The organism is Staphylococcus hyicus (assembly GCF_000816085.1).
GTDB classification, from domain to species: domain Bacteria; phylum Bacillota; class Bacilli; order Staphylococcales; family Staphylococcaceae; genus Staphylococcus; species Staphylococcus hyicus.
Genome location: NZ_CP008747.1, coordinates 1211104 through 1268774, shown reverse-complemented (window position 1 = coordinate 1268774; position 57671 = coordinate 1211104). Strand labels below are relative to the sequence as shown.

The 57671-nt window shown below is 35.5% G+C and carries 48 protein-coding genes and 1 riboswitch (2 of these 49 only partly in view); of the genes, 11 read left to right on the top strand and 37 right to left on the bottom strand.

What is annotated here, in order from left to right:
• The 21 genes from SHYC_RS06015 to SHYC_RS05915 all read right to left on the bottom strand — a co-directional run.
• Window positions 1-1372: the 5' portion of an amino acid permease gene (locus SHYC_RS06015; RefSeq protein ID WP_039645341.1), read on the bottom strand. Its footprint begins 137 nt before the window's first position; the window shows 1372 of its 1509 coding nt (coding positions 1-1372); the start codon lies at window positions 1370-1372; its stop codon lies beyond the left edge, outside the window.
• Between the two features lie 122 nt (window positions 1373-1494).
• Window positions 1495-1669: riboswitch (Lysine riboswitch) on the bottom strand.
• Window positions 1670-1723: 54 nt separating this feature from the next.
• A complete protein-coding gene (gene thrS / locus SHYC_RS06010) occupies window positions 1724-3661 on the bottom strand; it encodes a threonine--tRNA ligase (RefSeq protein ID WP_039645338.1) in 1938 nt (645 codons plus the stop codon).
• A 293-nt stretch (window positions 3662-3954) separates the two neighbouring features.
• The gene (dnaI, locus tag SHYC_RS06005; RefSeq protein ID WP_039645337.1) at window positions 3955-4878 is read right to left on the bottom strand and encodes a primosomal protein DnaI; all 924 of its coding nucleotides are present in this window, start codon (window positions 4876-4878) and stop codon (window positions 3955-3957) included.
• Complete coding sequence (locus SHYC_RS06000) at window positions 4875-6242, bottom strand: replicative helicase loading/DNA remodeling protein DnaB (RefSeq protein WP_039645335.1); 1368 nt, start codon at window positions 6240-6242, stop codon at window positions 4875-4877. Before SHYC_RS06000 ends, dnaI begins: the two co-directional genes overlap by 4 nt.
• Before the next feature lies 1 nt (window position 6243).
• The gene (gene nrdR, locus SHYC_RS05995; RefSeq protein WP_037565510.1) at window positions 6244-6711 is read right to left on the bottom strand and encodes a transcriptional regulator NrdR; all 468 of its coding nucleotides are present in this window, start codon (window positions 6709-6711) and stop codon (window positions 6244-6246) included.
• 165 nt (window positions 6712-6876) lie between these two features.
• Window positions 6877-7887 (bottom strand): glyceraldehyde-3-phosphate dehydrogenase, encoded by a 1011-nt coding sequence (locus SHYC_RS05990; protein WP_039645332.1) that lies wholly within the window; start codon window positions 7885-7887, stop codon window positions 6877-6879.
• A 393-nt stretch (window positions 7888-8280) separates the two neighbouring features.
• On the bottom strand, window positions 8281-8889 hold the full coding sequence (gene coaE, locus SHYC_RS05985; RefSeq protein ID WP_039645330.1) for a dephospho-CoA kinase: 609 nt from the start codon (window positions 8887-8889) through the stop codon (window positions 8281-8283).
• A gap of 15 nt (window positions 8890-8904) precedes the next feature.
• Window positions 8905-9777, bottom strand: coding sequence for a bifunctional DNA-formamidopyrimidine glycosylase/DNA-(apurinic or apyrimidinic site) lyase (mutM, locus tag SHYC_RS05980; RefSeq protein WP_039645328.1), 873 nt, complete (start codon window positions 9775-9777; stop codon window positions 8905-8907).
• 15 nt (window positions 9778-9792) lie between these two features.
• On the bottom strand, window positions 9793-12420 hold the full coding sequence (gene polA, locus SHYC_RS05975; protein ID WP_039645326.1) for a DNA polymerase I: 2628 nt from the start codon (window positions 12418-12420) through the stop codon (window positions 9793-9795).
• A gap of 344 nt (window positions 12421-12764) precedes the next feature.
• Window positions 12765-14465 (bottom strand): two-component system histidine kinase PnpS, encoded by a 1701-nt coding sequence (gene pnpS, locus SHYC_RS05970; RefSeq protein ID WP_039645324.1) that lies wholly within the window; start codon window positions 14463-14465, stop codon window positions 12765-12767.
• Complete coding sequence (locus SHYC_RS05965; RefSeq protein WP_039645322.1) at window positions 14466-15170, bottom strand: response regulator transcription factor; 705 nt, start codon at window positions 15168-15170, stop codon at window positions 14466-14468.
• A gap of 347 nt (window positions 15171-15517) precedes the next feature.
• Window positions 15518-16783 (bottom strand): NADP-dependent isocitrate dehydrogenase, encoded by a 1266-nt coding sequence (icd, locus tag SHYC_RS05960; protein ID WP_039645321.1) that lies wholly within the window; start codon window positions 16781-16783, stop codon window positions 15518-15520.
• A 46-nt stretch (window positions 16784-16829) separates the two neighbouring features.
• A complete protein-coding gene (locus SHYC_RS05955) occupies window positions 16830-17948 on the bottom strand; it encodes a citrate synthase (protein WP_039645319.1) in 1119 nt (372 codons plus the stop codon).
• Between the two features lie 399 nt (window positions 17949-18347).
• Entirely contained in the window at window positions 18348-20108 is a 1761-nt protein-coding gene (gene pyk / locus SHYC_RS05950) for a pyruvate kinase (RefSeq protein WP_039645317.1), read from the bottom strand.
• Window positions 20109-20124: 16 nt separating this feature from the next.
• Entirely contained in the window at window positions 20125-21096 is a 972-nt protein-coding gene (gene pfkA, locus SHYC_RS05945) for a 6-phosphofructokinase (protein ID WP_039645315.1), read from the bottom strand.
• A 384-nt stretch (window positions 21097-21480) separates the two neighbouring features.
• Window positions 21481-22425: an acetyl-CoA carboxylase carboxyltransferase subunit alpha gene (locus SHYC_RS05940; protein ID WP_039645313.1), complete on the bottom strand. Its 945-nt coding sequence runs from the start codon at window positions 22423-22425 to the stop codon at window positions 21481-21483.
• The gene (gene accD / locus SHYC_RS05935; protein ID WP_039645311.1) at window positions 22425-23285 is read right to left on the bottom strand and encodes an acetyl-CoA carboxylase, carboxyltransferase subunit beta; all 861 of its coding nucleotides are present in this window, start codon (window positions 23283-23285) and stop codon (window positions 22425-22427) included. Before accD ends, SHYC_RS05940 begins: the two co-directional genes overlap by 1 nt.
• A gap of 32 nt (window positions 23286-23317) precedes the next feature.
• On the bottom strand, window positions 23318-24547 hold the full coding sequence (locus SHYC_RS05930) for an NADP-dependent malic enzyme (protein ID WP_039645309.1): 1230 nt from the start codon (window positions 24545-24547) through the stop codon (window positions 23318-23320).
• Between the two features lie 117 nt (window positions 24548-24664).
• Window positions 24665-27856: a DNA polymerase III subunit alpha gene (locus SHYC_RS05925; RefSeq protein ID WP_039645307.1), complete on the bottom strand. Its 3192-nt coding sequence runs from the start codon at window positions 27854-27856 to the stop codon at window positions 24665-24667.
• A gap of 14 nt (window positions 27857-27870) precedes the next feature.
• A complete protein-coding gene (locus SHYC_RS05920; protein ID WP_039645305.1) occupies window positions 27871-28806 on the bottom strand; it encodes a DHH family phosphoesterase in 936 nt (311 codons plus the stop codon).
• Window positions 28807-28818: 12 nt separating this feature from the next.
• The gene (locus tag SHYC_RS05915; RefSeq protein WP_039645303.1) at window positions 28819-30114 is read right to left on the bottom strand and encodes a DRTGG domain-containing protein; all 1296 of its coding nucleotides are present in this window, start codon (window positions 30112-30114) and stop codon (window positions 28819-28821) included.
• A gap of 181 nt (window positions 30115-30295) precedes the next feature.
• Between SHYC_RS05915 and SHYC_RS05910 the strand changes: the two genes are divergently transcribed.
• On the top strand, window positions 30296-30709 hold the full coding sequence (locus SHYC_RS05910) for a universal stress protein (protein ID WP_039645301.1): 414 nt from the start codon (window positions 30296-30298) through the stop codon (window positions 30707-30709).
• A 135-nt stretch (window positions 30710-30844) separates the two neighbouring features.
• On the opposite strand, the gene SHYC_RS05905 is transcribed toward SHYC_RS05910, so the two are convergent.
• Window positions 30845-31537, bottom strand: a complete 693-nt coding sequence (locus SHYC_RS05905) for a metal-dependent hydrolase (protein WP_039645299.1) — start codon at window positions 31535-31537, stop codon at window positions 30845-30847.
• A gap of 119 nt (window positions 31538-31656) precedes the next feature.
• Between SHYC_RS05905 and SHYC_RS05900 the strand changes: the two genes are divergently transcribed.
• On the top strand, window positions 31657-32712 hold the full coding sequence (locus SHYC_RS05900) for a M24 family metallopeptidase (RefSeq protein WP_039645297.1): 1056 nt from the start codon (window positions 31657-31659) through the stop codon (window positions 32710-32712).
• Between the two features lie 224 nt (window positions 32713-32936).
• Here the strand turns inward: SHYC_RS05900 and ald are convergent, their stop codons facing one another.
• Window positions 32937-34052 (bottom strand): alanine dehydrogenase, encoded by a 1116-nt coding sequence (gene ald, locus SHYC_RS05895; protein WP_039645295.1) that lies wholly within the window; start codon window positions 34050-34052, stop codon window positions 32937-32939.
• A gap of 147 nt (window positions 34053-34199) precedes the next feature.
• Here ald and SHYC_RS05890 point away from each other — a divergent pair, with 147 nt between their 5' ends.
• Complete coding sequence (locus tag SHYC_RS05890; protein ID WP_039645293.1) at window positions 34200-34700, top strand: universal stress protein; 501 nt, start codon at window positions 34200-34202, stop codon at window positions 34698-34700.
• A 93-nt stretch (window positions 34701-34793) separates the two neighbouring features.
• Here SHYC_RS05890 and SHYC_RS05885 read toward each other — a convergent pair whose 3' ends face one another.
• The 9 genes from SHYC_RS05885 to ezrA form a co-directional block, all read right to left on the bottom strand.
• Window positions 34794-35990: an acetate kinase gene (locus SHYC_RS05885; RefSeq protein WP_039645290.1), complete on the bottom strand. Its 1197-nt coding sequence runs from the start codon at window positions 35988-35990 to the stop codon at window positions 34794-34796.
• 83 nt (window positions 35991-36073) lie between these two features.
• The gene (locus SHYC_RS05880; RefSeq protein WP_039645288.1) at window positions 36074-37021 is read right to left on the bottom strand and encodes a class I SAM-dependent methyltransferase; all 948 of its coding nucleotides are present in this window, start codon (window positions 37019-37021) and stop codon (window positions 36074-36076) included.
• A gap of 140 nt (window positions 37022-37161) precedes the next feature.
• Window positions 37162-37656, bottom strand: coding sequence for a thiol peroxidase (tpx, locus tag SHYC_RS05875; protein ID WP_039645286.1), 495 nt, complete (start codon window positions 37654-37656; stop codon window positions 37162-37164).
• Between the two features lie 67 nt (window positions 37657-37723).
• Window positions 37724-38287 carry an RDD family protein gene (locus SHYC_RS05870; protein WP_231912808.1) on the bottom strand — a complete coding sequence of 188 codons (564 nt, stop codon included), beginning with the start codon at window positions 38285-38287 and terminating at the stop codon, window positions 37724-37726.
• Complete coding sequence (sppA, locus tag SHYC_RS05865) at window positions 38288-39274, bottom strand: signal peptide peptidase SppA (RefSeq protein WP_039645284.1); 987 nt, start codon at window positions 39272-39274, stop codon at window positions 38288-38290.
• Window positions 39275-39454: 180 nt separating this feature from the next.
• Entirely contained in the window at window positions 39455-40228 is a 774-nt protein-coding gene (locus tag SHYC_RS05860; protein WP_039645282.1) for a sulfite exporter TauE/SafE family protein, read from the bottom strand.
• A 21-nt stretch (window positions 40229-40249) separates the two neighbouring features.
• On the bottom strand, window positions 40250-41470 hold the full coding sequence (gene thiI / locus SHYC_RS05855) for a tRNA uracil 4-sulfurtransferase ThiI (RefSeq protein ID WP_039645280.1): 1221 nt from the start codon (window positions 41468-41470) through the stop codon (window positions 40250-40252).
• Window positions 41467-42603, bottom strand: coding sequence for a cysteine desulfurase family protein (locus SHYC_RS05850; protein WP_039647620.1), 1137 nt, complete (start codon window positions 42601-42603; stop codon window positions 41467-41469). The genes thiI and SHYC_RS05850 overlap by 4 nt, the downstream gene beginning before the upstream one ends.
• A 174-nt stretch (window positions 42604-42777) precedes the next feature.
• Window positions 42778-44481, bottom strand: a complete 1704-nt coding sequence (ezrA, locus tag SHYC_RS05845) for a septation ring formation regulator EzrA (protein ID WP_039645278.1) — start codon at window positions 44479-44481, stop codon at window positions 42778-42780.
• Window positions 44482-44657: 176 nt separating this feature from the next.
• On the opposite strand from ezrA, the gene SHYC_RS05840 reads away from it, so the two are divergent.
• From SHYC_RS05840 to SHYC_RS05830, 3 genes are all read left to right on the top strand, one after another.
• The gene (locus SHYC_RS05840) at window positions 44658-45116 is read left to right on the top strand and encodes a GAF domain-containing protein (protein ID WP_039645276.1); all 459 of its coding nucleotides are present in this window, start codon (window positions 44658-44660) and stop codon (window positions 45114-45116) included.
• Window positions 45117-45330: 214 nt separating this feature from the next.
• On the top strand, window positions 45331-45933 hold the full coding sequence (rpsD, locus tag SHYC_RS05835; RefSeq protein ID WP_039645273.1) for a 30S ribosomal protein S4: 603 nt from the start codon (window positions 45331-45333) through the stop codon (window positions 45931-45933).
• Between the two features lie 163 nt (window positions 45934-46096).
• A complete protein-coding gene (locus tag SHYC_RS05830) occupies window positions 46097-47050 on the top strand; it encodes an ornithine cyclodeaminase family protein (protein ID WP_039645271.1) in 954 nt (317 codons plus the stop codon).
• A gap of 125 nt (window positions 47051-47175) precedes the next feature.
• On the opposite strand, the gene SHYC_RS05825 is transcribed toward SHYC_RS05830, so the two are convergent.
• Window positions 47176-47919, bottom strand: coding sequence for a glycerophosphodiester phosphodiesterase (locus SHYC_RS05825; RefSeq protein ID WP_039645269.1), 744 nt, complete (start codon window positions 47917-47919; stop codon window positions 47176-47178).
• Between the two features lie 76 nt (window positions 47920-47995).
• Here SHYC_RS05825 and SHYC_RS05820 point away from each other — a divergent pair, with 76 nt between their 5' ends.
• The 3 genes from SHYC_RS05820 (at window position 47996) to serA (ending at window position 51274) form a co-directional block, all read left to right on the top strand.
• The gene (locus tag SHYC_RS05820) at window positions 47996-48442 is read left to right on the top strand and encodes an SACOL1771 family peroxiredoxin (RefSeq protein ID WP_039645267.1); all 447 of its coding nucleotides are present in this window, start codon (window positions 47996-47998) and stop codon (window positions 48440-48442) included.
• 89 nt (window positions 48443-48531) lie between these two features.
• The gene (locus SHYC_RS05815; protein WP_039645265.1) at window positions 48532-49692 is read left to right on the top strand and encodes a pyridoxal-phosphate-dependent aminotransferase family protein; all 1161 of its coding nucleotides are present in this window, start codon (window positions 48532-48534) and stop codon (window positions 49690-49692) included.
• Window positions 49682-51274 carry a phosphoglycerate dehydrogenase gene (gene serA, locus SHYC_RS05810; RefSeq protein WP_039645263.1) on the top strand — a complete coding sequence of 531 codons (1593 nt, stop codon included), beginning with the start codon at window positions 49682-49684 and terminating at the stop codon, window positions 51272-51274. Before SHYC_RS05815 ends, serA begins: the two co-directional genes overlap by 11 nt.
• 104 nt (window positions 51275-51378) lie before the next feature.
• On the opposite strand, the gene SHYC_RS05805 is transcribed toward serA, so the two are convergent.
• Together SHYC_RS05805 and SHYC_RS05800 are read right to left on the bottom strand one after the other, a co-directional pair.
• Window positions 51379-52512: an HAD family hydrolase gene (locus tag SHYC_RS05805; RefSeq protein WP_039645260.1), complete on the bottom strand. Its 1134-nt coding sequence runs from the start codon at window positions 52510-52512 to the stop codon at window positions 51379-51381.
• 123 nt (window positions 52513-52635) lie between these two features.
• A complete protein-coding gene (locus SHYC_RS05800; protein ID WP_039645258.1) occupies window positions 52636-53253 on the bottom strand; it encodes a lysophospholipid acyltransferase family protein in 618 nt (205 codons plus the stop codon).
• Between the two features lie 155 nt (window positions 53254-53408).
• Between SHYC_RS05800 and SHYC_RS05795 the strand changes: the two genes are divergently transcribed.
• Window positions 53409-54635 carry a S1C family serine protease gene (locus SHYC_RS05795; protein WP_039645256.1) on the top strand — a complete coding sequence of 409 codons (1227 nt, stop codon included), beginning with the start codon at window positions 53409-53411 and terminating at the stop codon, window positions 54633-54635.
• Between the two features lie 47 nt (window positions 54636-54682).
• On the opposite strand, the gene tyrS is transcribed toward SHYC_RS05795, so the two are convergent.
• Window positions 54683-55945 (bottom strand): tyrosine--tRNA ligase, encoded by a 1263-nt coding sequence (gene tyrS, locus SHYC_RS05790; protein ID WP_039645254.1) that lies wholly within the window; start codon window positions 55943-55945, stop codon window positions 54683-54685.
• Window positions 55946-56288: 343 nt separating this feature from the next.
• Between tyrS and SHYC_RS05785 the strand changes: the two genes are divergently transcribed.
• Entirely contained in the window at window positions 56289-57173 is an 885-nt protein-coding gene (locus tag SHYC_RS05785; RefSeq protein ID WP_039645252.1) for a biosynthetic peptidoglycan transglycosylase, read from the top strand.
• 164 nt (window positions 57174-57337) lie between these two features.
• Here the strand turns inward: SHYC_RS05785 and SHYC_RS05780 are convergent, their stop codons facing one another.
• On the bottom strand, window positions 57338-57671 hold the final stretch of the coding sequence (locus SHYC_RS05780; protein WP_039645251.1) for a formate--tetrahydrofolate ligase. Its footprint extends 1334 nt past the window's final position; the window shows 334 of its 1668 coding nt (coding positions 1335-1668); its start codon lies off the right edge, out of view; the stop codon is at window positions 57338-57340.

Below are 57671 nucleotides of genomic sequence, written 5' to 3'. Positions count from 1 at the left end.
TATACGTGATTAGGAAACGATTAAAATCAAAGTTACCACTTTGAATGAAGTCTACATCTTGACCGATAATCACAACTACACATAAAACACCAGCGAGTATTGGGCCAAATGGAAATAATTTTGCTTTATAAACCAGTTTGTCTTTATCATAATTTTGCGCTTCAAATGCTTTTCTAAAGCGATAATGACTTATTGCAATACCAACCCACGCAATAAATCCAGTCAAGCCACTTGCAGCTACAATATATTCATACGCGTTACCACTTACTTGTTGAACGATGAAGATTAGGACAACAATCGTAGCTGTTGCAAGCATTGAGATAATCGGCGTGCCGTTTTTATTTGTATTTCCGAAAATACGTGCAGCGAGTCCATCCTTACTCATTGAATACAGCATGCGTGTACTTGCATACATACCTGAATTTCCTGCAGACAATACAGATGTCAAAATAACTGCATTCATAAATGAAGCTGCAAAAGCCAATCCCGCATTTTTAAATACTAATGTAAATGGTGATGTTGCAATATCATTTCCGCCACCCATCAATGCTGGGTTATCATATGGAATTAACATCCCAATGATGAAAATAGCTAAAATGTAGAAAAGTAATATACGCCAAAAAACTTGTTTAATCGCTTTCGGCACTGCGCGTTGTGGGTTTTCAGATTCGCCTGCTGTAATACCAACAAGTTCTGTGCCTTGGAATGAGAAGCCGGCGATTAAAAACACACCAAAAACAGCAAGTAAACTACCACCAAAGCTACCACCTAAAATCGGTCCATCGCCTTTCGTGAACGTATCAAATCCTACAGCTTGGCCGCCCATAATCCCCACAATAGTGAGTAAACCTACGATTATGAAAATAATGACTGTTGCTACTTTGATAAATGCGAACCAATATTCGCTTTCGCCATAAACTTTGACAGATAAAGCATTTAAACTGAAGATGATACACATGAACAAGCAACTCCATGCCCATGCTGGTAAAAATTGTAATGGCGCCCAATATTGTATAACTTGAGCAGCTATTGTGACATCTGCAGCGACGGTAATGACCCAGTTAAACCAATAATTCCATCCAAGAGCAAATCCTAAAGAAGGATCCACAAACCGAGTAGCGTATGTGCTAAATGACCCTGATACAGGTAGATAGGTCGCCATCTCCCCTAAGGATGTCATTAAGAAAAAGACCATAATACCAATTATTGCATAGCCTAACAAAGCTCCCAATGGTCCAGCGTCTCCAATAGCACCACCAGACGTCATAAATAAACCTGTACCTATCGCACCCCCAATAGCAATCATCGAAATGTGTCGATCTTTTAGGTGCCTTTGAACCGTGTTTTCATTTTCTAAATTTCCCTGACTCATAAATACATCCTTTCCCTTTACTTAGAGGTAGGTGTAAACATTGCGTTACCTTGATTTATGTGTATTTTGTTTAAAAAGAAACAAAGGTTACATCGAGGATGCAACCTTTGTTTTTATATTTCAACATAGATAGCACACCACTATTGTGACAGTCTGGTCCCTATTCGAAAACCAGCCCAATAAAAGTTGTTGATGGATCAACTTTTATTTCGGCGTCTTTACCTTTAATTTGTGCAACATATGCCCCATTCGACTTCTGACAAACGACTTATTAAAGACGCAACCTCTAACTAAATTTTATTAAATTTTAGATTTGTATATACTATAGCTTAAAGTGCTCTGAATGACAAGTTATCTTTTCTTTTTCAAACGAATTTCATCGACTAAATTCCAAATAAACGTGTCTTTTTCAACTGTCTCTTGATCTTTCGAGCCATATTTACGAACATTCACTTCATGATTTTCAACTTCTTTATCCCCTACTACAAGCTGGTATGGAATCTTTTTCATTTGTGCTTCACGTATTTTATACCCCATTTTTTCATTTCTATCATCAATATGAACGCGCACACCATGAGATTTTAATTCATCTTGAAGTTGTCTCGCATAATCGTAATGCAACTCAACGTTTACTGGAATAATTTCTACTTGTTGCGGTGCTAACCATGTTGGGAATACACCTTTTGTCTCTTCAGTTAAAAACGCCACAAAACGCTCCATTGTAGATACGACACCACGGTGTATCACGACAGGACGATGTTGTTCACCATCTTTACCAATGTAGTTTAAGTCGAAACGGACAGGCAATAAGAAATCAAGTTGAACTGTAGATAATGTTTCCTCTTTACCCATCGCTGTTTTTACTTGAACATCCAATTTCGGACCGTAAAATGCCGCTTCGCCTAATGCTTCTTCATACTGAAGACCAAGTTCATCAACTGCTTCTTTTAACATCGATTCCGCTTTATTCCACATATCATCGTCATCGAAGTATTTTTCCTTATCTTCAGGATCACGATAACTTAATCTAAAACGATAATCTTCAAAACCAAAATCTTTGTACACGTCTATAATCATATTTACAGTTCGTTTAAATTCATCTTTTATTTGATCAGGTCGTACAAAGATATGTGCATCATTTAACGTCATACCACGCACACGTTGTAACCCCGATACTGCACCACTCGCTTCGTAACGGTGCATTGTACCTAATTCTGCAATACGTATCGGTAATTCACGATATGAATGTGGCTTATTCGCATAAATCATCATATGATGCGGGCAGTTCATTGGACGAAGTACCATCGCTTCATCCTCATCAAGTTGCATGACTGGGAACATATCATCTTGGTAGTGATCCCAATGGCCAGATGTTTTATATAGATTGACATTCGCCATGATTGGTGTGTAGACGTGATCGTATCCTAAACTTACTTCTTTATCTACAATATACCGTTCAATTTCACGTCGTATCGTAGCACCATTTGGCAACCATAATGGTAAGCCAGCACCTACGAGTTGATTGTTAGTGAAGAGTTCTAAATCTTTACCAATACGACGATGATCACGCTCTTTACGTTCTTCAAGCATTTTTAAATGTGCTTTTAATTCTTTTTTATCAAAAAATGCAGTACCATATATGCGTTGAAGCATTTTGTTATTACTATCTCCTCGCCAGTATGCTCCAGCAGTAGATAACAATTTGAATTCTTTAATTTTAGCTGTTGTTGGCACATGAACACCACGACATAAATCTGTAAATTCACCTTGTGTGTATAGCGTAACCTTCTCATCTTCAGGAATCGCTTCAATTAATTCTAGTTTATATGGATCATCATTAAAAAATGCTTTTGCTTCATCCCGACTCACAACACGATGCGTAATAGGATGGTTTTCGTTTACGATTTGTTTCATTGTTTTCTCAATTTTTTCAAAGTCATCACTTGATACTTTGTCATTCATATCAAAATCATAATAGAAACCACCTTCAATGACAGGCCCCACCCCAAACTTTACATCTCCATATAAGCGTTTTAGCGCCTGTGCCATTAAATGCGCTGTTGAATGACGTAGAACTTCTAAGGCCTCTTCACTACCTGGTGTAATAATTTCTATTTCACCATTTTCTTCTAATGGACGTGTTAAATCGACCATTTGGTGATTGAATTTCCCTGCGACTGCTTTTTTACGAAGACCTGGACTAATCGATTGCGCTATTTCTTCAGTTGTTATCCCTTTTTCAAAACTTTTTTCATTTCCATCTGGAAAACGAATCATGATTTGTGACATATACATCCTCCTCAAATTTTAACGACTAAAATAAAAAGACCCCATCCCAATATAGGGACGAGGTCATCGCGGTACCACCCTAGTAATGCATATAAAGCTATGCAAACTCTACTTAAGATAACGGTCTTGAGCCGGACATTCATTACAAATGTCATACTGAGGGAGTAATGCTATACGTTATTAACTACACTCTCATCAAACGGTAGCTCTCTGTATAATAGACTATATAACATCTTATCCTCTATTTTTGTCGTCATTTAGTTACTTTCATTATAGCGCTTTTTAATTTTTTTTCAACGTTTTCTATAATTTTCTCCCTCTAATCGATAAGGTTCGGCTAAAGTTTTAATTCGCTCCATAATTCGAGCGGCTTTAGTCACTTCAGTCCCACCTCTTGTCACAGATAAATGATGTTCAAGTTCATCTAAGTTTAAATTCGAACTAAAAAACGTAGGTAAATCTTGTATCATACGATAGTGTAGAATCGGTCCTAACACCTCGTCTCTTACCCACGGAGATATTTCTTCAGCACCAATATCATCTAAAAATAATACCTGCGCTTCTCTCACTTCTTTAACTCGACGATCCGTCGAACCATCTTTAAAGCCATTTTTTAAGGTACGGATAAATTCCGGTACATAAATAATTGTAGATGGTACGCGATTACTTTTAAGTTCATTAGCAATTGCGCCTAATATAAATGATTTTCCAGTACCAAATTCTCCATATAAATAAAGGCCTTGCGTCGGTTGTTTCGCAATAATTTGATCTATCATATCATCTAAACGCATCGCAAGTTCTAAACGATTTCTTCGATTCATATAAATATCTTTAATTTTTGCATTTAACGTTTCGGGATGCATATGAAAGGAAGTAATCATATTACTATAAAACTTTGCTTCATCATGTTTGATTTTACAAGGACATGGCGTATATTTGATTTTTATGCGATTGTTTTCAATGTACAATTCGGGAATGTGTCCTTTTACAAAGTTTGGACAGTTTTCAAATGAATGGTCATCATCACAATGCTTTTGTTGGTCTTTATATTCTTGAAGTATATTCAAATCTTCATCAATCATACGATTCGTTAATTCTTGTTGATGGTCGTCTAAAAATCGTTTAACATCTGGATCTTTTAAGACATCACGTTTAATTTTAGCAATACGCTGTTCAAAGGCATCATTCGAACCCATAATGTGACGAAATGATTTCATTCTTTTTCACCTGCCCGTTTTTTGTTCTTCAACTTATTTAAAAAAGCTGTTTTTTCCTTTTCAAGATGTGCTTGATCTTCTTTTTTTAGCTCAAATTCTTCTGGATGGGTTAACCACCGTGGCGTTTTCTCTAACGATTGCATCTGTTGTTTATAGCGGTACTGAGAGGGTTGAGATTTTGTATAACTTTGTGTTTGGTTTTGTTTTATTTTTTGAGCAAGCTCATGTGCAGATCTCGCATCTGTCACTTTATTTTTCTTCCAACTCGAAGCAACGGAAAGAACATAATTTTTAGGTAGATTTTGGTCTTTTGTTAACATGACATATTGAAGTAATACATTGATAGCGCCAAAACTTAATTTTTCTCGCGTAATCAAATCTTCTATCATCGCTTTTTGTTGCGGTGTGGGTTCCGCATCCCCCCAAGAAGTCAACATGACAATCGGACTAGTATTATCCAACATATCATACCATTCTTCCCAATTTGTCACCTCTGTATTCGTTGATTCTTGTGTTGTTTGTGACGACGTCGTGACTTTTGAAGCAACAAGTGACGGCAATTCTTGTTGATTTTCAATCATATAATATTCTTGCGCTGTTTTACGCAATGTAGGAATAGAAAGACTTTGATCACTATTTAGTGATTTTAAAATGACTGTTTTCATGACATCTGGAGATAAACGATACAATGTAGCGAGTTGAATAATTGTCGTTTTATTCGGCTCACTAATGACATCGCGACTCACATAATGCGTTTGTAACATGTCTTTTAATAAATCAAAATCAAAATAAACATCAGATAAATCAATACCTGCATAATCATGTTCAACAAGATCTCTTTCATTTGTACGTTGTGATTGTTGAGGTACTTTAAATACATCCGTGAATTTTTTAGTCACATCTGTAAATTCTTTTAAATCCATTGTTTTAGGAATAAAAAAACGTTTGATATCATGAAAGCGCGATTGACCAACAACTTGATAAAAATATACGGATAACATTGGGTCATTAAAAAATTGATACGGTGACGGTGGTGCAATAAGCTCATAAACAAATTGTGTAGTTTGATTTGAATGTCTCACATAAGTCTTAAGCAGTCCAATACCTTCTAATAAATCCAACTTTTCACGAAACTTTAATAAGTTAATTTTTAATTCTGACATGATTGTATAATGTGTGTAACCTGAATCAAAACGACTCGCTGAAAATTGTTCTAAATATTGATAATAACTCACTGCATCCGCGCCGATAAGTGGAATAAATAGGCGATTGAGCACTTCTTGATGCAGACGATGGTTATAATAAGGACGTATGACCACAAAACCATCATGTGCATGAAGTTGATTCGTATACATAGTCACCATATTACTCACTCCGCCTATTGTCTTTAATAATACCTTGCATAGATTTTAGCAGTTGATCCACATCTTTAAATTCACGATACACAGATGCAAATCTCACATAAGATACCTGATCAACGTCAATTAATAAATCCATTACATGCTCTCCAATATCTCTAGAAGATATTTCTGCCATACCAGAATCTCTTAACTTCCATTCTACTTGGTTCGTTATTTCCTCTAACTTTTGAAAACGTACCGGCCGCTTTTCACAAGAACGCACCAAACCATTTAATATTTTTTCACGGTTAAATTGCTCTCTCGTACCATCTTTTTTTACAACAATGAGCGGGCTCATTTCAATGTGCTCAAAAGTTGTGAAACGTGTTCCACAATGTTCACATTCACGTCTTCTTCTAATTGCATTTAGGTCATCTACATGTCTTGAATCCACAACACGGGCGTGCGTATGTTGACATTTAGGGCATTTCACGACTTTTTCACCTTCTTCAGTAATTTTGTTTCATTATACTACAAACTAATTTAATATCAAAAGGACAGTAACTAAAAAGGATCAAGGTATACATTTCACCTTGACCCTAATCGAGAAAAATCCTCTTTTTAGCGTTAAACCACATATATGTTATCCATTTACAACTTAAACTGTAACTTTAATTGCATTTGCTATTTGTTGTAATACATCCACAACGCGAGTAGAGTAGCCCCATTCGTTATCATACCAAGCGAGTACTTTTACTTTTCTATCTCCCATAACGATAGTAGATTGCGCATCTATAATAGCTGAATGACTATCTGTTTTAAAGTCATCTGATACGAGCGGTTCATCTACAATATCAATGACGCCGCCGAGTTGATGATCTCTAAACAATTGATTGACTTCTTCTTTAGTAACCGGTTGTTTTAAATCTACCACTAAATCCACGAGTGATACATTTTTAGTTGGTACACGTAATGCCATACCATGTAATTTACCTTCAAGTTCCGGTAACACTAATGCAAGCGCTTTAGCTGCACCAGTTGATGTAGGAATAATACTTTCAAATGCTGCGCGCGCACGACGTAAGTCCTTATGCGGATTATCCAAATTATTTTGATCATTCGTCACAGCATGAACTGTCGTCATCAACCCATTTTCAATACCATAATGATCATTTAATACTTTCGCTACAGGCGCCAAACAATTTGTTGTACATGATGCATTGCTAAAAATGTCATACGTGTCAACATCTAGATCTTTATCATTGACACCTTTTACGATAGTTTGGACATGTCCGCCTTTTGAAGGTCCTGTTAATAAAACTTTTTTTGCCCCCGCTTTAATGTGCGCATCTGCTTTATCACCGTGATTGAATTTACCAGTTGCTTCAATAACTACATCAATTTCTAGAGATTTCCAAGGTAAATTTTCAGGGTTGCGATCAGAGACTAATTTAATGTCTTTGCCATCTACTTTAATCCCATTTTCAATTGGTTGAACGTCTTTGTTGAAACGTCCGTGAGTTGTATCATATTTAAGAAGATGTGCAATCGTCTCTGGTGGATAACTTGCGTTAATCGCAACGACCTCAATATCCTCTCTATTTAATGCAATTCTTAAAACCATACGGCCGATACGGCCTAAACCGTTAATCGCAATCTTTGTCGTCATGAAAAAAGCACTCCTTGTTAATGTGTTATACTTATATTTAAGAGTATATCATAATTAAACGAAAATGAAACCGTTTGCGCTAATAAAATTTACTTATAAAATGTGATTTGTTCATTTTTGGCAGCGCAAGCAAACGCCACCAATATAATAACGTGTCACATTACGAACATATCAAATCACATGTAATTTGATAAAAGCAATCGTTTTTTAGTGATTTATAGACACTTATGAAACGCGATTACGCCTACGCCCCCTTTTTTAAAGTTTGTTAGAAGATTAATTGATCGTGTCTACTTAATAACGCATGTAGGACAGCCAAATTTATGGCATAAAAAAACCAATAAAATTCATCCGTTGATGAACTTTATTGGTTATTGCATTTATTTTAATTGTCTATTCTACTTCGTTAAGATAGCCTTTTTTAGCTAAAACTTCTTCAAGATTTTGTTTTAGTTCAAGTTTTGTACCGAAATTATCAATAACAACATCAGCCATGCGACTCTTTTTATCGATAGAGATTTGACTATATATGCGCGCTTTTGCATCCTCTATAGATAATTGATTTCGCTCCATAAGACGATCAATTTGAATACTTGGCGACGTATAAACTAACCATACTTCATCAACTGTATTTTCAAGACCATTTTCGTATAGTAACGGGATGTCCATTACAACGTCATAGCCTTCAGCTAAATATTGATCTCTTTCCGACTCCATAAGCGTCCTTACAATAGGATGTATAATCGCATTTAATTTTTCACGTTTAACATCATCATAGAACACTTGTTGTCCAATATAATGACGATTCATTTCACCATTTTCATCTAAAGCTTGGTCTCCAAATTCGGCACAAACTTGCGCTAACCCTTCTGAACCTTTTTCCACAGCTTTTCTAGATGCCTTATCCGCATCTACAATTTTAAAACCGTGTGCTCTTAAAAGTTCTGCGACAGTGGATTTACCCGTTGCAATCCCGCCTGTTAACCCAATGACCTTCGACATAACATACCTTCTTCCTTAAGTTTGACAATTTTTACAATAATGTGTATTTCGACCACCAATGATTGCAGTTTCAATTGTACATTGACATTCTGAACATGTTTTTTGCTTATATACTTTCAAATTATTTTGCATTGTTCCTCGTTGACCATCTGCATGAACGTAGTCTGAAATACTAGTACCTCCATGTAAAATACCCATTTCTAAGACTTTTACAACACAATGAAATACGTTAATGCGCTCTTCATGTGACAAATCTTGTGCTAAACGGTGTGGATTTACTTTCGCATTAAACAACGCTTCACATGCATAAATATTACCACACCCAGAAATCACGCGATGTTCTAAAATCATACGCTTAATAGGCATTTTTTTAAAGCGATTTACCTCAAATTGTGCCAAATAATGCGGTAACGCTTCAGCATCAAAGGGTTCAGGGGCAATCTCCAAAATAGATGGATACGCTTCCAAACTTTCAACATTTCTTATTTCACCAAAACGTCTAATATCTGAATATACGAGTATCCAGTCATTATCTAGATGAAAGACTACATGCCAATGTTTTCGGTAATTGGCGATATTAATATCTTCTATTTTTTTAACGACAAAAAATCCTCCCGCCATACCTAAATGAGAAATCAATTGACGATATTGCGTATCATTCACGATATCAAAAAGTATATATTTACTTCTGCGATACACGTGCTTAATGGTATAGCCTAATGTATATGTTTTGAATGATTCTAAACTAATGCCTTTGATAATCGTGTCTTTTCCATGCGCTTTCCCTACGATAATACTATCAGAAAAGGTAATATCGACGATTTTGGCACCTTCAATAAATGGTTGAATCCCACGTTTTACATGCTCAACTTCTGGTAATTCTGGCAATGTGTTCCCTACTTTCTATTTCGCATCATACCACGTTTTCCCGTAATCGGAATCTACACGAAGCGGTACATCTAATTCTAAAGCGTGAATCATAATATCTTCAACAAATTCACTAAACGCTTCCACTTCATTTTTTGGTAATTCAAATATTAATTCATCATGTACTTGCAACAATAATGTCGCGTTAAAATCTGACTGCTTCATCGCTTCATCTAACTTGACCATTGCACATTTTATAATATCTGCTGCACTCCCTTGAATAGGGGAATTCATCGCTGTACGTTCCGCAAAACCACGTTTGTTAAAATTACGGCTCGTGATATCTTGAATATAGCGACGACGTTTTAATAATGTTTCAACATACCCATCTTGTTTAGCATCTTGAACAATGTCTTCCATATATGTCTTAACACCTGGAAAATGGTTTAAATAATCATCTATAAATTGTTTGGCTGCTTTTCGCGAAATCCCTAAACTTTGACTTAAACCATAATCACTAATACCATATACGATCCCAAAATTAACAGCTTTCGCTTGGCGACGCATTAGTGCTGTGACTTCAGAAGCTTCAACATTAAAGACTTTCATCGCTGTTGTTGTGTGAATATCTTCATCATTAATAAATGCGTCTTGAAGAGTGCGATCTTTTGTAATATGCGCAAGCACACGCAGTTCAATTTGAGAATAATCCGCTGCTAAAATAACATTATTTTCATCAGATGATTTGAATGCTTTACGAATTTTACGACCTTCTTCAATTCGAATAGGAATATTTTGTAAATTAGGGTCTACCGATGATAATCGACCTGTTTGTGCCAAAGTTTGATTAAAGCGCGTGTGAATACGTTGATCTTCAGATATCACTTTTTGCAAACCTTCAACATATGTCGATTGTAACTTAGAAAGTGTTCGGTATTGTAATATCAAATCGATAATTTCATGTTGTCCTTGTAATTTTTCTAAAACATCAACAGCTGTCGAATAGCCTGTTTTTGTCTTTTTAATGACAGGTAACTCTAATTTTTCAAATAAAATAACACCAAGTTGTTTAGGAGAATTGATATTAAATGTCTCTCCAGCTTGCTCATGAATGTCCAAAATAAGTTTGTTAAGTTTTGTTTGAAGATCTGATTCCATTGTTTGAAGTGTAGCCACATCTGTATATATACCTGTGATTTCCATTTCTCCTAAAATGAGCGCTAATGGGAGTTCAATATCTGTCAACAAAGCCAATTGTTCATGTGCATTCAACTTTTCTTTCATAATAGGTTGTATGATTTCAATGGCATCTAAGATAGTTGCAATATGGTGTGATAGTGTAGCATCATCTGGAATATGGTAATTCTTCCCTTTACCGTAAACAGCAACACGGTCTTGCACAGCTGTTCCTTCATACATTGACGAAACGGATGCTACATCCTCTATCGTCTGAGAAGGATCAATTAAATAACTTGCTAGCATCGTGTCAAACACCATATTTTTAATATCGATACCTAAACGTTTGCATGCAACGTAAGTTTTTTTAGCATCAAAAACATATTTTGCTGTTTCATCACTTTCTAACCACTGCACAAACGTAGGATAGGCTTTAATCTGGAGTGCATTAATAACAACATAATGTTGATCAATTTTTATGCCAATCTTCAAAATGTCATTTTTTAAGTAATTGTCTCCATCAATTTCAATATGAAGCGGTGCCGCGTCAAGTGCATCAAAATTAATCCCTTCAAAATCCGTCAAGATTTGATATGATTTTTGAATGGTAGGTTGATTTGCTTTAACATCAATATCATCTAACAATTGACGGAATTCCAGTGTTTTAAATAACTCTATTTTATCTGATTCATCGATCGATGTAGGTCGTTTGGTATCGTCAATCGTAACTGAAATTGGACTTTCACAATTTATAGTTGCTAATCGTTTACTCATGAATGCATCCGCTTGACTTGTTTCTAATTTTTCTTTTAATTTCTTTCCACTGATTTGATCTAGATTATCATAAACACCTTCAATAGTTTTAAATTGATGTAATAACTTTAAAGCAGTTTTTTCACCAACGCCAGCTACACCAGGAATATTGTCAGAGGCATCTCCCATTAACCCTTTTAAATCACGTATTTGATCTGGTGTTAGACCGCCATACTGTTCTGAAATAAATGCCGGAGAATAATGATCGACATCAGTAATCCCTTTTTTTGTGTAATAAATGGTCACATTGTCCGTCGCAAGTTGCGTCAAATCACGATCACCTGTAATGATGATGGTTTTTAACCCTTGTCGGTCTGCTTCGCGGCTTAACGTCCCGATAATATCATCAGCTTCGTAATTCTCCAATTCATACCGTTTAATCTTATAAGCATCTAACAATTGTCGAATATAAGGAAATTGCTCACTGAGTTCAGGGGGTGTTTTTTGTCTCCCTCCTTTATATTCTTTGTATGTTTCATGTCGGAATGTTGTTTTACCAGCATCAAATGCAACTAGAAAATGTGTGGGTGATTCTTCTTTTATAATTTTTTCTAATAAGCGTGCGAAGCCATAAACGGCATTCGTGTGAATACCTGACTTGTTTTGTAATAAAGGCAACGCATAAAAGGCTCTAAAGCTTAAACTGTTACCATCAATTAAAACTAATTTTTCCACGTGGTTCCCTCCTAGCTACTTTGCATTTATTTTATCACATCCTGCTCTAAATACCCATTTCAGTACGATAAAGGAAACGGGACATTGACATAAATCTTATCAAATTTTAATTGTTCCAAACCTCTCACTTTTCTAGGCGCCTTACCTTAAAAGGAATTTTCACTTTCGGCTTATTGCCTCAAAAATCTCGCTAAGGAAGCAATCAAAGTGATGTTTTAATTTATTTACCTTTCCCGCGTAAAGACTAAAATTATATATAAATATAACCAACAAAGTTCATGTACAAGAACTTTGTTGGCTTTTTTGATTAACAGAGTACTGTGTACTATCCCTGTTATTCGACATTATTCTGGTAATTGAACTCTAAATGTAGAGCCTTTCCCTATTTCGCTTTCCACCTCAATAATACCTTGATAGCCTTCAACGATGTGTTTCGTAATGGATAAACCAAGACCAGTTCCACCTGATTCACGGCTGCGCGCTTTATCTACACGATAAAATCGTTCGAAAATGCGCCCTGTTTCTTCTTCGGCAATACCTATACCTTCATCGATAACCTCTATCACCTTATATTTCGCATCTTCAAACACACGTAATGTTATGGTTTTATCTGGAGGCGAATAATTTACAGCATTGGACAGCAAGTTCACGATTACCTGTGACATTTTCGTTTCGTCGGCTAAAGCAGTTACCTTGTCATCAATTTCATCAATTAAATCAATGTTTTTATCGTTTGCTAATGGCTGAATCATCGCGAGCGCATTGTTTGCAACTTGAGATAAATTGATTTGATGTTTGTCAAGGGCGGTATTTTGTTCAATTTTTGATAAGTCCAATAAATCATCAACAAGTGATTGAATACGGTTAGATTCTTTCAACATAATATTTAAGAACATGTCTAAAGATGCTTCGTCATTTTTAGCACCATCTAAAAGTGTTTCAGTAAAACCTTTCATCGAGGTTATTGGTGTTTTTAATTCATGAGAGACATTTGCCACAAAATCTCGCCTTAAATTCTCTAATTTTTTCAATTGTGTAATATCATGGAGAACAATAACCATCCCTTGTAATCGTTTTTTCGTTCTCGTTAAAATCGGAACACATGACGTATCAAAAAACTTTTGATGTATTAAGCTCAATTGGAGTTCCACTTGGTCATATACAGGTTTTTCTGTGCGGAAACCTTCAACTACAAGTTTTTTCAATGTTGGATGTAAGAATTTTTCATAGTTTTGATGTTCAACATTTTTAGTCTCATTAAAAATCTCATAAAACGTTTTGTTTGCAACAACGATTTTTCCATGTTTATCTATCATTAAAACTGCGCTTGGAATATTTTCCAATGTCGTTACAAGTCGATTGCGTTGAATTTTTTGCTCGCTATTTAAACGTTCAAGCCTTCTAGCTAGCACATTGATTGTTACGTATAGCTCACGCGTTTCTTTCACGCTACTCTCAGGAATACGTACTTTATAATTCCCTTGAGTTAATAAAGACGCAGCATATGACACCTCATTAATCGGTTGAATATACGTGCGATTAATATAACGTACTGTGAAGAAAATTAATGCAATAATAACGATACCAATTAAAATTAAATACTTCCAAAATTGCATCTGTAAATCATAAACCGTATCATATTTTCCGCTTATTAAAAGCGTGGTATGTTGATGGTGAATACCAAACAAGTATTCACCTGCTTTACCATCTAAAATATAAACAGGATTTTCAGATTTAAGTTGTCTTATAAGTTCATCTTGTCTTTTTTCAATCTCAAATTCTTTTGTAGTCGTGACGTTGTTCATTTTCCCATTTTGTATGATTCGTATATTCGCTTGGTACGTTTCAGCAATGTCATGAATACGTGCCTCATTATGTGATTGATTAAGTTGGATGATTTGTTTTGAGTGTTTGAGTAATTCTCGTTTTTGATGGTCTACAGAAATCGTATATATAGAATTATGAACGATAAAACCTAATATAAGAAAACTTACAACAGTGATTGTTGTAAGTATAATTAATAACTTATGATAAAACTTTATCATTTATTTTGGTCGCTCCAATTTGTAACCCAGTCCTCTCACTGTCTTAATAAACTGTGGTTGTTTAGGGTTTTCTTCAAGTTTGTCACGTAAATGACTGATGTGTACATCAACAATACGTGAATCACCAGCAAATTCATAATTCCATACAGAATTCAACATATGTTCTCTTGTAATCACACGACCTTGTCGCTCTACGAGATACAATAACAATTCAAATTCTTTAGGTGTTAATTCCAATAAATCATCATTACGGTATACTTCAAAATAATCCGGTCTAATACGGATTGGACCAATTACAATATCTTCATCATCTTCGTCGACGCGCGTTGTTTCAAATTGAGAGGATCGACGTAAAATCGCTTTAACTCTTGCAACAACTTCCCTAGGAGAGAAAGGCTTCGTCATGTAGTCATCAGCACCCAATTCTAATCCTAGAACACGATCAAATTCATCATCTTTTGCTGTTAGCATTAATATTGGAACCTGATTTTTGTCAGAACGAATTGTTTTACATACTTCGATACCATCTTTTTTAGGTAACATCACATCTAATACGATTAAATCAGGTTTCGTTTCTTTTTCTTTCTGAATGGCTTCTTCGCCATCTTGAGCGATTTCAACAATATACCCTGCTTGTTCAAGATTGTATTTAAGTAGTGTGACAATCGATTGTTCATCATCTACTACGAGCACTCTTTGCACCATTAAACGTACCTCCTATGTATAATTAAGTTCATTATAACTTAAAACGAACTTAAAAATAATATGTTATTAAGTAACTTTACAATAACTTCATAATGCATTAACAAATATTACAAACCCGTTTCATGCTTCTCTTCATATATACCCAGCACATTACAATTTATCATCGTTTCCCAACATTTTTAATGTGTGCCATGAATGTATAATCATATAAATTCATTAAAACTGATTTAGATTGAATGACCATGGTCGAGCTTGGACTATAAAAAACATTCATAACTTAAACCAGGTGAAGCATCTCACGCTCCACCTGGATAAATGTTTAGAATATTAACTTTCACCTTTGAAATCTATAGGTTTTTAATTAATTCATCTGCAAACTCTGAAGTTTTTACTTCTGTTGCACCTTCCATTAAACGTGCAAAATCATAAGTCACTACTTTAGAAGCAATCGTTTTCTCAACAGATGCAGTGATTAAGTCGGCAGCTTCTTGCCAACCTAAGTGTTCTAGAAGTAGGACACCAGATAATAAAACAGATGATGGATTTACTTTGTCAAGGTCAGCGTATTTTGGTGCCGTACCATGTGTTGCCTCGAAAATAGCATGTCCAGTTTCATAGTTGATGTTTGCACCTGGTGCAATTCCAATCCCACCAACTTGAGCCGCTAATGCATCAGAAATATAATCTCCGTTTAAGTTCATTGTTGCAACTACATCATGATCAGACGGACGTGTTAATATTTGTTGTAGGAAAATATCCGCAATGGAATCTTTAATAATAATTTTGCCATTTCTTTCCGCTTCTTCCTGGCGCGCATTGGCTTCATCTTTACCTTTCTCCTCAACAATTCTATCGTATTGTTGCCATGTAAAAACTTTATCTCCAAATTCACGTTCAGCCAAGTCATAGCCCCATTGCTTAAAGGCACCTTCAGTGAATTTCATAATATTGCCTTTATGCACAAGAGTTACTGATTTACGGTTATTGTCTATTGCATATTGAATCGCAGCTCGTACTAATCGCTCAGTTCCTTCTTTAGAAACAGGTTTAATCCCAATTCCAGACGTTTCAGGAAAACGAATATTTTTAGCACCCATTTCATTTTGTAAGAAGTCTATGACTTTTTTAACATCAGCTGTACCTTCTTTAAATTCAATCCCAGCGTAAATATCCTCTGTATTTTCTCGAAAAATAACCATATCTGTATCCTGTGGATTTTTAACTGGTGATGGGACACCTTGGAACCAACGTACTGGGCGCAAACATGTAAACAAATCTAACTCTTGGCGTAAAGCAACGTTAAGTGAACGAATACCTCCACCAATTGGTGTTGTTAATGGTCCTTTGATTGCAATCAGATATTCCTTTATCGTATCGAGTGTTTCTTGCGGTAACCACTCACCTGTTTGGTCGAATGCTTTTTGCCCGGCTAATACTTCTTTCCAAGAAATTGCTTTGTCGCCATTATAAGCTTTTTTTACTGCCTCATCGATGACACGACTCGCTGCTTTCCAAATATCTGGGCCAATGCCATCACCGATAATAAACGGAACGATTGGTTGATTTGGTACGTTTAAACCATCAGCTGTTTTAACAATTTTTTCACTCATTATAAAGTACCCTCCATGATTTTAAATATCTACTCGTAAAATGGATCAATTAACGTGCTTCAATCGGTGTATATGTGCGATTTGTTTCACCAATATACGTTGCACGAGGACGCATAATTCGATTGTTGCGAAGTTGTTCTAAAATATGCGCAACCCAACCAGAAGTACGGCTTACTGCAAAAATTGGTGTAAATAAATCGTGATCGATACCCATACTATGATACACTGTCGCACTATAGAAATCGACGTTAGGTAATAGTCCTTTTTCTTTTTTCACAATTTCTGCTATTTTGAGTGAAATCTCGAACAATTCACTTTGACCTGTTTCTTCAGTAATCTTATGACTCATTTCTTTTAAGTATTTTGCTCGAGGATCCCCATTTTTATAAACGCGGTGACCAAACCCCATTATTTTCTCTTTATTTTCAAATGCTTTTTTCAAGTATGGTTCAACATTCTCTATGGAGCCAATTTCAGTCAACATTTTCATAACGCGTTCATTCGCGCCACCGTGTAATGGTCCTTTTAAAGAGCCTACAGCAGCTGTTATACCTGAATACATATCAGACATTGATGATACCGCACAACGTGCTGTAAATGCAGATGCATTCAATTCATGATCAGCATGTAAAATTAACGCTTTGTTGAAACCTTCAACCTCTACATCAGTTGGTTTTTCCCCTTTTAACATATATAAAAAGTTAGCTGCATAAGATAATGATGTATCCGGTTTCACAGGTTTTTTCCCTTCACGCACACGTGCAAAAGATGTGACTAATGACGCTATTTTGGATTGAATGCGGATACCACGCTCATATAATGCATTTTCGTCATTATCATCCGCGTTATCATCAAAGTGCGCTAAATAAGATACAGACGTACGTAAAGCAGTCATTGGATGCACTTCATCCGTCGTATATTCTTCAAAATGACTATACATACGTGGATTAAGCGTCATATAATGGTGTAATTTATCTTTTAGTTCCTGTAGTTCTTCTTTATTTGGTAATCGGTAATTCCAAAGAAGGAACATCACTTCTTCAAACAAAGCATTTTCAGCTAAATCATCAATATCATAACCAGCGTACGTTAACTGACTATCGATGATTGAACTAATCTTTGTCTCTGCTGCAATTACACCTTCTAAACCTTTCTGTAGTTGTGCCATAAGAATTTCCCCTTTACTGTATATTCGCTCTTTTGTAATGGCTTTCATAAGTCATTATAGCTAATATTACGCTATTTGTGAATATTTAATGAACGTTGAAATATCAGAATAATCTAATACAAATAGATATATTTAGGACTTATTTCAAGTTCGAAACGTTGATATAATCGTGTTTTTAGCTTGTTTAAGAGCTGAGTTGTGTTCGTTCATTTAAATCATTTGCTTTCTTTATCATATTTAATAATAATAAATGATAAGCATTACAGGTGTATAAATACCAAAATTACAATAAGCAATATTACTATTTATAATCCATGTATATAAAAAACCACTATATATCATTTATACCCGATATATAGTGGTTTTGTCTTTATTTATGCTTTGATTTAAAAAACTTTTTTATAAAACGTTAGCGTAACCTTCAAATACTTTACCTTGTGAAGCGTCAACAGTTACGAGAATGTCATCTTTAATGGCTTCAAGTACGCCATTGACACCAACTACAGTAGGAATGCCTTTTTCAAGTCCGACAATTGCGCTTGGTGACGTTAAGCCACCTTCTTCAGTGATTAAGCCCACTGCTTGATCTAAATAAGGTACAAAATTTTCATCGATTGATGGTGTAACAATTACAGCCTGAGATAAATCTTTACCTTCTAACTGAGAAGCGTCGCTAACAACAACAGTATGACCTACAGCTGATGTACGGCCAATACCTTGCCCTGAAGCAATTTCGTCACCAATAAGGTGAAGCTTCATAAGATTTGTTGTACCAGACTCACCCGTAGGTACGCCCGCAGTAATGATTATTAAGTCCCCATTAACAACGCGTTCAGACTCAATGGCAGTCGCTACAGCATTATTTAAAAGTTCATCTGTTGTGAAGTTTCCTTTTTTAATAACTGGATACACACCCCAAATTAAAGTACATTGGCGTGCTGTTGTTTCGTTTGGTGTTACAGCCAAAATATCTGATTTAGGACGGTATTTAGAGATTGTTTTTGCCGTGTTACCACTTTCTGTGGCTGCAACAATGGCTTTAACATTTAAATTAAGAGCCGTATGCGCTGCTGATACACCAATTGCATTCACTAGTGATGTCTCAACAAGTTTTGTGCGGTCTGATAATAATTTTTTGTAATCTTGGGCTTGCTCTGCTGCAACAGCAATATTGTGCATTGCTTTGACTGCTTCCTCAGGATATGATCCTGCAGCAGTTTCACCAGATAACATGACTGCGTCAGTACCGTCATAAATTGCATTAGCAACGTCAGAAGCTTCTGCACGTGTCGCCCGTGGATTTCGTTGCATCGAGTCTAACATTTGTGTAGCCGTGATCACTGGTTTGCCCAATTTGTTACATTTTCGAATTAAGTCTTTTTGTACAATTGGCACTGTTTCAGGTGGAATTTCTACACCCATATCCCCACGAGCAACCATTAAACCATCAGATACTTCAAGAATGTCATCAATATTATCGATACCTTCTTGGTTTTCAATTTTAGGAATAATGCTAATTGTATGATGGTTTGCTTCTTCTAAGATTTTACGAATTTCTAATACATCACTTGAACGTCTTACAAAACTTGCAGCAATAAAATCTACATTTTGTTCGATACCAAAACGGATATCTTCAGCATCTTTTTCAGTAATACCAGGTAAATTAACACTCACTCCAGGTAAATTTACACCTTTTTTATTTTTAAGTTCACCAGTATTTAAAACTTTACAATGGACATGACCTGCATTTGTGTCAATGTCTTCTACTAATAATTCAATAAGCCCATCATCTAATAAGATAAAAGAACCTACATGTACATCGTTTATGAGGTTTTCATAAGTGACAGAAAACATCTCTGGTGTACCTTCTACTTCAGACATGCTCACCGTAACATTTGACCCTTTTTCCAGTGTAATTAAACCGTCTTTCATGTTATGTGTACGTATTTCTGGACCTTTAGTATCTAGTAAAATCCCGATATTTAAATTTAATTTATTGGCAACTTTACGAATGGATTCAATACGTGCACGATGCTCATCATGTGATCCATGTGAGAAGTTTAAACGTGCAACGTTCATTCCCGCTCTCATAAGTTTTTCTAACATTTCCTCTGATTCTGATGCTGGACCAATCGTACAAACAATCTTCGTTTTTTTCATGGCTATGCCTCCTATGTTAAATCGATAATTCCTTTGTTAATTCAAGCATGCGTTTGTTTATCTTATTGTTTTCAGTGTTGTTAAAAATTTGATCAAATTCCGTTGCAGTTAAATGGTTATCTTTTATACCTACCCCTTTGGCAGTTTCACCATTCATTAATAATTCCAATGCGTAGCCACCAAGTCTTGACGCAAGTACACGATCAACACCTGTTGGACTACCGCCACGTTGAATGTGTCCTAGAACGGAAACACGCGCATCGACATTAATATATTTCGTTAATTCTTCTGCGCATTGGTTACCTGACATACATCCTTCTGCCACAATAATGATAGAATGCTTTTTCCCTCTATCAATACCGTGTTGAATTTTTTCAGCGATATCTTGAATATTATAATCTGCTTCAGGTAAGATAATTGATTCTGCCCCTACTGCTAAACCTGACCATAAAGCCAAGTCTCCACAATCACGACCCATTACCTCAATTATGAAAGTACGCGCGTGACTTGAAGCGGTATCTCTTATTTTATCGACAGACTCAATTATAGTATTGAGTGCAGTGTCGAAACCAATTGTAAAATCTGTGCCTTTTATATCATTATCGATTGTACCAGGGATGCCGATGGTTTGTATGTCTTGACATTCTTCTGTGATACGTTGAGCGCCACGGTAACTCCCATCTCCACCGATAACTACAAGTCCTTCAATTCCACGTTTACGTAAATTTTCTATACCTTTTGCTCTAACGCTTTTTTCTTTAAATTCAGGACAACGGGCAGAATATAAGAACGTTCCTCCTCGTTGAATGGTATCACCGACAGAACCAAGTTCAAGTTTGTGTATATCATCATTGATAAGACCTTGATAACCTTGATATACGCCATATACTTCAATGTTATGGTAAATAGCTTTACGAACCACTGCTCGTACTGCCGCATTCATTCCAGGTGCATCTCCGCCACTTGTTAAAACTGCAATTTTTTTCATGTAGACATTCCCTTTCTCGCTTTGTTATTACTTTAAAAATACCATAAATTTAAATGGCAATCCATTAAAAATAAGTTCATCTCGGCATGAAAACGGTTTATTAACAAAATGTCATGAATCGTTCATATTACACGTTTTCATATGTGTTTTCATTGCATATATTATGTCATTCTAATTGCACATTTCAATTTATAAATGATGTCATAATTTTTCCACATGCACGTTTCAATCAAATTTGTACTTTTGAAATGTTATTCTATTTGACACAGCGGTATTATTAATTGAATGCCTAAGTCATCTTACTAAAATTAAAAGCCTTCAAAGTTCATAACATTATGAATCTTGAAGGCTCTATCGTTTGCATTAGTACTACAAACATAATTTTTATTCGACAAAAGTTCCCATTTTTCTAAATTTCTTAAAGCGATCTTCTTTAATCGCTTCTGGGCTCATTTTTTCAAACGCTTTTAAATGTGCTGCAAATTTTTCTTTTATGTGTTTGGCTTGTAATTCTACATCTTGGTGCGCGCCGCCAAGCGGTTCTTTGACAACTTCATCAATGATATTGAGCTCCTTAAGATCATATGCAGTAATTTTCATTGTTTCGGCAGCAATTTTGGCTAATGCACTATCTTTCCACAAAATACCAGCGGCACCCTCTGGTGAAATAACTGAATATGTACTATTTTCAAGCATAAGAATCCTGTTACTTACACCTAAACCAAGTGCTCCACCACTTCCGCCTTCACCGATAACAATCGCAATAACTGGGACGGTTAAGCCAGCCATATCTATTAGATTACGGGCGATAGATTCACTTTGACCGCGTTCTTCTGCTGCCTTACCTGGGTAGGCACCTTTAGTATCAATAAATGTAAAAATTGGGCGTTGGAATTTTTCAGCTTGCTTCATTAACCGCAATGCTTTTCGATACCCTTCTGGGTGAGCCATACCAAAATTTCGGTAAATATTATCTTTCGTATCTTTACCACGTTGTTGTCCAATAACCGTCACAGGTAAACCATTAAAATACGCGATACCACCGATAATTGCTGGATCATCTCTAAAATTACGATCTCCATGAAATTCAATAAAATCATCAAAGATATGTGGAATATAATCGAGTAATGTCGGTCTTTCTTGCAAACGTGCAATTTGAACACGATCCCACGGTTTTAAAGTTGTATAAACTTTTTCTTTTTCTGTGAGTAATGCTGCTTCCAACATTTCAATTTCATCAGATAAATCAACATCATTTTTTGATTGCGCTTCTTTTAATGAATCGATTTTATTTTGAATTTCTTGAATGGATTTTTCAAATTCTAGCATTACGATTTCACCTCACAATGCATCTCCAATAATTGCGCTAATGTTTGTTTCATTTCACTTCGATGCACGACTTTATCAAGTTGACCATGTTCAAGTAAAAATTCTGCAGTTTGGAAATCATCTGGTAATTTTTCGTTTATCGTTTGTTCAATAACACGACGACCAGCAAAGCCTATTAGCGCTTTAGGTTCAGCTAAATTAATATCTCCTACAGATGCAAAGCTTGCTGATACACCACCCGTTGTCGGGTGTGTCATATATGAAATAAATAGAAGACCTGCTTCTGAATGTTTCTCTAAAGAAACACTTGTTTTTGCCATTTGCATCAATGAAATAATACCTTCTTGCATTCTCGCCCCACCTGAAGCAGTAAATAAAACGAATGGTAAACGATGTTCTGTACAATAATCCACAACTCTGCAAATTTTTTCACCTACGACAGATCCCATACTTCCCATTCTAAAGCGAGAATCCATAACACCAACACCAAATTCGATGCCATTGATTTTAGCCGTACCTGTCACAACCGCTTCATTCAAACCTGTTTTAGCTTGATCTTTTTCTACTTTTTCTTCATAACCTGGAAAGTTTAATGGATTGGCCGAAGTCATTCCCTTGTCAAATTCAATGAATGAACCTTCATCTGAAATCGCCTCAATACGACTATGCGCAGATAAAGGGATATGGTGGTCACAATTGAAACACACGTTCAAATTCTCAGTAAGTTCCTTTGTGTACATAATTTTTTTACAATTTGGACATTTTGTCATAATACCTTCAGGAACATCATTTTGCTTCGAATCTTGAACTGTCACATATTTTTTCTTTTTTGAATTTCGATTGAAAAAATCTTTAAACATACTTTTACCTCCACACTAACTTTATCTCTGTGTTATTTAAGGTCAGTTAATGTTAACGTTTTTTGATAGATATCTTCCGGATCAACATCGATACGTGCTACACCTGACTCCATAGCTGCTTTTGCTACTTCTCTTGCCACGGATGGCGCAACTCGTTTATCAAAAGGTCCTGGAATGACATAATCCACATTGAGTTCTTCCTCAGAAACCAGACTCGCAATTGCTTTAACTGCAGCTTGTTTCATCTTTTCGTTAATGTGCGTTGCACGTACATCCAATGCCCCTCTAAAGATACCCGGAAAAGCCAACACATTATTAATTTGATTTGGGTAATCAGACCGTCCTGTTCCGATGACTTTTGCGCCAGCAGCTTTTGCTAATTTCGGTGTGATTTCAGGATTCGGATTAGCCATCGCAAAAATAATAGGATCATCCGCCATCGTTTTAACCATTTCTTCTGTTAAAATGTTAGCTACTGATACACCGATAAAAACATCAGCACCTTGTATAACGTCTGCTAATTTACCATCAATTTTGTCTTTATTCGTCCATTTTGCTACAAAATCTTTTGTGGGATTCATACCATGTGGACGTCCTTCATAGATAGCCCCTTGTGAATCACACATCACCATATTTCTCACGCCATATGAATATAATAGCTTTACAATCGCGATACCCGCTGCACCAGCACCATTTAAAACAACGCGAATATTAGCAATATCTTTATTGACGATTCGTAGCGCATTCATCAAACCTGCCATCGTTACTATAGCTGTTCCGTGTTGGTCATCGTGAAAGACTGGGATTTTTGTTTCTTTTTTTAATCTTTCTTCAATTTCAAAACAGCGCGGAGCTGAAATATCTTCTAAATTGATGCCACCAAAATTAGGTTCAAGAAGCTTAACTGTACGTATAATTTCTTCAGTATCTGTTGTTGAAAGTGATAACGGAATGCCATCTACACCAGAAAAACTCTTAAATAAAACAGCTTTACCTTCCATCACAGGGATACTTGCTTCAGCACCTATATTCCCTAATCCTAATACAGCTGTACCATCAGATATTACGGCCACTGTGTTACTTTTCATAGTATAATCATAAACACTTTCAGGACGTTCATGGATATCCTTACAAGGTTCTGCTACACCAGGAGAATAAGCTAAACTTAATTCTTCTTTATTTGTTACTTTGACTTTCGGTGCCACACCTAATTTCCCTTGGTTTTCTTTATGCATTTGTAAAGCATCGTCTCTTAAAGACATTCATTATCAACTCCCGTATTTACTGTCACATCTTGTAGACTGCTAAACAGTCGAACTTAAACGTCATTATACTATACGTCATAAAAAATTGATATACAAATTACATTTTCAACACTCTTATAATAATCTTATATTTTTCGGACTAATTGCGTTAACAAATATGCGGAGATGTTCTGCTGACATAAATCCAATGTTAATGGCATTGTTCGTATTACTATCAAAAAACACTATATTAATATCATTTTTTTGCCTAGCATGTAATTCAGGCGAAGTAATATATTGCTTAATATCATCACTTAATTTTTCTCTAATAACAATTTTTCGTGTCGCTGCCAGTTTATCTTTTTCAAATTGCTCTAGTGTTTTAATCGTGTTGATCACCAGTTGAATTTTATTGTTACGACGTTCAAATTTTCCTTCAACCACATAAAATTGATGCAAATGTATGTAAGATTCTAATGTTTGGTATACATTCGGGAAAATGACACCATCTCGTTGCCGAACACCATCATTTAACACGACAAAAGCCATCTGTTGTCCTTTTTTTGTGCGTATTACTTTAATATCTTCTATCATGACGAGCATAGGTTCATGATGTACCTGTGTTGTTAAAGGGTACACACCCAAATACTGTTTGTTTTCAAATGCTTTTTCGGCAGGATGTTTCGACACATAAAATCCTAAATACTGTTTTTCATAATTAGATATTTGTTGGTCTGGCATTTCTTCAGTTTCCTCATATGCTTGTTTCGTTGTAGAAAAAGCCTCTAGAAACGTTTGATCTAACTCTGATTGAAAATCACTGACTTTGTCAATCGATTGTAAAAGCGTTGCCCTATTTTTATTAAAACAATCCATTGCTCCAGATAAAATTAACGCTTCAAGCAATCGTCTTGAACGAACCCTTCCAGGAATTCTCTGGCAAAAATCGAATAAGTTTTTATATGGCCCATTTTCTTGACGTTCTTTAACAATCATTTGTACACTCTGATATCCCACGCCTTTGATTGCACCTAAAGAAATATATATTTGATTTTTATATGTCCGGTAGCGCCATTGACTATAGTTGATGTGTGGCCCATTTATCTCAATATGTTGTTGCTTTGCCTCATGAATCATAAGTGCTGTCTTGGTCTCATTACCTATCACATTACTTAATATATTCGCATAGAAATATGGCGCATAATGCACTTTCAAATACGTCATGATATAAGCTATTTTTGAATAGCTGACAGCATGTGCACGTGGAAAACCATAATCAGCAAACTTTAATATTAAATCGAAAATTTGTTCACTTAATGCACGTTGGTAGCCTTTTTTCTCAGCACCTTCTATAAAATGCTGTCGTTCATTTTCAAGTACAGCTCTATTTTTCTTACTCATCGCGCGCCTTAAAATATCCGCTTCTCCATAGCTAAATCCAGCAAATTGACTTGCGATTTGCATGATTTGTTCTTGGTAAACAATGACGCCATATGTTTTCTTTAATATAGGTTCAAGGTCAGGATGTAAATATTCAACAGTATAGGGTTCATGACGCCGCTTAATATATGTCGGGATTTCTTCCATTGGTCCAGGTCTATATAAAGACGTCACGGCAACAATATCTTCAAAATGCTGAGGTTTTAATTTTTGTAATACCCGGCGCACACCTTCAGATTCTAGTTGAAAAATCCCCGTAGTTTCACCTTTAGACAACAAATCAAATACACCTTTATCATTAAATGGAATGGCTTCAATATCGATTTTAATTCCTAAATGATGCTGCACTTGTTTCACAACTTGATGAATAATCGTTAAATTTCTTAACCCTAAAAAATCAATTTTCAATAAACCAATGCGTTCAGCTTCTGTCATCGTCCATTGGGTTAATATGCCCGTATCACCTTGCATAAGCGGGATTGTTTGAAACAAAGGTTGATCATTTACTATTACCCCAGCAGCATGTGTGGAAGTATTTCTCGGCAAGCCTTCCAGTTTTTTGCACATTTCAAACCATTGTTCATGTCGATGATTACGATGTACAAATTGCTGAAATGCTTCGGACTGATATGCATCATCTAAAGTGATCCCAAGTTTACTCGGAATTAACTTAGAAGCTTCACTTAATGTTGATTCATCAAACCCCATAACACGACCAACATCACGTGCAACTGCTTTCGCAAGAAGATGTCCGAATGTGACAATACCAGCTACTCTATAACTGCCATACTTTTCTTGAACATATTGAATCACTTTTTCTCGTTGTGTATCTTCAAAATCTATATCAATATCCGGCATTGTCACTCGTTCAGGATTTAAAAATCGTTCAAAAAGCAAATCATATTTTAGAGGATCAATAGTCGTAATGTTTAATAAATAGCTCACTAAGGACCCAGCTGAAGAGCCACGACCTGGCCCGACCATGACACCATTTTGTTTAGCAAAGTTGATAAGGTCACTAACGATTAAGAAATAATCACTGTATCCCATTTTTTTGATTGTTTGAAATTCATGTTTCAAACGCTCTTGATACACTTGAGTGGTAAGTTGTCGACGCGACAACGCTTGTTGTAATTGCTGCCATAAATATGCGTCAGCAGTCATATTTTGCGGTGTTTGAAATGCAGGTAATAAAGATTGATGGTAGTCGAGTTTTGCCTTACATACGTTTGCTATTGTCTCTGTCGCTAACAACCATTCCTCTGGCAAATTCATTGATTTTACTGTTGTTATCGATTTGAAATGTCGTTCTGTCTCATGTCCAATGTCCATAAGGTTTAACTTTGAATTGTCACGAATCGCACCTAATACTTCTACAGTATCACCATCATTTGATGTTTCATAATAAGCAGCATCAATCCAAGTTTTCGCAATATGGTCAATCGTCGAATGATGGTCAGTATATACTGTTGAAGAAGCAGCTAATGCATCAAACCATGATGCAACATTTTCATCCATATGTTTAAATATAGCTACTGTATCGGCAGTATAATGTTTTAAGTCGTGTAAAGAGACGCGCATTTCTTTACTCAAATTAATATCTGATGATAATTTATAGAGTCTTTTTAGCCCTTCATTGTTTTTAGCTAACAATACTAATTCTTTTTCTAATAATCCATCGGTCACAAATACTGTAAGCCCCAAAATAGGTTTTATATCTGCTTTTGTACATGCATCATAAAATTGTGGTATACCATACATGACATTTAGGTCGGTAAGTGCAATGGCTGTGTAGCCATCTTGCTTTGCTTTCTCAACAATACGTTCAATCCGAATACTTGAATTAAGCAAATCATATGATGAATGAATATTTAAATGTGCAACCATTGCACGACCTCCTACTATTTTAATTTCGCTTTCAATGCCTGAGTTAAGGCATCAAACATGTCCCAACTTTCTACTGAAACACCTGAAGCATTCGGGTGTCCACCACCACCGAATTGTTCAGCAACATCGTTAATTACGATTTCTTTAGAACGAATACGGCAACGAATGTCCTCCCCTTCATCTACAGCGAAAACCCAAATTTTCAAACCTTTAATTTCAGCGATACTATTCACAAAAAGTGACGCTTCATTTGGCGCAATATGATGGGATTCAAGTACATCTTTTGTAATACGAACCTTACAAAACCCGTCATTATCCAACTCAAAATGTTGTAATACATATCCTTGAAACGCAAGTAAATAGGGTTCTTTTTCCGCCATTTTATTGAGTAATGCATGGTGGTCTATGTTTTGTTCTAACAACGTCGCTGTGGCATGCATAGTTTTAGGCTTCGTATTGTTAAATAAAAAGCGTCCCGTATCCCCCACAATTCCTAGATATAAAGCACTTGCAATCGCTTTGTTGATATATTGTAAATCATTCGCTGCTTCAATCATCGTATAAATGATTTCACTTGTAGATGATGCCTCCGTGTCTACATAATTGATGGTGCCATATTGATCAACAGGAGGATGATGATCAATTTTAATGAGAAATGCACCTAAATGAAAGCGATCATCATCTATTCTCGGTGCGTTAGCAGTATCACATACAATTACTAATGCGTTTTTATACATATCATCACGAACGATATCCATTTCACCAAAAACAGATAACGTAGGTTCATTCTCGCCTACGCAATACACTTGTTTATTAGGATATTTTGCTTGAATATATTTTTGTAATCCCGTTTGTGATCCTAATGCATCTGGATCAGGTCTCACGTGTCGGTGTATAATAATCGTCTCATATTCGTTTATTTTTGATTGAATCTCTTCAAATTTAGTCATCGTCACACATCCTTAATTATCAAGTAATTGACACATCAATAACGCAGTCGCCACAGGCTGCTGTCCGCTTTGCATCGTTACTTCGAGTTTCGCGAAATTTCTTCCCATATCTAATATATTGTATAGCACTTCTATTTCATTTTCTATTTGAACAGTCTTAATGTAAAAAATATTTAAGCTCTCTATCATCACTTCAAGTTTCTTTTGTTTACGCATAACATATTTTATCGTTTCTTCAATAATCGCAACGGATACAGATTTACTTAATGTACCAAATTGATTGGTAAGTTGAGGCGTAATTTCTACATGAATTTGGTTATTACGAATATCAATATGTTTCGCAACTTGATCATTGATCGTTTCCCCAACTTGTGGTTGTCGTCCTGCAATTTGCATCGCTTTTAAAACGTCTTCTCGAGAAATAACGCCAATCAATGTTTTATCTGCGTCAGTCACAGGAAGTAACTCTATACCTTCCCAAATCATTGAGTGCGCACAACTTGCTACTGTTGTACTTAACTGCGCACTCATCGGTGGCTTTGTCATTACACGACTTAATGGGGCTTTAGGAGATTGACTTAAAATATCTTTACTCGTAATAATGCCTGTCAGTTTCATATCACTATCAACAATTGGAAAACGTGAATGCCCTGTTTCTTGTGCTTTTATACTGACTTCTTTCACAGGCATTGTATCAAATAAGTAAGACGTTTCTTCAATTGGAATCACGATATCTTCAACAAGTAAGATTTCTTTTTTTATCATTTGATTGTACATGGCACGGTTAATAATATTCGCTACCATAAACGTATCATAATTTGACGAAATAATTGGTAAATCATGTTCATCCGCATATTGTTTTATTTCTTGAGACGTTTCAAAACCACCTGTGATTAAAACAGCACTACCTTTATTTAACGCTGCTTTTTGAACATCTTCTCTATTCCCAACAATTAATAACGTGTTTTTTGACACATAATTCACTACATTTTCTTTTTCCATTGCACCAATAGCAAATTTCGTCAGTGAATTAAATTGACCACCACGTCCAGCAATAAATTGGCCATCGACAATTTTAGCAATTTCACCAAAAGTTAAGACGTCTAATTGTTCACGTGTCTTCTTTTCTATACGTACAGTCCCTACTCGGTCAATCGTTGCGACTAGACCACGTTGGCCAGCATCTTTGATTGCTCGATATGCGGTCCCTTCTGAAACGTCTAAATCTTTCGCTATTTTCCGCACTGAAATCTTTTGACCAATAGACAGTTTTTCAATGTGTTTAATAATTTGTTCATGTTTTGTCATTTAAATTACCTCAACCACTTCAGGGATTTTTTAATAGACCCGCTTCCTTGATGTCATTGTCTTCTCTATTATACCTTTTTTCAATGGATAATGTGAAAGAGAATTATTATATTACAAACGGAAGTTTAATGGATTTTTGTAAATAATTTGTTTAAAATATAATAAAAAGGAGGTATGTATGATGCATACACATATTTTACTCGCTGTTGATCCAGATTTAGAAAATGTAAAAGCAATAGATGAAGTAGAAAAACTATCTGGACCCTCAACTATTGTCACGTTGCTTCATGTCATCGGCGAACAAGATGTTCAAGCCTCTGTACGTTTAGGTACGCACGTTAATGAATTGAAACATTTACGAAGCGAAAAGATGGCTTCAACGAAAAAACGTTTAGAAGCCGCTCATATCCAATATGAAGAAATCATTGATCGTGGTAATCCTAAAGAAAAAATTGTAGCATATGCAAATAGCGGCCGCTATGAGATTGTTGTATTAAGTAACCGTAAAGCAGAAGAAAATAAAAAATTTGTATTAGGCAGTGTCAGTCACAAAGTGGCAAAACGCGCTAAAATCCCCGTACTCATAGTAAAGTAACATCGGACGGCCTGCAGTAATCTTTATCACTACACAGAAAACCTTCAAAGTTCAACAAGACGAACTTTGAAGGTTTTAAATTATATAATCCCATATATCATTTCTAATAAAAATCTCAATTTATATAATTAAGTTTTAAGACAATTCCACACACTCACCCGGTTTTAGAATTTGAACCTCTCCATGTGTCACTGCTTTTTTAAAAACTTCAGGATCTTGTTTAATAACTGGAAATGTATCGTAATGAATAGGAACAGTAATTTTAGGTTGAATCAATGTGTTAACTGCATAACTTGCATCTTCTATGCCCATTGTAAAATTATCTCCGATAGGAACAAAACAAACATCTACCGGGTGTCGATCGGCAATCAGTTTCATATCACTAAACAAGCCTGTATCACCAGTATGATAAATTGTTTTGCCTTCAAGTTTTAAAATCACACCCATCGGCATCCCTAAATAAATTGGTTTACCTTGATCATCCATTAGACTTGAACTATGAAAGGCTTGTACGAATTTTAATTCACCAAAATCGAATGACCATTGACCCCCAATATTCATACCGTGAACATTGTCTATTCCATGCGCTGTATTTAAATAATTAGCCACCTCTGCCGTTCCAATAACAGTCGCATTGGTGCGTTTAGCAATTTCAATTGTATCGCCAAAATGATCTTCATGACCGTGAGTTAAAATAATGTAATCCACTTCGAGTTTTGATGCATCTAAATCAGATAAATCATTACCAGTTATAAATGGGTCGATGATACCAGATTTACCATTTGATTCGAAATACACCGTTGATTGTCCATGAAAAGATAGTTTCATAATGCATCCTCCTTTTTGTTACTATCACTATACCACGTCTTAAAGTATGACACACATTCTTACAAATTGAATTGTTTGTGATTCTTAATTAGAATAAAAGTATTAAGGAGGCATTTATTATGAATCAAATTGAAATATTGCTAACACAAATCAAAGCAACTCATGCAGAAGCAGCGTGGATTACCAACCCAATCAACATTTTTTATTTCACCGGATATAAAAGTGACCCTCACGAGCGTCTTTTTGCATTATTAGTTAAAGCGAATGGTGAATGCGTCTTATTTTGCCCACAACTAGAAGTTGAAGAAGTAAAGGCTTCTCCTTTTAATGGTAAGATTATCGGATATTTAGATACTGAAAATCCGTATCAAAAATATAAGGCTTCAATTGATACCTTGTTAATTGAAGAAAACCACCTTACATATCGCCGTTTTCAAGAATTAAAATCAGCCTTTCAAGTTAATGAAGTGAAATCGCTTGACCCAATCATTCAAAAGATAAGAAATGTGAAAACACAAGATGAAATTGAGATTTTATCGAAGGCAGCAGCACTTGCAGATGAATGTATGAAAATAGGTGAAGCGTTTCTTAAAGAGGGTGTGACGGAAAGAGAAGTGGTCAACCATATTGAAAATGAAATCAAGGCGTTTGGTGTCCATGAAATGAGTTTTGATACGATGGTATTATTCGGAGACCATGCTGCAGCGCCACACGGCACACCCGGAGATCGCCAATTAAAAAACAATGAATATGTTTTATTTGACTTAGGTGTTATTTATCAAAATTATTGTAGTGACATCACACGAACAATTCCCTTTGGTCAACCAAGTGATGAAGCTAAAAAGGTATATGACATTGTTAAACATGCAGAAGTGGCAGCAATTAATAATATTAAACCCGGTGTTAAAATAAGTGATATCGACAAAACGGCGCGCCGAATTATTACTGATGCAGGCTATGGCGAGTATTTCCCTCATCGCTTAGGACATGGTTTAGGTTTAGAAGCCCATGAATATCAAGACATTTCCGAAACGAATGATAATTTATTGGAAGAAGGTATGGTGATCACAATAGAGCCTGGTATATATGTTCCAGGTGTTGTGGGGGTTCGAATTGAGGATGATATCCTAGTCACAGCTGATGGCCATCGTTCTTTATCATCTTTTAAAAAATAAATTTTTTTGTTGTGTTAAGTCTATATGCGTGTATCACCTTCCAAATGCTTTTATTAATAATTTGGAAGGTGATTTTTTGCAAAAATGGCGTGTATTAATTGCATTAGAAGACTACCTATACCTTCTCAACACGGAAATGTTATTCAAAAAAGTATTAGAGTCAAAAGAAAGAGGTGTACACGTTTATCGGTACACCCCTTTTCATTCAATCTATTTTTAAAAATTTATTTAAGCGCTTCCGAAACTGGCGTAAATGTTTTGCCAAACGCTTCGGCAACAGCTTTATTTGTCACTAAGCCATTAAATGTATTTAAACCTTGTGATAATGGTACGTTATCAGTTAGCGCTTGTGCATACCCCTTATTTGCAATTTGTAATGCATATGGCAATGTTGCATTGTTCAACCCAATCGTTGATGTACGTGGTACTGCACCTGGCATATTCGCTACTGCGTAATGTACTACGCCATGTTTGATATAAATAGGATCATCATGTGTTGTAATGCGATCCGTTGTTTCGAAAATGCCGCCTTGGTCAATAGCGATATCTACAACTACTGAACCCGCTTTCATCTGTTTAATCATTTCTTCCGTTACTAATTTTGGTGCTTTTGCCCCTGGAATAAGTACCGCACCAATCACTAAATCACTTGCTTTAACATGTTCTTCTATGTTGAGAGGATTCGACATAATTGTATGTACTCTTCCATCAAACAATTCTTCAAGTTGCTGTAAACGTTTTGGATTCACATCCAAAATGGTTACGTCTGCACCAAGCCCTAAAGCAATGCGCGCTGCATTCGTACCTGCTTGTCCACCACCAATTATGGTTACTTTCCCTTTTTGAACACCAGGAATACCACCTAAAAGAATACCCATACCACCATTAAATTTTTGTAAAAATTGTGCACCAATTTGAGCCGACATGCGTCCAGCAACCTCGCTCATTGGTGTTAATAATGGTAATGAACGATCTGCTAATTGTACAGTTTCATAAGCAATCGCTATCACTTTCTTTTCGATGAGTGCTTCAGTAAGCGCTGGTTCATTCGCTAAATGTAAATACGTAAATAAAATAAGCCCTTCTTTAAAGAAACCATATTCTTCTTTCAAAGGCTCTTTCACTTTAATCACCATATCTACATCCCAAACTTGCGCTTGATTTTCGATGATTACTGCACCAGCTTCTACATAATCTGCATCTTCAAAAAAAGACCCCATTCCTGCTGATTTTTCGACGAGCACTGAATGACCAGCCTCAACTAATGCATGGACACCACTTGGTGATAACCCCACTCGATTTTCATTATTTTTTATTTCCTTAGGAATACCAATTTTCATTCTCCCTGCACCTCCCATGGTTAATGATAACGCATGAATTATGTAAGCGCAATCATAAGATTCGTTTCTTTTGGTTACATATTATAATTGGCAGAATTTACAAAAAATATGATATAATTAAAGTGAAATAAGAAAGGAGTTTTTGCCATGTTAATGTACAAAAATATTCTAATCGCTGTAGATGGTTCACACGAGGCAGAATGGGCTTTCAACAAAGCAGTAGCAGTGGCTAAACGTAACGACGCCAAACTTACAATCATGAATGTCATTGATTCTCGTACGTATACTTCTTTTGAAGTTTATGATTCTAATTTCACAGAGAAGTCTAAATCATTTGCCGAAAAGTTATTAGATGGATATCGTCAAATCGCTGAAGAAGAAGGCGTGGCACATGTTGAAACGAAACTTGAATTCGGTTCACCAAAATCAATTATCCCTAAAAAAGCAAGTGAAGAAGGTAGTGTTGATTTAATAATGTGTGGTACTTCTGGTTTAAACGCTGTGGAACGCTTTATTGTAGGTTCTGTATCTGAAGCCATCGTGCGCCATGCAGAGTGTGACGTTTTAGTTGTTCGTACTGAACAAATCCCAGAAACATTCGAGCCTCGAGTTGCTACAAAAGAACTCCTACAAGATCATAATATTTAATTCAAACGTAATAAAGAAGGGTGGGCCTTGGTGCCCACCCTTCTTTATATGAAAAAGCTGCCTTCAAAGGATAGGCAGCTCAGTATAATATATTTATTTAATACCGAATGTCATGACGTCACGCGCAATCATCACTTCTTCATTAGTTGGTATAACTAAAACTTTTACTGGTGAATGTGGATAGTTTAATTCAGCTTCTTTACCACGTAATCCATCGTTTTTACGTGGATCCCAATATACGCCCATAAATTCTAAGCCTTCTAATACACGCGCACGAATTACATCAGAGTTTTCTCCAACGCCAGCAGTAAAGACAATGACATCCACACCGTGCATACGTGTCGCATATGAACCCATGTATTTATGAATACGAGAAGCAAATACTTCTAACGCAAGCTCAGCGCGTTCATTACCATGACTTGCATCATCTTCAATGTCACGTAAGTCACTTGAAGTACCAGTAATACCTAATAAACCAGATTCTTTATTAAGTGTATTTAAAACTTCATCTGCAGTTTTACCTGTTTTTTCCATAATAAAAGGAATAAGTGCAGGGTCAATGTTACCTGAACGTGTACCCATAGTTACACCTGCTAAGGGTGTGAAGCCCATTGACGTATCTACAGATTCACCACCATCGATTGCAGCAATAGATGCACCATTACCGATATGACAAGAGATGATACGTAATTCTTCGATTGGTTTACCTAACATTTCTGCAGCACGTTGAGATACATATTTATGACTCGTACCGTGGAAACCATATTTACGAATGCCATAATCTTTATAATAGTTATATGGCAAGCTATAAAGAAATGCAGATTCAGGCATTGTTTGATGGAATGATGTGTCAAAAACTGCTACGTGAGGGATATTTGGTAGAAGTTTTCTGAACGCTTCGATACCCATTAAATTTGCCGGATTGTGTAATGGGGCTAAGTCCGTTAATTTTTTAATATCAGCAACGACTTCATCAGTCACAAGTTCTGATTCAGGGAATCGCTCACCACCATGAACAACACGGTGACCTGTACCATCGATATCATTGATGTCATTAATAATTCCATGTGCTTGTAAACTATCTAACATCATATTTACAGCTTCTTCATGGTCTTTAATGTCTTTAACTTCTTTCACTTTCTCTCCGTTCACTTCAATAGTGAAGATTGAATCTTTCAAACCGATACGCTCGATTAATCCTTTTGTGACCAACTTTTCTTCAGGCATTTCAATTAATTGAAATTTTAATGATGAGCTACCAGCGTTAATCGCTAAAATTAACTTAGACATGTAAACGTCCTCCAATATTTATAAGTTTTATATCCAAAATCTATTTAAACATTATCACAGTTTGATTTCAAGAGTGCCACAGATTATTTTTGGGGATGATTTTTTTGCATCCATTCATTTAATTCACGTAAGAAATTTTGAAAGTTTTGTGGCTGTTTCAAATCAGGAATTGTCGCAAGCAAAACTTCCACAGGTTGCGTTATACCTTGCGCTTTCTTTTGTAAAACGAGCAATGATTTTTGAGCGCGTTCATTTTTAAATAAATTCCTCGGTAAATGCAAGAAAGCTTGCATAACTGTTTCTGTTGCAATGAAATTTTGCAACTGTTTCACCTGATTCCCATCAAACAATGTACTTGGAACAACAAGAAACGCATAACCAGAGGGTTTGAGCGCTGTTATCGACTGTTCAATAAATAAATGATGCGCATAACTGTGGCCTTCTTTAAAGCCTAATTTCATCTCGTGACTGCGTTCATCGACAGGGTAATATCCGATTGGCAAATCACCGATAATGACATCAGCTTCTTCAAACGAGAGTGGCATTAAAGCATCCTGGGGATAGACATCGAATGGAATTTCTAAAAAATTAGCTAAATGTACACTCAGACGTGATAAAACTGGATCTACTTCTACTAAGTGATGCATCAGTGTTTTCTCAGACATTACTTCATGTACTGTTGCACTTAGATGACCTGCACCACTACCTAAGTCTGCAATATGTAGTGCTTTTGCCTCAGATTCAAATTGCGAAATTAAGTAGCCCAAAATTAACCCGATGGAATCTGGTGTAATTTGATGGTTGGCTTGTACTTCTTCTTTTTGTAATTGGCTTAAGTAAGCAAATTGAAATGCTTTTCGACGATCTTGTAGCGTCGCTTGTTCCAATAAATCTCGCTCTTTAGTATAGATTTGTTCCATAGATAAACCTAAATTTTCTATAAAACTTTGGCCATTTTCTTCATTTAGTTGTTTCGTAGTGTCATCCAACTTTTTAAACAGTTGTTCCATTACAGATGTGGATTGTGTCATTTTTTACGTCCTTTCAAAAAATAAAGGGGTGGGACATTAAACGTCCTCGCCCCAAATTCGTCAATCACCTTTTACTTCGTAAGTGATTGTTTCTATACTCAAATCTAAAATTGATAGAAAGTTAAAAACATGAATTCTAGTTATAGCTTACGATAAGCATCTAATGCTGCTTCAAAATCTGGAAAATCCGTACCTTCAGCTACAATTTCTTTATAGACGACTTTGTTGTTCTCATCTAAAACAAATACAGAACGCGCAAGTAATTGCAGTTCTTCCATTAAAACGCCATAAGCCTTACCGAACGAATGTGATTGATAGTCACTCAAAGTGATGACATTATCTAAACCGTTAGATGCACACCATCTTTTTTGAGCAAATGGTAAATCAAGTGAAACTGTAAGAACATAACCATCTTCGTCATTTGCTTGTTCATTAAACTTACGTGTTTGTTGATCACATACACCTGTATCAAGTGATGGTACCACATTTAATAATTTTTTCTTCCCGTCAAATTGAGATAACGTTACGCCTTGAAGGCCTTGATCAACCACTTTAAAATCAGGTGCTTGATCACCGACATTAACCTCGTTACCTATTAATGTAACAGGATTTTGTTTAAATGTAACTTGTGCCATAACTCTATTGCCTCCTTAAAAAATCCGAGTCAATTTTATTATACGAATTATTATATCACTTCGCACGTCATAGACCTTCATTTTCCTGAATATATTTAAAATATTTATTCTTTACCACAACGGTGTCAGCAAAATAATCGTGTACGCCAATATGTTTCGGTGTAAACATCACTGTAAGGTATGGTAATCCAAGCATGATGTTTGAAATAATTCGCCCAACCCATTCTCTATATAAGACATCTGACCAACGTGGCGAACATAAATCTTTGCGGTACACTTTAATACCTAAAATCATCTTCCCTAATGTTTGTTGGAAATATTTTGTCATCAACACAAAGTAGAGAAAATAGATTAACGCGTCAAGAATGTGTGTTAGACTAAAATATGAAATCCATAGCTTTAATTCCTCCGCCCCTGTAAGAGCTAATATAGGTTTGATTATAATGCTTGATACGGACCAAATAATTAAAAGATCGATTAAATAACTCAAAAAGCGTCGTCCGAATCCAGCATAAAAAAATGCATTTAATTCATATTGATACTTCGTCATGACAGGTGGCCTTACTTCTTGAAAATCTCCTCTGTATTGAGTAGGATTTTCATTTTGATTATTTACCGTCACACTTTTCACCTACCCCTCGTATAAATACATTGGACGCGTATCCGATTGATTATTTAAAATATTCTTTATTTGCTTAACATTCGTTTGCAAGGATTCAAAAGTGGTTTTAATGCCAAATAACGACCCCAAACCTTGTTGTGATGTATCGAATGTAATGATTTGAGGATTTTTTAACTTCAATTCTTTTTTCATTGCTTTAAGTGCTTCGTTTTTATATCCGATTTCATCTATTAAATGATGTGCTTTAGCTTGTTGTGCACTATAAATACGCCCGTCAGCTAATTTGCGCACCTTATCTTCCGACATATGGCGTCCTTCTTTTATAACGTTTACAAACTGATCAAAACTATCTTTATTTATAGATTGTAAAATATCTCGTTCCTCATTAGTCATTTCACGTTGCGGACTCATAATGTCTTTATGACTTCCTGATTTAATGGTATTCGTTTTAATGCCAAGATTTTTTAACAGTTCCGAGTAATCCATAGATTGTGAGATTACCCCAATGGATCCCGTTAATGTTTGAGGTCCTGCATAAATTTTGTCTGCAGGCATTGAAATATAGTATCCTCCAGAAGCAGCAATGGTTTCCATTTGGACATATATTTTTTTCCCTTTAGTTTTAACTTCTTTAAGCTTTTGATACAATTCGTCACTTTCATATGTACCACCACCTGGCGTGTTTACAGTCAACAAAACCCCTTTTATTGAGTCATCATTTTTAATTGTATCCAACTGTTTCAAAATTAACGTATGATTATATCCTTCACCACCAAGCAACCCGCCAGACGCATTACCAGTGATTTCTCCCTTTACAACAACCTCAGCAATTTGATGAGATGGACTGCCATTTTTTACGACAGTTGTCGGGACTTGATCAAAATCAGTCATACCACCATTAAAAAAATTCGAAGCCAGCGTTGTAACAATACTCATTACAATGCCACTCATGACAATAACAGCCGCTAAAATAATCGCCACAATTCTTTTAGACATACAATACTCCCTTTCGCTTTAAATAAATATGCTTTTTTAGTTATTTTATCATTTTTTACTTAGTTTAGAAAAAGGATATTAAAAATAAATTTTAGACTTACATCGCTCAAAGTAAAAAAGAATTGAGCACAGATGAGGCTCAATTCTTTTTGAATTGTAATCATAAAATTATAATGTGAATTAAAATAACCATGCTTTCAAATAATCATAAGCATTTTTAAAAATAAGTATCAAAGTAACCACAACAAACAATACTTTCACATAACTTACCCCTTTACGTATTGCAAATTGCGCGCCTACATATGAACCTAATATTGAGCTGATTGCTAAAATAATACCAAGAACATAGTTAATGTGTCCTAAATACATAAACATTAATAGTGCGCCTATATTTGATGCGAAGTTTAACACTTTAGCATTTCCAGCAGCACTTAAAAAATCAAAACCAATAATTAGAAGTGCAAACATTAAAAAGGATCCAGTGCCACCACCCAGAAAGCCATCATAAAACCCGATGAGAGCAATTAAAAGGACAAACATAAATGCTTTTATCATCGACAATTTCGAATAAGTACGCGTTGCACCCCACTCTTTTTTTAATAATGTATAAATTAACACACCACTTAAAATAATTATAACAAGGGGTTTGAGTACATTGGATGGTAAATAAACAGCTAAAGACGTGCCAGCAACTGCAGCTAAGAAAGATAATGGAAAAAGCTTCCCTACAAGTGGTAAATCCACTTTCTTCGCTCGTACAAATCGGAATGCACTCGTTAAAGATCCGAACGCACTGGCCATTTTATTCGTTCCTAATGCTGTGGCCGGTTGTAATCCTAACGCCAGTAAGCCAGGTATTAAAATTAAGCCTCCGCCTCCAACAACTGCATCAATAAATGCAGCTAAAAATGCGAGACCCATTGCAATGATAATAACAGTGATATCTAACTCCATCCCATTCACCTCTATGACAGTCTAAAATAAATCATCTTCCCATTCATTTTGTTTTTCTTGATGAAGGTGATAGTTCTTATCAATGATTAATGTTTCGATTCCGTTGACAGCTTCTTCAATCATTGGCTCAAAATCAAATCCAGATTCATATTTGATTACTTTATCAAATTGAGGTTCTGTAACTGGATTTTTAGGTGTGAAAATAGTACAGCAATCTTCAAATGGCTGTATAGATGTTTCAAACGTACCTAATGCTTTTGCTTTATTAATTATCTCTTCTTTATCTAGTGACAATAAAGGACGTAACACAGGCGTTGATGTAACGGCATTTATCGCGTACATACTCTTAAGTGTTTGACTCGCTACTTGCCCTAAATTTTCTCCATTAACAATTGCATCTGCACCAATTTGGTGAACCACTTTATCCGCGATACGCATCATCATCCGACGTGTCGAGGTCATCGTATAACGTTCATGTACGACCTTATGCACCTGTTTTTGTACATCTGTAAATGGAACGATGTGTAGTTTAATTGTACCTACCCGTTCTGCCATAATGCGTGTTAATTCAATCACCTTTTCTTTAGCTTTTTCACTTGTAAATGGTGGACTGTGAAAATGAATCGCCTCTATCGTTACACCCCTACGCATTACTTCCATCCCAGCTACTGGCGAGTCAATACCACCAGATAACATAAGCAATGTTTTACCACCAGTTCCTACTGGCAAACCACCGATAGCTGGGATGACTTTATCGTACATGTAAACCGCATCGAGACGTACTTCAATTTTAATTTCATGATCAGGCTGACGAACATTAACATGTATATCATTGCGGTGTTTTAGTATTGCCCCGCCGACCATTCGTTGTATGGCAAACGTTTCATATTCAAATTGTTTATCAGAACGTTTGACCTCAATCTTAAAACTATCACCCGCTTGAAAATCATCCGCAATTAAACAACCATGTGTATACATTGCATCCATTGATTTTTCAATTTTAAGAACTGGGCTAATGGAATGCACACCGTAAACCTTAGATATACGTGATATCATTTCCTCAATATCTGCATGTGCCTCAAGTTCGATATACATACGATCTCGATTTGCTTTTACCTCATAACCTTTCAATGGCATTAATGCGCGTTTTACATTTGAACGCAATTGACTAACAAACGTTTTACGGTTTGCACCTTTTAAAGTTAATTCTCCGTATCTAACTAGAAGATGATCATAAATCATTTTCTTAGCAACTCCTCTACTTCTTGATATACTTCGGTTAATTTTTCAAAGAATAATGTAACATCTTCTAATGTTGTGTGATGATCGAATGATAAACGTATACTTCCTAATATATTCGTTTTATCAATTTGCATCGCATTTAAAACCTCATTTATTTTAGCATGTTTGGATGAACATGCACTTGTCGTTGAAATCATAACGCCTCGCTTTGAGAATGCATTAACTAGAACTTCTCCTCGCACACCTGGAAAGCTAATGTTTAAAATGTGAGGTGATGCGTCAAAGGGAGAATTAACGACAATGCCTGGATAATTTTCGAGGCGCTCTCGTATGATGTCATTTATCTGTTGTAAATGGCGCATTAAGTTACTTTGATTTAATGTTGCCAATCGTATCGCTTTTGCAAGTGCAACATTATTTGGAAGATTGACTGTTCCACTACGCAACCCTAGCTCTTGTCCACCACCATGAATGATTGGCGTTATAGCATGCGCATTTTTTAAAATTAATAATCCTTGTCCTTTTAATCCGTTAAATTTGTGCCCACTAATTGACAAACTGTCGATACCGTTCATCGATACTGGTTGTTTACCTAGCGCTTGGACAGCATCAACATGAAAATGAACTTTAGGATATGCGGATAACAAGCGCACGATTTCATTAATGGGTTGTGTTTGTCCCATAATATTATTAACTTGCATACACGTTACTAATATGACATCAGAATGCATAAGTGATTTTAAATGAGATAGATCGATTTTACCCTGTTGAGTAACGTTGACATATTTTAATACGAAACCTTCCGTTTCTAATTGCCGCATCACTTCTAGTACAGAAGGGTGTTCTAAGACTGACGTAATGATGGTTTTACCAAAAGGTCTTTTTTGATATGCAGCACCTTTTAATGCCATATTATTTGATTCTGTAGCACCACTTGTAAATAAAATCGTTTCATCATCTAGTTTTAAAGATTGCTTAATCTGTAAACGCGCTTCATCCAATAGGCGGGCTGCCTCAACTCCTTTTGCATGAGGACTATTGGGATTGAAGTAAAATTTTTGATTTACTTTGATATAACTATTTAACACGTCTGCCTCTGGTTGCGTTGTCGCAGCATTGTCAAAATATAACATCATTCAAGAACTCCTCGATTCAATTTTGAATAGTTTTATTGTACTACAATTTTACATCATACATGACACACATATGAGCTATTGTCTTAAAATTATCCGTTTAGGTCAATATTAAATTTATACACTACAAATAAATAGAGGTGAAACCTTGGGCTTCACCTCTGATACGATTAATTATGTTGTTTGTAATTTCATTACTTCTTGTTCAATTGTATCTGAAATTCCAGGCTCCACTCGCTCTAAGGCTTGAGCAGAAATTTCACTTGATCGTTTATAACGATTGTTTTTAAATAAACGTTCAGCTTCATTAAGACTCTTATCTAAATCGTGATAATCTTTACGGTAACGGTTACCATATTGTATTAATTTTTCTGCAAACACCGCATTAATCAAGACGTCATTTGCTTCATCTTCGAATTTATTCATTTGAAGTACAACTTTGTTCACTTTATCTTTTAAATGTTGTACGTTAATTGGACGCTCACTAAAGCGTTCATTAACTTCTCTTACTTCATAATCAATTTCATTTTTTAAAATGATAAATCTTTCAGGGACACTCGTAAGGTTTGAAGCAAGTAAACGACGATATATTTCTTCTTTTTTACTTTGAACACGCAAAATGTGTTCCTCAGCTTCTGCTTCATCTTCACGAAGCGATACTAAGTGGTTTTGCAATTTCTGTTGCTTTTCATTAATAACATCGACATGATCTTCAATATACTTCAAATTGTCTTGAACTTCACTGTAACGTACAGAAGATTTAGCCATTTCCATTAAAATTTCATCATAAACTGAAATTAAATTTTGAATCTCATTTTCGAACTGGCGTACACTCTGAATATCACTTTCATTAATATAATAATTTTCGCGACCATATTCAATTTCAGTTTGTAACGTATAGTTCATATCTTTCGCATGGAATAAATCATCAGTGATGCGCTCTTTTGACTCTTCGACTGCGTTCTTAGCTTTAACTTCATGTTCAATTAAGTCGTACATCTCATCCAGTTGCGCATTGATGTCTTCTAATTTTTTATTCGCCTCATCTAACTCAAGACGACTAATCATCGGCTCCACAAAACTTAATTCTGTTTTTAATGATTGGAGTTGACTGTCTACCTTCACGTGATCTAGGTCATATCCTTCTACTTTTAAATCACGAACACCATATTTAAGATCTTGAAATTGTCCCGGTAATTCTTTTTGTGCTTCACGAATCAGTTCCGGTATCTCTTTCATATCTTCATTCAAATATGTTAAATCTTCATTTAAATTTTTAATATGTTGATGTGCTTGTCGATAGTTACCGTCTTCTTTTAATTCTTCATAAAGTGCAAGCTCTGGCTCTACTTGTTCAATTTCTTTTTCAAGTGGTGCTGCCGCTTCACCATATTGATGGCGATTGGCTAAAACTTCACGTTTTAGTTTGCGATGCTCTTCTTTCGTTTGATCATACAATTGATCACTCTCATGATGAATTTGCAGTACTTTGTCCGCTTTCTCGGTCAATTCATGATGTTTTGCTTCATATGCATCCATCATTTCATGTGCATCTTTGATATCCGTTTCAGCTTGCGTAAATTTAAATTTATCTAAATTCACTTCAGCTTCATGGATTTTTTCATCAACTGGCATTAAGTAGTCATTAAGTGATGATTTCCAAGAATCACTTAATGCATCGTATTCAGCTTTCGTTTGACCTGTCATATTTAAGCGTTCTAATTTATGTAAGCTTTCATCATATGTAAGGTCATTTAACTTCACTTTACGATCTTCCGCAGTTTGAATCATTTTTCTTTTATTTGATCGCATCATAAAAAGGATACCGATGCCGACCAATATAATGATAATAATAGCTAAAATAATATATAATGCCATGTCCTTTCGTCTCCTCCTACAAACATAAATTCATTATAACGTAATTCTTAATCGCATTAAAATGAAATCTTTAATAAAGATAGACTTTTTAAAATTTTACCATAGTTTGCATCTAAATTGCGTCGAACAAATGAAAAGGCTATAATAATTTTAATATTTTTAAGGGAGATGGGTTTATTGTGAATATTGAAACAAATTATGATATTATAGTACGCCAATTGGATGCGTTGTTAACAGGTGAAACAGATTTAATTGCGAACCTTAGCAATGCTTCAGCTTTATTAAACGAAAATTTAGATCAAATAAATTGGGTGGGTTTTTATTTAATGAAAAACGATGCTCTCATATTAGGTCCATTTCAAGGTAAGCCGGCTTGTGTTCACATAGAAATCGGAAGTGGCGTATGTGGGACCGCAGTAAAACAAAATGCCGTCCAACGTGTTTCTGATGTGAATGCATTTCCCGGACACATCGCCTGTGATGCGAATAGCCAATCAGAAATCGTTATCCCGATACATAAAGATGAAACCATTATTGGTGTGTTAGATATTGATGCACCCGTTAAAAATCGTTTTCAAGTCCACGATGAAAAAGGTTTAGTAGAAGTTGTAAAGGTATTAGAAAAACATATTTAGCCTTGACTTTTATCTAGAGCATGGTAAAATGGACTTTGTGTGAAAAACGAAAATAGCAGTTAAATATTATAAGGCGCTATGATATTCCCAAAGTGGACGTGTCGTGTAACCGGAGCTATGAGGTGAGGACACACAAAATATTATATCTTTATGAGCATTTAACACTCTTTTTTGTTTTTTCATATCAACAAAAAAGAAAAAGGAGGAGTCAATTATGGCTCGATTCAGAGGTTCAAGCTGGAAAAAATCTCGTCGTTTAGGTATCTCATTATCAGGTACTGGTAAAGAATTAGAAAAACGTCCTTATGCACCAGGACAACACGGTCCAACACAACGTAAAAAATTATCTGAGTATGGATTACAATTACGTGAAAAACAAAAATTACGTTACTTATACGGAATGACTGAAAGACAATTCCGTAACACTTTTGAAGCTGCTGGTAAACAAGGCGGTATTCACGGTGAAAACTTCATGATCCTTTTAGCAAGTCGTTTAGACGCTGTTGTTTATGCTTTAGGTTTAGCACGTACACGTCGTCAAGCACGTCAATTAGTAGGTCATGGTCATGTTGAAGTAGATGGTAAACGTGTTGACATTCCATCATACACTTTAAAACCTGGTCAAGTTATCACTGTACGTGAGAAATCACAAAAATTAGCAATCATCGAAGAATCAATCGAAATTAACAATTTCGTTCCAGATTACTTAGAATTTGATGCTGATAACTTAAAAGGTACGTTCGTTCGTCTTCCTGAGCGTAGCGAATTACCAGCTGAAATTAATGAACAATTAATCGTTGAGTATTACTCTCGTTAATATGTTCCAAACACCATCATGCGATGCATGGTGGTGTTTTTATATGTTTACAGTGCGGATATTCGATTCTTTTTTTAAGGTGACCATTCGTACTTTTATACCCCCTTTTACTTTGTATATAATTTTACGTATACTAACATCAAAAGTGAAGGAGTGAAAGTCAATGAAGATTTGGAATGAAAGTGACGTCAAATCAGCATACCAAATGAAAGATGCGATTAGGGATATTGAAGACTTATTCAAAGATATTGAACATGTAACACAAACACAGCGTCTAGTGATTCCAACCGGTGAAGGTGCACAATCGATGTTATATATGCCTTCTATTCATAAAGGAAAACAGCTTGGTATGATAAAAATCACCTCCATTACACCTAATAACCCTCAACACGGACGTCCTACGACACAAGCTAATATCATTTTGACCGATATTAACACTGGCGAACACCTTGCTAGCATCGATGGTAGTTACTTAACCCGACTTCGTACAGGTGCTCTAAGTGGCATCGCTTCAAAATATATGAGTAATAAAGAAAGTGAAACACTTGGTTTAATCGGTACTGGAGGTATGGCTTACGAACAACTATTAGGAAATTTAGAGGTTCGACCTATCAAAAAAGTTTTACTTTATAATCGTACAACGGAAAAAGCAAATTTATTCAAAGCACGCATTGAAGCAATATTCCCCCATCTAGACGTTGAAGTAGCCAAAGATGTGACAACTTTGGCACGTCATTCAGATATTATTAATTGCCAAACACAATCTACAACTCCTGTGTTTCAAGCTCAAGACATTCAACCTGGTACACATATTAATGGAATTGGCTCCTATAGACCTGAAATGATAGAAATGGATTATCAACTATTCCCATACGCTAACCATATCGTTTTTGATGATATTGAAGGTGTGAAAGAAGAAGCGGGCGAATTTATTGAGGCAAATAAACGACATATTTTCCAATTTAATGACATAGATGGTGATTTAAAATCAATCGTTTTAAACCAGAACATGTTACGTCAAGCAACTGAAGATATCACAATTTTTAAATGTGTGGGTGCAGCACATTTTGATTTAGCAGTCGCAATCGGCGCCTATCAACAATTAAATAACCTATAATACAGTCGTGCATGAAATCTTAAAGATATTCATGAACAAATATCCCAATAGATGCATATTGAATTAAAAAAGGATAATGAAAATGAATTCGTATCATTTTCATTATCCTTTTTTAGTATGTAAATTTATAGTTTGAATAGTCGGTGTGGTGCATCTGTAATTAGACCATCGACACCTAATTTAATCATGTGTTTGGCTACATCTAATGTATTAACGGTATATGGCATCACTTTGAGCCCTTCGCAATGTGCACGTTGCATAAATTTAGGATTCACCAATTTATAGTTTGGATTTACAAAATCAGCAAACTCCGCTATGTCTTTAAATGGTGGTTGTTTGAGCCAGTATTTTCGTTTACTAATTAAAACACCTAACGTGATGTAAGGCGTTAATGCATGCAATTGTTGAATGGATTTCATATCAAAAGATTGAATAATTACACGATGATGAGGAAACTGTTGATTTTTTATTTTTTGAATGACCGCTTTTTCAATACCTGGATACTTTCTCGGTGTTTTAATCTCTATCAATAGCATTTTCGAATAATTTTTACAAAGTGTTAAAATTTCATCAAAAGTCATAATGTCTTCATGTTTAAACGATGCTTTCCAACTCCCAAAATCATATTGTCGCAATTCATCTAAAGTATATTCTTTTATCTCTCCCCTCCCATTTGAAGTACGATCAATAGTCTCATCATGTATTGCAACGAGCGCCCCATCTTTAGTCATATGTAAATCAATTTCAAGCATATCGATATGTCTTCCGAGCGCAGCTTGATAGGCCACTTTCGTATTTTCAGGATAGGTTTCAGCTAAACCTCGATGTGCAACTATTTTAAAGCCTTTAAATGGTTTACTCAATTTCATTCACGATACATCCTTTCAAATGATACAAAATTCTACTACACTTAACTTAACATAATATTAGGAGGAATGAACTGAAATGACTCAACACGCATTTAAAGTAAATTTCGAATGGCAAGGTGGACGCAATAGTGTGGGTAAACTTCATGGTGATGAGATTCACGAACAATTTTCTATTCCCAACAGTCTTGGTGGCACAGGCATCGGTACAAACCCTGACGAATTATTAGTCAGCGCTGCTGGGAGTTGTTTTACAATATCGTTAGCAGCAACGTTAGAACGTGCCCATATTAAAGTGAAAAAGTTAAATGTGTCTACAATTGGTACAGCCTCATTAAGACACCAAATATTTACTATGGAAGAAATCACACACCATGTAAATATTTATGTACAAGATTTCGAATCAAAACAAAAACTTCATCAACGCTTGGAACGATTGCTTCATATTGCCGATCGTAACTGTATGGTCTCTAATAGCTTACGCGGAAACGTGCCAATTAAAATCAATCCATTAATTTATATTTAATTTCACGAAAAAAAGTTCCGTGAAATTTTTTCTGTTAATTTATCTGAATATTTGTTAAAATTAAAAAATCTTACTCAAGGAGGTTTCTTATGTACTTTAATCATCCCACATTATTAACACCTGGCCCAACACCTATTGCCGCACATATTCAAGCTGAAATGAATTTACCCATGGTGGGACATCGTTCATCCGACTTTGAAAAAATTGCTAAGGAAGCCTTCCATGCTCTTAAAGTGGTTTTTGGGAGTCAACATGATGTCATGATACTTTCTTCCAGTGGTACAAGCGCACTCGAAGCAAGTATGGTGAATTTACTTGATACTGAAGACCATATTGTAGTGATTGTCTCTGGCGCATTTGGAAACCGTTTTAAGCAAATTGCTCAAACATATTATTCAAACGTCCATGTATATCACGTTACCTGGGGAGAAGCTTTCGATACAGAGGAAGTTATGAACTTTATCAAACATTTAGGTCATCACATCAAAGCTGTTTTTACACAATATTGTGAAACATCTACTGCAGTTTTACATCCTGTTGCTGAACTAGGAATTGCATTAAAACATTTTGATGCATCCATTTTTTATGTAGTTGATGGTGTGAGTTGCATCGGTGCTGTTGATGTTAATATGCAGCGTGATCAAATTGATATTCTAGTATCAGGAAGCCAAAAAGCGATGGGGTTACCTCCAGGTATAGCTTTTGTCGCATATAACGAACGTGCGCTAAAGGCATTCCAACACAATCAAATGCCTAAGTTTTATTTAGATTTGTCAAAACATCATAAATCTTTGCAGCAATCATCTACACCGTATACACCAAACATTTCAGCATTTCGAGGCGTTATCGCATATAAACGTTATATTGACGCCATCGGGTTTGAAAACATCGTACAACAACATTATCAATTACGTGATGCAGTCCGTGTAGCTTTAAACGCATTGGATCTTGAGCTCTTGGTAAAAGATGAGGTCGCATCCCCCACTGTTACAGCTTTCTTGCCCAAAAATAATACGGAACTAGTAACAATTAAAAATGCGCTAAAAGATCAGTTCAATATTACTATTGCGGGAGGTCAAGGCCATTTAAAAGGTCACATTTTACGTGTGGGACATATGGCTGATGTTTCGCCGTTTACATTATTATCATTTATTTCAGCTTTAGAACTTATTTTGACTAAACATAGACAGGAATCTTTAGTCGGAAAAGGCACTACTGCGTTTATGGAGGTTTTAAAAGATGTTATATAAAGTACTTGTCGCAGATCCAATTTCAGAAGATGGCTTAAAAGCGCTGACTGATGACGCTCATTTTCATGTCGTCCATGATACTGGTTTGAGCGAAGATGAACTTATTCAACGTATTCCAGAATTTCATGCACTTATCGTTCGCAGTCAAACACAAGTTACAGAGGCAATTTTAAAAGCAGGTAAACAATTAAAAGTTGTGGCGCGTGCAGGCGTAGGTGTAGATAATATCGATCTTGAATTCGCAACAAAACAAGGGATTATTGTGATTAATGCCCCAAATGGCAATACCATTTCTGCAACTGAACATTCAGTAGCAATGATTTTAGCTATGGCTCGAAATATACCTCAAGCACACGCTTCATTAACTCAAGGGAATTGGGATCGAAAGTCTTTTAGAGGGACTGAATTATATCGTAAAACTTTAGGCGTCATCGGCACAGGACGTATTGGCATCGGTGTAGCTAAACGCCTTCAAAGTTTTGGGATGTCAATTTTAGCGTATGACCCTTATCTATCTGAGGACAAAGCAAAAGAACTTGATTTTACACGTGCAACAGTAGATGAGATTGCTCAAAGCGCTGATTTTGTTACAGTACATACCCCATTAACTGAAAAAACAAAAGGAATTATTGGTGCATCATTCTTTCAACAAGCTAAACCAAGTTTAAGAATTATTAATGTCGCACGTGGAGGTATCATTGATGAAGCAGCATTGATTGAAGCGCTAAATCACAATCAAATCGCCGGGGCAGCTTTAGATGTTTTTGAAAATGAACCCGCAACGCATTCCCCATTAACACGTCACCCTAAAGTCATTGTCACGCCTCATCTCGGCGCATCAACAATTGAAGCACAAGAAAAGGTAGCAGTTTCAGTTGCTCAAGACATTGTAGATATATTGTTACATCAAAATATTTCTCATGCAGTCAATGCGCCAAATGTTATTTTTAATGAAGATGAAGCGTTGCAACCCTTTGTCCAACTCGCAAAGATGACTGGACAAGTGGGTATACAATTATTACCAAAAGCGCCACGTGAACTCAAAATTACGTACGCAGGAGATTTGGCTTTAGATGACACGAGTCTAATTACACGTACACTTGTAAAAGGTGTATTACAACAAGATATGGGTGATCATGTCAATTTAATCAATGCATTAGTGCTTTTAAATGAACAAAATGTCACATATACCATTGAAAAAACGAAACGCAAAAAAGGATTTAGTAACTATATTGAATTAGAACTCATTAATAAAGGTGATCGTGTCAAAATAGGTGCAACTGTACTCAACGGTTTTGGCCCTCGAATTGTTAGAATTAATGATTATCCTGTTGATTTTAAGCCAGAACAATATCAACTTTTAATTCATCACCATGACCGTCCTGGTATTGTTGGTAAAACTGGACAAATCCTAGGAGAATATGACGTTAATATTGCTTCTATGCATTTAGGTCGTACACACGTTGGTGGAAAAGCAATGATGATTTTATCTATTGATAACCCTATTCATGATGATGTTGAAAATGATTTATTAAATATTGAAGGGTTTCATTCTGTAACCCCTGTCACATTAAAATCATAACCAAAAAGCTAGGAGTGGATGAAATTTCATGATTTCCATACACTTCTAGCTTTTAAATGTTTAACATGCAATGGCATCGGCTAACGTTGTCATTTTATAAACCGTTATTTATTCGATAATAATATGTTTTTAATATCAAGCACATTGTTGACAATGTAATCTGCTTGATGTGCCTCTAATTCTTTTTTGGCCTCTCTTCCTTTTAAACCCGTTAATGTCCCAATAAAAGTCGCGTTTATTTTTTTAGAACACAGTAAATCTGCAAGAGAATCTCCAACAATCGTAACGTGTGTTTTGTTAACACGATTCTCTTGATTTGTTGCATAATCCTCGTAAGATTTTTTATCATTACCGAAAAACGCTACAAGATAGGTAAAAGGATTAGGTTTACCTAAGGGTTTTAATTCTGGATATTCTGTTTCAACATCTATCACTTCACTTGCGGTAGCAATATGATACTCGTCAAATAGCGATAAAATACCTAATGCCTCAAATGGAATCAATGTTTCTGCTCGTGTTCGTCCTGTCGCAATACCTACGCGATATCCCTCGTCTTTAAGCGTATGAAGTAAATCCTTTATTTCTTCAACAGGGACAATCACTTTTTCGTTATAAATGTATCCCTTTTTAAAATTCGTTTTTGCCGGTTGCGCTTCAATTTCTTCAAACAACGCTCCCCCTAAGTACCATTCTTGATAAATCGATTGCGCAAATTGCCATAATGGACTTTGAATGTCGAAAAGTGCGACATTCTCGTAGTTTAAGTGTGATTTTGCATACGACATCAGAGCATGATAAAGCTCTTTTTTACCTTGAGCAGCACGATTTAGAAAATCTAAAGGTTTGGCAAAATCAATCACTTTTTGCGTCACTTTTAAACCTATGTTTTGCAACTGAGATTGTGTAATAATCTCTGATTCCAAAAATGAAATTTGTTCTTCTAAAGGCAGTTGCTTTAACAAATGTATCAAATGAATTGAAAACACGATAAATAACATATCCCAATTAGAGTTCACACCTAACGATTTAAGCTTATTTAAAATTAAATCATCTTCAAAAATTTCTTTGCGAATTGCTTGAATTTGCGAATCTTGAATTCGTGATAAATCTATTTTTGAACCTAAATTCATATAAGTTTTATCAAATAGCAGTTCATAAACTGCCAATGCAGACACATCAAAACATCTACTCTCATCTAAAAAAACACCATCTACATCAAATAAAATGACTCTATCCATCTCGCAACCTCCATAAACAGAATTTTCAGATAAAGTAACTATAACATAAAAAATGAGCAAGTTAATTATAAATACCATAAAGCATGGTTATTTTTTATAATCTTCTTGCCCATTTATCAGATATTATTTAGCCTCTACGTAGGCATTCAACTCTTTTTGTAACTCACGTGTACGCTCAGTCAAAATCGTAGTAATATAGTCTACTTTTTCTTGACGCGTTAATGCTTTTGGAATTTCTGTTGTATCAATTGGTTCGCCGAATTTGATATATGCTTTTTTCGTAAACATATGTAAAATTTTAGTTGGTCCTACATATGCTGCTGGTAGGATTGGCGCTTTACCTAACATTGCAATCGTTGCAGCTCCTCGTTTTAAAGGAACTTCAACAGAAGTACGGTGGCCAGAAGGAAAAATTCCCACAGTTTTATTCGCATTTAATATTTTAACAGGTATTTTAAGTGTGCTTGGTCCAGGGTTTTCTCTATTGACTGGAAAAGCATTTAAAGCTGTAAAAAAGCGATTCATTAACTTTGTTTTAAATAATTCTTGTTTCGCCATATAATGGATTTCATTTGGATAAAGTGCTAATCCTAATAAAATAATTTCATTATAACTTTCATGATTACATGTAACAACATAGCGATTGGATACTGGCTTTTGGTCTAAACCTACCACTTCTAAATTGTGTAATCGTTTTACAATAATATGATCTAATGCTTTTGCAATAAATTTGTATAACATTTAAACACCCACTTCTTTTCGTACTATAACCCTTTAAATTCTATCATTTACTTTCCAATTCAACAACTACAATTCAAAATAAGACTTTAGATGGAGGACTCTTGACTGGTCAAATCGCTTGTAACATTGCATAATAGTGATAAAGGAGGTATTTTATGAGAGAAGAAGATAATTTTAATCCTTCACAACAATCGAATCAACACCACCCCCCTCAACCACATTACCGTACGAAATCAAAATTTCCATGGTTTAAAACGATACTCATTGCGCTTGCAGCAGGTTTAATCGGTGGTTTACTCGCTTTTGGAATTGTGCAACTGTTTTCAAATGTTTCGTCACATTTCTCATCGAACTCAGGCTCTCAAGTTAATGAAAGCCATCAAGGTTCTGGAGGAAGCAATCTCGATGGTAAAAGTACAAAATATAAAACAGTCAACGAAATGATTAATGATAAAGCCCCTTCTATTGTCGGAGTCATTAATGTCCAAAAAGCACAAAATTTAGAGGACTTAATACAAGGTAAATCACCGAAATCAAAACCCTCAGGTATTGGTTCTGGCGTGATTTATCAAAAAGACGGTAAAAACGCCTATATTGTAACGAACAATCATGTCATTGAAGGTGCCTCGTCTATTAAGATCCAATTGCACAACTCACATCAAGTTGATGCTGAATTGGTAGGTAAAGATTCTTTAACAGATTTAGCAGTGCTAAAAATTAAAGACCGTGAAGATATTAAAACAATGTCATTTGCAGATTCTAGTAAAGTTAAAACGGGTGATAGTGTCTTTGCGATGGGAAATCCGTTAGGTTTAGAATTTGCTAACACAGTAACTTCAGGTATAATTTCTGCGAAAGAACGTACCATTACGACGGATACAGCTGCTGGTGGCAATAAGGTTAATGTGATTCAAACAGATGCCGCAATAAATCCAGGTAATTCAGGTGGTGCGTTAGTAGATTTAAATGGCAATCTTGTAGGGATAAATACTTTAAAAATTGCTGCCCCACAAGTAGAAGGTATTGGTTTTGCAATTCCAAGTAATGAAGTAAAACTAGTAATCGAACAGCTTGTTAATAATGGTGAAGTTAAACGTCCTTCAATTGGTATTGAAATGATAAACGTTGCAGATATTCCTGATAACTACAAACGTCGTTTAGATACTAATTCAGGTGTTTATGTCGCAAACGTCCCTCGACAAGGTATTGATTTAAAACGTGGGGATGTTATTACAGAGCTAGATGGTCACAAAGTGGAAAGTGATTCAGATTTACGCGGATATCTTTATAAAGATAAAAAACCAGGTGATCAGGTTACATTTACTGTTAACCGTGATGGAAAATCAATTAAAGTTAAAGTAACACTCGATTCATCTAACTAAACTAAAAAGTCCCATATCAGATTCATTTCTGATACGGGACTTTTATATTAGGCATAATTAACCATAAAGTATTTTTTCTTTCCACGACGAATGATCGTAAAACTATCGTCATATTTATCATCGTCAGAAAGTAAATAGTTTAAGTCTTGTTGACGTTCTCCATTAATGTAAATTGCGCCATTTGATACATCTTCACGTGCTTGTCGTTTTGAAGGTGAAATATTTGCTTCAACGAGCGCATCGACAATATTCGTCGTTTCTTTAGAAATTGTCACTTGAGGCACATCTTTAAATCCTGCTTTAATTTCATTTGCAGTGAGTGCTTTCAAATCACCACTAAATAAAGCTTTAGAAATACGTTGTGCCTCTATAAGTGCTTCCTCACCATGAATAAAACGCGTAACATGTTCTGCTAGTGTTTTTTGTGCTTGGCGCAAATGTGGCTCATTTTCAACAGATTGTGCCAATGCATGAATCTCCTCTTGAGTTAAGAACGTGAAATATTTTAAAAACTTTATCACATCATCATCACTCGTATTAATCCAAAATTGATAAAATTCATAAGGACTTGTTTTGTCTTTATCTAACCATACAGCACCTGATTCTGATTTACCAAATTTTTTACCGTCTGATTTTGTCACTAGTGGAATCGTTAATCCATAGACATCTGTCGTGCCATACATACGACGCATAAGTTCAATACCACTTGTGATATTCCCCCATTGGTCAGAACCCCCAATTTGAATTTTACAATCGTAAGTTCTATTTAAATGACCGAAATCAATAGCTTGTAATATTGTATACGTAAATTCTGTATATGAAATTCCGTTAGATAAGCGTGACTGAATTGAATCTTTTGCGAGCATATAATTTACACCAACGTGTTTACCGAAATCACGTAAAAATTCAATCAACGAAATTTGACTTAACCAATCTTTGTTATTAACGAGAATAGGTCCGTTTTCAGTGTCAAAATCAAATAGTTGAGACATTTGATTTTGAATACCTTTCACATTGCATTCAATTTGCGCTTCTGTTTGTAGCACACGTTCTTCTGACTTACCAGATGGATCACCAATCATGCCTGTGCCCCCACCAATTAATACAATTGGTCTATGACCATAGTCTTGAAAACGACGCAATGTTAAATACGGTAATAAATGCCCGATGTGTAGGCTATCAGCTGTAGGATCCGCACCACAATATAATTTTACTTGTTCCTTATTAAGTAAATTTTCAATGCCTTCTTCGTCTGTTTGTTGATAAATTAAACCACGCCATTGTAGTTCTTCTAATAATTGATTTGCCATTTAATTACCTCCTTAAAAATAAAAAAACACCGCTTACGAATACGTAAGGGCGCTTTTGCACGTTACCACCATACTAGGATACTCTTACAATGTTACGTACATTGTCGAAACGTTGAAACACATTAATAGGTGTATTCACTTAAATTCATTTATCAGTTTGCACCATCCACTGACTCTCTAAAAAACAAACTTTAAGTTACTTGTCCTAAGTTTCAATACGTATTAATAATGATTCATATTATAAAATGTCACTATTGAAAAGTCAATGTTAAATACTTTTATAATGAGAAATACCTTAAAATAAAATTATGCTATACTATATTTGAAAAAAGGAGGCGGCTCGATGTTGAGACATTCATCAGATTTAACACAGTTTTTAAAACATTACGATAGTTATTTTAAATATATCAAACGCCTCTTTATCCTTTCTATCATTGGCTCAATATGGCTCCTTATATTTGCTTTAGGGCTTGCTTTGGGTTACTTCGCAAGTATCGTATCAAAAGCAGATGATATTAATGATGATGCACTAGTACGAGCGGTGACACGCCTTCCTGAGCTACCTGAAATTCAATCTAGTCATGTTGATATTATTAAAATTTATAACGATCAAACTCCAATATTAATTGCCGGCCCAGCAGAGGTCTCTCCATACGTTACACAAGCGATTGTAGCTAGTGAAGACGCACAATTTTACACGCATCACGGCATTTTACCAAAAGCGATATTCAGAGCAATGTATCAAGACATTTTTAATCGTGATCACCCTACTGGTGGTAGCACGATTACGCAACAACTAGTTAAAAACCAATTACTTTCTAATCAAAAAACCTATGATCGTAAAGCTAAAGAAATCATGTATGCGATGCGGTTGGAAAATATTATGACTAAAGATGAAATCATTTATACGTATATTAACCGCGTATCATTTGGACGTAACCAACATGGGCAACATATTACTGGCATTACCGCGGCCTCTTATGGCATATTTGGCAAACCACCAAAACTTTTAAATTTATCAGAATCAGCTTACCTTGCTGGACTTGTTCAGAGCCCATATTTCTATACACCATATACGAAAGATGGACACCTTAAGAGTAACGAATCCATACAACCTTCCATACATCGTCAAAGGTATGTTTTGAAGCGAATGTATGTTGAAAATATGATTACGAAACAACAATATGAACATGCTTTAAACGACCCAATTCAAGAGAAATTTATTTGAATACACTCAAAACGTTCATATTGAATCGCCTTACTTTTAAACTGAATTAAATTTTTTTAATTCACGATGATTTGACACGCATAAGAAAAGCCTTCAAAGTTCAACGCTTAACCCGAACTTCGAAGGCTATTTAATATGAAAAATACGCTCTACACTATAATCGTTTAGAATAAACCAATCGCATGACCATCTGGCGTAACATCCATATTTAATGCAGCTGGTTTTTTAGGGAGACCAGGCATAGTCATAATTGCACCAGTGAGTGCAACGATAAATCCTGCGCCAGTCTTAGCTTCTAATTCTCGAATTGTAATTTCAAAATTTTCTGGTGCACCAAGTTGTGTAGCGTCATCACTAAATGAATATTGTGTTTTAGCCATACAAACTGGATAATTATCCCAACCATTTTCTTTGAATTGTTTTAATTGTTTTTGCGCTTTGCTTGAGAAAGAGACTTTACTACCACCGTAAATATCTTTAACAATTTTTTCGATTTTT

Coding starts and splice junctions, on each gene's coding strand:
- SHYC_RS05965 (WP_039645322.1), bottom strand. CDS start 15,170: ATGGTGCAAAGAGTGCTCGTAGTAGATGATGAACAATCGATTGTCACA.
- SHYC_RS05915 (WP_039645303.1), bottom strand. CDS start 30,114: ATGACAAAACATGAACAAATTATTAAACACATTGAAAAACTGTCTATT.
- tyrS (WP_039645254.1), bottom strand. CDS start 55,945: ATGGCAAATCAATTATTAGAAGAACTACAATGGCGTGGTTTAATTTAT.
- ezrA (WP_039645278.1), bottom strand. CDS start 44,481: ATGGCATTATATATTATTTTAGCTATTATTATCATTATATTGGTCGGC.
- SHYC_RS05920 (WP_039645305.1), bottom strand. CDS start 28,806: ATGACTAAATTTGAAGAGATTCAATCAAAAATAAACGAATATGAGACG.
- SHYC_RS05910 (WP_039645301.1), top strand. CDS start 30,296: ATGCATACACATATTTTACTCGCTGTTGATCCAGATTTAGAAAATGTA.
- SHYC_RS05905 (WP_039645299.1), bottom strand. CDS start 31,537: ATGAAACTATCTTTTCATGGACAATCAACGGTGTATTTCGAATCAAAT.
- thiI (WP_039645280.1), bottom strand. CDS start 41,470: ATGATTTATGATCATCTTCTAGTTAGATACGGAGAATTAACTTTAAAA.
- SHYC_RS05940 (WP_039645313.1), bottom strand. CDS start 22,425: ATGCTAGAATTTGAAAAATCCATTCAAGAAATTCAAAATAAAATCGAT.
- ald (WP_039645295.1), bottom strand. CDS start 34,052: ATGAAAATTGGTATTCCTAAGGAAATAAAAAATAATGAAAATCGAGTG.
- SHYC_RS05890 (WP_039645293.1), top strand. CDS start 34,200: ATGTTAATGTACAAAAATATTCTAATCGCTGTAGATGGTTCACACGAG.
- pyk (WP_039645317.1), bottom strand. CDS start 20,108: ATGAAAAAAACGAAGATTGTTTGTACGATTGGTCCAGCATCAGAATCA.
- pfkA (WP_039645315.1), bottom strand. CDS start 21,096: ATGAAAAAAATTGCAGTTTTAACAAGTGGCGGAGATGCACCTGGAATG.
- pnpS (WP_039645324.1), bottom strand. CDS start 14,465: ATGATAAAGTTTTATCATAAGTTATTAATTATACTTACAACAATCACT.
- SHYC_RS05955 (WP_039645319.1), bottom strand. CDS start 17,948: ATGGCACAACTACAGAAAGGTTTAGAAGGTGTAATTGCAGCAGAGACA.
- tpx (WP_039645286.1), bottom strand. CDS start 37,656: ATGGCACAAGTTACATTTAAACAAAATCCTGTTACATTAATAGGTAAC.
- SHYC_RS05825 (WP_039645269.1), bottom strand. CDS start 47,919: ATGAAATTGAGTAAACCATTTAAAGGCTTTAAAATAGTTGCACATCGA.
- SHYC_RS05900 (WP_039645297.1), top strand. CDS start 31,657: ATGAATCAAATTGAAATATTGCTAACACAAATCAAAGCAACTCATGCA.
- coaE (WP_039645330.1), bottom strand. CDS start 8,889: ATGTCGAAGGTCATTGGGTTAACAGGCGGGATTGCAACGGGTAAATCC.
- SHYC_RS05800 (WP_039645258.1), bottom strand. CDS start 53,253: ATGTTATACAAATTTATTGCAAAAGCATTAGATCATATTATTGTAAAA.
- thrS (WP_039645338.1), bottom strand. CDS start 3,661: ATGTCACAAATCATGATTCGTTTTCCAGATGGAAATGAAAAAAGTTTT.
- dnaI (WP_039645337.1), bottom strand. CDS start 4,878: ATGAAATCATTTCGTCACATTATGGGTTCGAATGATGCCTTTGAACAG.
- SHYC_RS05925 (WP_039645307.1), bottom strand. CDS start 27,856: ATGGTTGCACATTTAAATATTCATTCATCATATGATTTGCTTAATTCA.
- serA (WP_039645263.1), top strand. CDS start 49,682: ATGTTATATAAAGTACTTGTCGCAGATCCAATTTCAGAAGATGGCTTA.
- SHYC_RS05860 (WP_039645282.1), bottom strand. CDS start 40,228: ATGGAGTTAGATATCACTGTTATTATCATTGCAATGGGTCTCGCATTT.
- SHYC_RS05930 (WP_039645309.1), bottom strand. CDS start 24,547: ATGTCTTTAAGAGACGATGCTTTACAAATGCATAAAGAAAACCAAGGG.
- accD (WP_039645311.1), bottom strand. CDS start 23,285: ATGTTTAAAGATTTTTTCAATCGAAATTCAAAAAAGAAAAAATATGTG.
- rpsD (WP_039645273.1), top strand. CDS start 45,331: ATGGCTCGATTCAGAGGTTCAAGCTGGAAAAAATCTCGTCGTTTAGGT.
- SHYC_RS05795 (WP_039645256.1), top strand. CDS start 53,409: ATGAGAGAAGAAGATAATTTTAATCCTTCACAACAATCGAATCAACAC.
- sppA (WP_039645284.1), bottom strand. CDS start 39,274: ATGTCTAAAAGAATTGTGGCGATTATTTTAGCGGCTGTTATTGTCATG.
- SHYC_RS05850 (WP_039647620.1), bottom strand. CDS start 42,603: ATGTTATATTTTGACAATGCTGCGACAACGCAACCAGAGGCAGACGTG.
- SHYC_RS05820 (WP_039645267.1), top strand. CDS start 47,996: ATGACTCAACACGCATTTAAAGTAAATTTCGAATGGCAAGGTGGACGC.
- SHYC_RS05785 (WP_039645252.1), top strand. CDS start 56,289: ATGTTGAGACATTCATCAGATTTAACACAGTTTTTAAAACATTACGAT.
- SHYC_RS05805 (WP_039645260.1), bottom strand. CDS start 52,512: ATGGATAGAGTCATTTTATTTGATGTAGATGGTGTTTTTTTAGATGAG.
- SHYC_RS05880 (WP_039645288.1), bottom strand. CDS start 37,021: ATGACACAATCCACATCTGTAATGGAACAACTGTTTAAAAAGTTGGAT.
- SHYC_RS05885 (WP_039645290.1), bottom strand. CDS start 35,990: ATGTCTAAGTTAATTTTAGCGATTAACGCTGGTAGCTCATCATTAAAA.
- SHYC_RS05990 (WP_039645332.1), bottom strand. CDS start 7,887: ATGACGACAAAGATTGCGATTAACGGTTTAGGCCGTATCGGCCGTATG.
- SHYC_RS05830 (WP_039645271.1), top strand. CDS start 46,097: ATGAAGATTTGGAATGAAAGTGACGTCAAATCAGCATACCAAATGAAA.
- SHYC_RS06000 (WP_039645335.1), bottom strand. CDS start 6,242: ATGGTGACTATGTATACGAATCAACTTCATGCACATGATGGTTTTGTG.
- SHYC_RS05815 (WP_039645265.1), top strand. CDS start 48,532: ATGTACTTTAATCATCCCACATTATTAACACCTGGCCCAACACCTATT.